Below are 57,383 nucleotides of genomic sequence, written 5' to 3' on the forward strand. Positions count from 1 at the left end.
CGAGGCCGCGGTGGACCGCGCGCTGGCCCGCCTCCGCCGCGGCTGGCGGAGGCTCGAGCGCGAGGACGACGTCGAGGCCCGGGTGCGTGAGCAGGTCGAGCTCGAGCTGGACCGCCCGCGTCGCCGGCGGATCGCCCGGCGGGCGGCCGGCGTGCTCGTCCTGGTCGTGCTGGCCGGTGTCGCGTGGTCGCTGCGCCCGCAGCCACCGGCGGTCGCCGAGGAGACCAACCCGCTGCCCGTGCCCTGGTACGACGGCACCGAGCTGCACCTGGCCGAGGTGGCGGTGACCCTGCCGGACCTCGGCGGCTTCGCGGCCGACGGGGACGGGGTGCTCGTGGAGCGGGACGGCGAGGTGCAGCGCGTGGACGCCGACGGCGACCTCTCGTCGTACGACGGTGTGCTCGACCCCGCCCCCGAGGGCGGCGCGAGGCCGCCCGACCTCAACCCGGCCGACCGGGTGCTGCAGTCGGTCGTGGCACCGGACGGGACGACGCTGCACCTGGTCGAGATCAACAGCAGCAACCCCGACGCCGGCACCTACGTACGACTGTCCGAGACCGGGAAGCGGGTGTTCCTCGTCTGCCGGGACGGCGGGTGCGTCACCCGGCTGGTGGAGTCGGGCGCGCGGCTGCGCTGAGCGCCGTCGGTCAGTACGGCTAGCGTGGCCCCATGCGTTCCTTCCGCCAGGTCGACGTCTTCTCGGCCGAGCCGATGCGGGGCAACCCGGTGGCCGTCGTCCACGACGCCGACGGCCTCACCGACGCGCAGATGCGCGCCTTCGCGCACTGGACCAACCTGAGCGAGACGACGTTCCTGCTCACGCCCACCGACCCGGGTGCCGACTACCGGGTGCGGATCTTCACCCCGGACGCCGAGCTGCCGTTCGCCGGGCACCCGACGCTGGGCACGGCGCACGCGTGGCTGGAGGCCGGGGGAGCCCCGGCCAGCGACGGGGTCGTGGTGCAGGAGTGCGGGGCCGGTCTGGTGACCGTACGCCGCGGCGACCGGCTCGCCTTCGAGGCGCCGCCACTGGTGCGCAGCGGCCCGGTGTCCGAGGAGGACCTGGACCGGATCGTGCAGGCGCTGCGGATCGGGCGCGACGAGGTGCTCGACAGCGCCTGGATCGACAACGGCCCGGGCTGGGTGGGCGTGCTGCTGGCCTCCGCGGACGCGGTGCTGGCCCTCGAGCCGGCGTGGCACGAGTTCGCCGGGATGGACATCGGGGTCGTCGGCCCCCGTGCCGGCGGCGAGACCGCCTGCGAGGTGCGGGCCTTCTGCCCTGGCCTCGGCGTGACCGAGGACCCGGTCACCGGCTCGCTCAACGCCGGGATCGGCCAGTGGCTCGCCGGCGGCGCGCTGCCCGTGTCGTACGTCGCCGCCCAGGGGGCCGCGATCGGGCGCGACGGCCGGGTGCACGTGTCCCGCGTCGGGGAGGCCGTCTGGGTCGGCGGGGACACCGTCTCCCGCATCGTGGGCGACGTCGACCTCGGCGACTAGCCTGTCGGCATGCAGCCCTACCTCGACCTGCTCCAGCGCCTGCTCGACGACGGCGTGGCGAAGGACGACCGCACGGGCACCGGCACGCTGTCGGTCTTCGGCCACCAGACGCGCTACGACCTGCGTGCCGGCTTCCCGCTGGTGACGACCAAGAAGGTGCACACGCGCAGCGTCTTCGGCGAGCTGCTGTGGTTCCTGCGCGGCGACACCAACGTGAAGTGGCTGCACGACCGCGGCATCTCCATCTGGGACGAGTGGGCCGACGCCGACGGCGACCTGGGCCCGATCTACGGCCACCAGTGGCGCTCGTGGCCCACCCCCGACGGCCGGCACGTCGACCAGGTCGCGCAGGTCATCGAGCAGATCCGCGCCAACCCCGACAGCCGCCGCCACATCATCAGCGCGTGGAATGTCGCCGACGTGCCCGACATGGCGCTGCCGCCGTGCCACACGCTGATCCAGTTCTACGTCGCCCCGTTCGACTCCGGTCCCGGCCGGTTGTCGTGCCAGCTCTACCAGCGCAGTGGCGACGTCTTCCTCGGGGTGCCGTTCAACATCGCGTCGTACGCCCTGCTCACCCACATGGTCGCGCAGGTGACCGGTCTGGAGGTCGGGGACTTCGTGCACACCATCGGGGACGCGCACCTCTACTCCAACCACGTCGAGCAGGCCCGGCTCCAGCTCACCCGCGAGCCCCGGCCGCTGCCGACGCTGAGGCTCGACCCGTCGGTCACGACCATCGACGGCTTCGACCTCGAGCACATCACCCTCGAGGGCTACGACCCGCACCCCGCGATCAAGGCGCCCGTTGCCGTGTGACTCGGTACGGGGCCCGGCCGGTCACCCGTGGACGGTTCGGCGCAGGAGGATCTCCCCGTCGGCGTCGACCTCGCCGGTCGGGGTGAAGCCGAGTCGGGCGTAGAACCCGGCAGGGCCGCCCTCGCCGGGGACATGGCTGGTGAGCAGCTCGGTGCCACCGTGGTCGCGCACCAGCTCCACCGTCAGTGAGTAGTCCACCGTGGAGACGAACTTCTCCTGCTGTGGCGTGGAACGAAGGGCAAGGACGGACTCGGCGTTGTCCTCCGTGATCTCCCGCAGGGTGATCGTCACGGTGCCCCCTCCTCCGGTGCAGTGGCCGACGGCGACGCCTCCGCGAGGTACTGGCCCGGCCGGCTCGGGTCTTCCTGCCATGGTCCGATGCTCCCACCCGCCTGCTGCTGTGACGCTCCGGCTGCTGTGCCGGCGCGCGGCTGGTCCGTGCGACGGGGGCGAAAGTCCCTTGTCCCCGGCGGCCTGGAGGTTCCACAGTGGAGCAGGCTCGACCCACGGGGGACTCGATGAGACTTCGACGACGCTTCGCGACACTGCGCCGCGGCGTACTGCTCCTGCCGGCCCTCCTCCCGGTGCTCATCCTGGTGCCCCTCCTGACCGCCCCGCCGGCGCTGGCCGACTCCGCGAGGCTGCGGGACGCGACGGGGGACATGTTCACCGTCGAGGAAGGCGCCACCACGGGGGTGGCGGCGCCCGACGCGCGCATCGGCGACATGGTGCGGGTCCGGTTCCGGCATACCCGGGACCGCGTCGTGGTGCGCGCCCGGTTCGTGGAGCTGAGGCCCGTCGGGCGGCGGTTCACGCTGTGGGTGGACATGCGGGCACCCGGCGGGCGGCGGACGACGCTGGGCGTGCAGGCCCGGCGCGATGACCGTCAAGGCCACGTCATCCTCATGGACGCCCACGGAGGCGACCTCACCTGCACGGTCCGCCATCGCATCGACTACTCCCGGGACGTCGTGACGGCGGTGGTGCCGCGATCCTGTCTCGGCGACCCGGCCAGCCTGCGGTTCAGCGTCCTCAGTGAGCAGTGGGGACGTCGGCTCCACTTCGCCAACCTCGACGACGGCCACACTGCGACGGCGCCGGGCCCACTCCACTGGACGGGGCCCGTTCGCGCCGGGTGAGTAGGGTCGGCGCCGTGCACGAGGACGGCAGGCGCGTGGTCATGGTCGCGGCGTACGGCGACAACCGGGTCATCGGCGCCGACGGCGAGATCCCGTGGCGGATCCCCGAGGACTTCGCGCACTTCAAGGAGGTCACCATCGGCCACACCCTGCTGATGGGGCGGGCGACGTGGGACTCGATCGGTCGGCCGCTGCCCGGGCGGACCACAGTCGTGCTCACCCGGGACCCCTCGTGGTCGCCGGGTTTCGAGGGCGTGCACGTCGCGCACACGCTCCCCGACGCTCTCGCCCTGTGCGGCACGCTGCCGGGGGACACGGTGGTCGCCGGGGGGACGCAGGTCTACTCCGCGGCGATGCCGCACGCCACCCACCAGGTGCTCACGGAGGTGCACCTCTCGCCTCCGGGCGACGCCACCTATCCGGAGTTCCCGCTGGCCGAGTGGCGCGAGGTACGTCGCGTCCCGCGGCCCGACCTCGGGCTCGACTGGGTGTGGTGGGAGCGGGTCGCGCCGGCCTACTTCGGCGGGAGCGACCGGGCGTAGCCCACGCCCCGCTCGACCCACGTGGCCAGGGCCGTGTCGTCGGTGAGCGCCGCGGTCGTCACGAGCACCCACCCCGTCATGGGGCGTCCGCGCATCTCCATGGCCCGGACGTCGTCCCCGTCGATCCACGCGTCCGCGTCGGCCGGGTCGGCGCGGACCATCAGGTCACCGCTGCTGCTCGCCGCGACCGCCATGTGGCCCCCGACCATGAACCCGAGGCCGCCGAACATCCTCCGCTCCGTCACCCCGGCCGTCGCCCCGAGCTCGTCGCGCACCCGCGCGGCGAGGGCTTCGTCGTAGGCCATGGAGCGAGTATGCGCGCCGCCGTTCGCCGACCGGGCACTTCCTGGCACCTGGATCGCGCCGACCGGGCACTTGCTGGCACCTGGATACGCCGACCGGGCACTTTCTGGCACCTGGATCGCGCCGAGCGGGCAGTTCCTGGCACCTGGATCGCGCCGACCGGGCAGTTTCGTGCGCGTGGGAGTCGCCGAGCGGGCACTTGGGTGCACTTCAGTACGCCGACTGGACGCTGTCTGGCTCCTGGATCGTGCCGACCTCCCCCTTCCTGGCACCTGGATCGCGCCGACCTCCCCCTTCCTGGCACCTGGATCGCGCCGACCGGGCACTTCCGTGCACGTCGGTACGCCGTCCAGCGCCGTGTCTCTCGCGGGCTCTCGGGGTCAGTGCGAACTGCTCGAGAAGTGGTGTCCACATGCCGGTCGGAACCCCTGTTTTCGGGGTCTGATTGTCGGTGGTCCCTGCTTGGCTTGACCCATGACATCGACCGCCGCACCCGCGCTGCCGGAGACCCCGGCCGCGCTGCTGCGCGCGATCCGGGCCTCGCGCGAGCGGGCCGCGGCCGAGGACGTGGAGATGATGCGCCTCGGCGTCCACTGGGCCGACCTTCACCTGGCGGATCCGGAGTTCGCCGAGGCGTGCTTCACCTCGCCGAAGACGTTCGCGGGTGAGGGGTCGCCGGCGATCGACGAGTTCTGCGTCCCGGAGTTCGCGACCATGCTCGGTCGCACCAACGACTCCGCGGGGCACTTCCTGTCCCAGTGCGTCGAGATCGCCTACCGCCTCCCCCAGCTCTGGGGTGCCGTGCAGGCGGGCCTGGTCGCGGGGNCCGAAGACGTTCGCGGGTGAGGGGTCGCCGGCGATCGACGAGTTCTGCGTCCCGGAGTTCGCGACCATGCTCGGTCGCACCAACGACTCCGCGGGGCACTTCCTGTCGCAGTGCGTCGAGCTGGCCTATCGCCTCCCCAAGCTGTGGGGTGCGGTGCAGGGCGGTCTGGTTGCGGGGTGGCGGGCGCGGCTGGTCGCGGACACCACTATCGACCTGTCGTTGGAAGCGGCGACGTATGTCGATGGGCAGGTGTTTTGGTGCGCCTCCCGGTTGACGCCCGCGCAGCTGGCTCGGGTGGTGGACGAGGCTCGGGTGCGGTTCATGCCCGATCAGGTGGCTGATGCCCTGGAGAAGAGTGCGGACAAGCGGCACGTCACCTTCGACACCGAGCAGGCGTCCTACGACGGCACGATGGGGCTGGAGGCGAGCCTGGAGATACCCGACGCGCTCGCTCTGGCGGCTGCGGTGAAGTCGGGTGCCGAGCACCTGGCGAAGCTGGGGTCAACCGACACCGTCGATGGACGTCGGGCGACCGCGCTCGGCGACCTGGCGCGGACCCAGCTCACCCTCGGCTTCGACGAGAACGACGCCGAGACGTCACCGGTTGCGACTGGCTCCTCCGCCCCGGCAACCCAGGTCGTGCTCCACGCGCACCTGTCCGCCGACGCCATCACCCACCACGACCTGACGACAGCCGGGACCGGCCAGGAGCTGGTCGGGCGGATCGAGCAGGCCAGCCAGCGGCTGCTGTCGGTCGAGCAGATCCGGGCCTGGTGCGGCCGCCCCGACGTGGCCGTGGTCGTCAAGCCGGTCATCGACCTGCGCGAACGCCTCGAGTGCCGCGGCTATGAGCCCACTGAGAAGATCCGTGAGCACGTGATCGTCCGCGACGGGACGTGTGTGTTCCCGTGGTGCGGACGCAACGCGAGGCGCTGCGACCTCGACCACGTCGTGGCCTACGACCACGACCATCCCGAGCAGGGCGGCCGGACCAGCACCGACAACCTCGCCGCCCTGTGCCGCCGGCACCACCGGTTGAAGACCCACGGCCGGTGGCGCTATGAGATGACGGACCCGGGTGTCTTCACCTGGACGAGTCCGTTGGGGTACACGTACCTGCGCGACCACACCGGCAGCCGACCCCTCGGCCGCGCCTGGCCCGACCGCGGCACCGCCAACCCGCCCGACCTGTAGCCACCATGCCCCGCACCCCGCCCCAGCACCACCCGGCGGGGTCACAGGCACGTCCGGACGGTGCCGACGACCGCCCGTCGGGGCTTCGCGCGGCAATGGTCCTGCCGATCGGTGGAACGCTCGGGCCGACGAGCGGGCGAGCTACTCGTCAGGCGAGCGCGCCGCGTCCATGGCCGGCCCGGCCCCTCCGTCCGGACACGGGACGACGTGAGCATCGGCGTCCCCTCGGGCCGGACGCAGCCACCTCGGGATCCCGGCACGCCTTCGCGCACGGCCCGGCTATCGTCGCCGCGTGCCCGATCACCAACGCATCCTCGTGGTCAGCACCACGGCGAGCGAGGCGGAGCTGCGGGGCATCCGTGGCGACCTGGGCCGCGACCCCGTGGTCCTCACTGCGCCGACCGCCGAGGCCAAGCGAGTGGTGCACGTCCTCGAGGTCGAGCCCCGGGTGGAGATGCTCCTGGCGCAGGTGAGCTACCCCGACGCCGGCCGCGGTCACCGCCTGGACGAGCTGGTGAGGCGCCACGCCCTGCGCGACCGGTTCCGCGACCTCGTGGTGGTGACGGACCCGGCGACCGCGACGTTGCTCCTCCGCGTCCTGGCCCCCGACCAGCTGCCGAACGGGGGTGCGGTGACGGTGGTGGGGCTCGCACGCGGGAGTCGCCCGGTCGCCGTACGACGTGCGCTCGCGGTCGGTCTCGTGCTGGGTGCGGCGGCAGGTGTGGCGGAGCCGCGCGCGGCGATCGCTGCGCTGCCGGGCTCGGTGGCACTGGCCGGGCTCGCCCTGCTGCTCGTGCTGCCCTGGCGACACCTGGGTCGCGAGCTCCTGCTCGCGTCGGCCGTCGCCGGTGCGGTGGTCCTCGCCGTCGTCGCGGGCACGGCCCGCTTTCCCGGCAGCTGGTGACCACCGGTCGGCACGCGACGCGCGCGTGCGCCGAGCGAGGTCAGGAGTAGCGGTGGCTCTTGGCCGCGTGCCCGGCCTCGCGGGTGCACGTGCGACCGCTCATGTTGCGGTGCCCGCACAGGGCCTCGTCGGTGGCCGGGGGCGCGTCGGTCGACCCGGTCGCCTCAGAAGGGCGAGGCGCGGCGGGGGCCACGGGCGCGGCCTTCCTGGTCGGCGCGGAACCCGCGGTCGACGACGCACGCTTGGCGTTGGCGGCGAACTTGGCCTCACGCATCGCGCGGAGGTTGTCCATCTTGCTCATCGGGAGATCACGTCACGACCATAGGCGTCGGCTCCGACAACGGTGGTGGGGACACCCCCAGGGCGTTCGTCGTGTCCGCCACACCGGGCGCGAGACCAGGCACGAGACCGGGCACGAGACCGGGCACGACACCGGGCACGAGACGAGCGACCTGACGAGGGGAGTGACGAGGGAGTGGCGAGGGACGGGAGGGGGTCACCTTCGCGGTAGCCTGACCCCATGACCTCCGCAGCACCGTTCGGGCGCCTGTTGACCGCGATGGCGACGGCGTTCACCGACGACGGGGAGGTCGACCTGGAGGCCACGGCCGCGATCGCCGTCCACCTCCTCGACCACGGTCACGACGGCGTCGTCGTCAGCGGCACCACCGGCGAGTCGCCGACCACCACGGTGGCCGAGGACGGCCGGATCCTGCAGGCGGTCAAAGACGCGGTCGGCGACCGCGGCACCGTGGTCGCCGGGGTCGGGACCAACGCGACCGCCCACTCCGTCGAGCTGGCCGAGCAGGCCGCGAAGATCGGCGTCGACGGCGTCCTGCTCGTGACGCCCTACTACAACAAGCCAAGCCAGGCCGGGGTGCTCCAGCACTTCCGCACGGTCGCCGGCGTCAGCGACCTCCCGGTGATGCTCTACGACGTGCCGCCGCGCACGGTCACCACGATCGCCCTCGAGACGTACGCCGCCCTGCGCGACCTGCCGCACGTCGTCGCCGTCAAGGACGCCACCGGCGACCTGCCCCGCACCGTCCGGCTGCGGGAGCTCGGGTACGCCGTCTACTCGGGCGACGACTCCAACACCCTCGGCTACCTCGCGCACGGCGGGTGCGGCCTGGTCAGCGTGGTCGGCCACGTCGCCGGCGACGAGCTGAAGCGGATGATCGACGACTTCCTCGCGGGCGACCTCGACGCCGCCCGCACGACGTACGCCCGGCTCATGCCGGCCTTCGACGCCGTCATGGGCGTCCCCAACTACGGAGCAACGACCGCCAAGGCTGCCCTGCAGCTGCTCGGCGTGCTGGACAACCGCAACGTGCGCGGACCGCTCGTTGCGCTCGACGACGACGAGGTCGCGGCACTGCGTGCCGGGCTGGTCGCGTCCGAACTGATCTGAGGAGACCCTTGAGCCACCCCCATCCCGAGCTGACCACCCCTGCGCCGCTGGCCGAAGGCGCACTGCGCGTCATCCCGCTCGGCGGCCTCGGCGAGGTCGGCCGCAACATGACCGTCTTCGAGTACGCCGACCGGCTGCTCATCGTCGACTGCGGCGTCCTGTTCCCCGAGGACCACCACCCCGGCGTCGACCTGATCCTTCCCGACTTCGACTCGATCCGGGACCGCCTCGACAAGGTCGAGGCCCTGGTCCTGACCCACGGTCACGAGGACCACATCGGCGCCACGCCGTACCTCCTGCGCGAGCGCGGCGACATCCCGCTCGTGGGCTCCGAGCTGACCCTGGCCCTGCTGGGCTCCAAGCTGCGCGAGCACCGTCTCAAGGAGACCGTGCACCACGTGGTGAAGGAGGGGGAGACCATCACGTTCGGGCCGTTCGTGCTCGAGTTCGTGGCGGTCAACCACTCCATCCCCGACGCGCTCGCGGTGGTCATCCGCACCGGTGCCGGCGTGGTGCTGCACACCGGCGACTTCAAGATGGACCAGCTGCCGCTGGACGGCCGGATCACCGACCTCAACGAGTTCGCCCGCCTCGGCGACGAGGGCGTCGACCTGTTCATGACCGACTCGACCAACGCCGAGGTCCCGGGGTTCACGACGTCCGAGAAGGACATCGCCCCCATCCTCGACCGGGTGTTCCACAAGTCGGCGCAGCGCATCATCGTGGCCTGCTTCGCCTCGCACGTGCACCGCGTCCAGCAGGTCATCGACGCGGCGGTCGCCAACAACCGCAAGATCGCCTACGTCGGTCGCTCGATGGTCCGCAACATGGCCATCGCCAAGGACCTCGGCTACCTCCACGTGCCCGCCGGCGTGCTGGTCGACGCCAAGGAGCTCGCGGACCTGCCCCCCGAGCGCCAGGTGCTGATCTCCACCGGCTCGCAGGGTGAGCCGCTCAGCGCGCTGAGCCGCATCGCCCAGCGCAGCCACGCCTTCGTCCACCTCGAGGAGGGCGACACTGTCGTCCTGGCCAGCTCGCTGATCCCCGGCAACGAGAACGCCGTCTACCGCGTCATCAACGGCCTGTCCCGCTGGGGCGCCAACGTCGTGCACAAGGGCAACGCGCTGGTCCACGTCAGCGGCCACGCGAGCGCCGGCGAGCTCCTCTACTGCTACAACATCGTCAAGCCCCGCAACGTGCTGCCCATCCACGGCGAGATCCGCCACATGCGCGCCAACGCCGACCTGGCCGTGGCCACCGGCGTGCCGCGCGAGCGGGTCGTGATGGCCGAGGACGGCGTGGTCGTCGACCTCGTCGACGGCGTCGCGAAGATCGCCGGCAAGGTCGACTGCGGCTACGTCTTCGTCGACGGCACCACGATCGGCGACGTCTCCGAGACGTCCATGAAGGACCGCCGCATCCTCGGCGAGGAGGGCTTCATCTCGGTCATCGTCGTCGTCGACTCGGTGACCGGCAAGGTCGCCGGCGGGCCGGAGATCCACGCCCGCGGCTTCGCCGAGGACGACTCGATCTTCGACGCCATCAAGCCGGGCATCATCGACGCGATCGACAAGGCGGTCGCCGACGGGATGGTGGACTCCTACCAGCTGCAGCAGACCGTACGTCGCGTCGTCGGCCGGTGGGTCAACAAGGCCCACCGTCGCCGTCCGATGATCATCCCGGTCGTCCTCGAGGCCTGAGCGGTGTCCACGGGGGCTCAACAGGTGCCGGAGGAGTCGGCGCCCGCGCCCGCGCTCCAGCGGCTCTCCGAGCTCGTCCGACGGGTCAACTCCTCCACCGACACCGCGGACGTCCTCGAGGAGATCGTCCACGGCGTCTGTGAGGTCCTCGGCTACGGCGTGGCGGCCATCGCCCGTCTCGAGGGCGACACGCTGGTGATGACCGCGGTGGCGGGGCCGGACGACGTACGCCGCCAGGTCCTCGGGCGCCGCACGCCGGCGTCGGAGATCCTCGACGAGTTCCGCCAGGCCGACCGCTGGGGCATCCTGCGCTTCGTCCCGCACGGACGGATGGACAACGCGCGGCTCACCAACGCCTGGATCCCCGACTACGAGCCGATCGACGACCCGATGGCCTGGCACCCGGAGGACGCGCTGTACGCGCCGCTCTACTCGGCGACCGGCAGGCTGCTGGGCAACATGGCCGTCGACCTGCCGCCCGACAGCCGCATCCCCTCGCGGCACGAGCGCGAGCTGCTGGAGATGTTCGTCGTGCAGGCGGGGCTGGCCCTGAGCAACGCCCAGCAGCGCGAGCAGCTGGCCGAGCAGGTGCGGCTGGGGTCGACGGTCAAGGAGGTGGCCCAGGCGGGCAGCCAGCCCGGGCTGGACGCGATCCTGGCCGAGGCGTGCGAGGCCGTCCACCGGGGGCTGGAGGCGACCCAGGTCTGGATGCGCTGCTACCCGGACGAGGACATGTCCAACGGGGTGGCGGCCGGCCACCCGCGGCCCAACCCGTCCGGCGCGGGCGCGGCGAGCCTGCGTGCGGACCTCTCCTCGGTGTGGCCCAACCCCGAACCGGTGGTGGTCCACCGCGGTGACGAGACCTGCGACCGACTGCCGGCCAGCCTGCCCAAGCTGCAGGAGATGATGGCCTCCGTGGGCGCCGACAGCGTCGTCGTGGTGCCGATGGGCGTGGCCCTGGAGCTGCTCGGCTACATCGTCATCGGCTTCCCCGGCACGCGGGGGCCGCTCCAGCCCGCCGAGGTCGACGCGGTCGCCGAGATCGCCCGCGAGCTCGGACGCAGCGTGCACAGCGCCCGGCTCCTGGAGACCGAGCAGCGGCTGGTGTCCGAGCTGCGCGAGCTCGACCGCTACAAGGGCGAGCTCATCACCACCATCAGCCACGAGCTCAAGACGCCCCTCACCACGATCATCGGCCACGCCGAGCTGCTCGGCGAGATCCACGAGCACCGCTCGGTGGAGGCCATCGCGCGCAACGCCGAGCGCCTCAACCGGCTCGTGCAGAACCTCCTCGACTACTCCCGTGTGCAGGACCGCCTCGCCTCGGTGCGGGTGGACATCGACCTCGTGGAGGTCTGTCGCGCTGCCATCGACCTGGCGGGCATGCTCGCCGACACGGGCCGGGTGACGGTCGAGATGACGGCCTGCTGCGAGCCGGTGACGGTCCAGGGGGACCCCGAGGAGCTCTCCCTCGTCGTCGACAACCTGGTCAACAACGCCGTCAAGTACACGCGCCCGGGCGGGACCGTGCGGGTCGAGGTCGAGTGCGACCCCACGTGGCTGCGGATCGCGGTCCACGACTCCGGGCTGGGCATCTCCGAGGCCGACCAGGTGCACCTCTTCTCGGCGTTCCACCGCTCGAGCAACCCCGAGGCCCTCTCCATCCCCGGCACCGGGCTGGGGCTGGCGATCTCGCGCCGCATCGTGGAGTCCCACGGAGGCCGGATCGAGGTCGAGTCCGTCCTGGGGCGGGGGAGCACCTTCACGCTGGCACTGCCACGCGTCCATCCTGCGGTGGCCTGACCCCGGTCCCGTCGGCCCCGTCCAGCTCGAGGGCCGCGTCGACCCGGTCGAGGCCGACCGTGCCGTGGGTGATCCACACGAGCGCACGGTCGGATCGGTCCGTCATCAGGACCCCGGCGACCTCCTCGGCCGTCGCCCTGTCGAGGTGGGCGGTCGGCTCGTCGAGCACCAGCACCGCCGGGTCGGCCAGCAGCGCACGAGCCACGCCGATCCTGGCCCGCTCGCCACCCGACACCGCGAGTCCGGCGCTGCCCACGAGGGTGTGCATGCCCTCGGGCAGGGACTCCACCCACGCCCCCAGCCGGGCCCGGGTGAGCGCCTCGGCCACCTCCTCGTCGCCGGCCCCGGGCCGGGCGAGGCGCACGTTCTCGCAGATGCTGGAGGCGAAGACGTGCGGGTCGTCCCCGACGAGCAGGACCTCGCGTCGTACGTCGTCGAGCGTGGCGTCGCGCACGTCCACCGCACCGAGCCGCACGCTGCCCGCGACCGGGTCGAGGTGTCGCGCCAGCAGGGAGGCCAGCGTCGACTTGCCGCTGCCGGAGGGACCGCGGACCGCGACCCGCTTGCCGGGGCGCACCGTCAGGTCGAGGTCGCGCAGGCACGGCTCGGCGCCCCACCCCGCGCTCACGCCCGTGAGGGACAGCGGGACCGGGACGTCCGGCACCGGGACGGGCCGGTCCGGGTCCGTGACGAGCGGGGGAAGGGTGGCCAGCCGGTCGAGCCGCGCCCGCGCCGCATCCGTGCGCACCGAGAGCGCGCCGGCGTCGGCCAGGGCCGCCAGGACCTCGCCGAGCGCCACCGGGAGGAGCAGCAGGAGGGCCAGGGTGGCCGGCGGCACCGCCCCGACGGGGACGGCCGCTGCGACGGCGACCACGGCCACGCCGGTGGCCACGCGGACGACGGCGTGGCCGGTCGAGACGGCCCGCACCGAGCGGCGTACGGCGCGCGCCAGGGCCGCGCCCTCGGCGTCGACGGCGCCCAGGGCATCGGTCGACGCCTGCCACTGGCGGAGCTCGTCGCGGGCCGCCACGACCTCCTCGGTCAGCGCGGAGACCCGCGCGCGGTGGCGCAGGTGCGTGGGCTCGGCCACCCGGGCGCCGCGCCGCCCCCACAGCCCGGCGAGCACCCCGACGCCCACCAGCGCGGCCACGACGAGTCCGGCTGGAGGTGCCCACCACCAGGCCAGCGCGGCGGCCAGCAGGCCGACGGACAACGCGGTGACCACCGGTTGGCGCACCCGCAGCCGGGCGTCGAGCAGCGAGTCGACGTCGTCGACCACCGAGGCCAGCAGGTCGCCGCGACGCGGTCCCGCGACCCGGAGGGCGCCGGGCACCAGCGGCACCAGCGCGGCGTACACGGCCGTCCGGTGCCGCGCGAGCTCGTGCAGCGCGACGTCGTGCGAGAGCAGCCGCTCGGCGTGCCGCAGCACCGGCCGGGCGATGCCGAAGGTCCGCACGCCGACGATGGCCACCATCAGCACGAGCACCGGGGGATGGGCGCTGGCCCGGGTGATCAGCCACGCGGCGGTGGCCGTCAACGCCACGCCGGCCGCGGTGGACAGCACGCCGAGCAGGGTCGCGAGCGGACCGGCCCAGGCGGGCGGGGGCGCCACCACGTCGGGCTCGGGCGGAGTCGGGCGGGCAGCGGGTGCGTGCACGGCGACCGCGGGCGCGGCCGGCAGGGCCGCGGCGGTGCGCGGGTGCAGGTCGACGACCACGTCGGCCGCGGCCAGCACCGCCGGCCGGTGGGCGACCACCACGACCAGGGACTGCTCGGCCAGGGCCTGTACGGCCTCCAGCAGGACCCGCTCGGTGGCGCCGTCGAGGTGGGCGCTCGGCTCGTCGAGGAGGACCACGGGACGCTCGGCCAGCAGCACCCGCGTCATCGCCAGCCGGGCGCGCTGCCCGGCGGAGAGGCCGGCGCCGTCCTCGCCGAGCACCCGGTCGAGCCCGTCCGGGTGGGCGGCCACGACGTCGGTCATCTCGAGCTCGGCCAGCGCACTCCACAGCTGAGCATCGGTCGCCGCCGGGGCGCCGAGGAGGAGGTTGTCCCGGAGGGTGCCCGTGCTCAGCCACGGGCGCTGGGGCAGCCAGGAGACCTGCCGGCGCCACCAGCCCGGGTCGACGTCGGCCAGGTCGACGCCGCCGACCAGCACCCGTCCGGCGTACGGCGCGAGCTCGCCGCGCAGGGTCTGGAGCAGCGTCGACTTGCCGCACCCGCTCGGGCCCGCGACGGCCACCAGGCCGCGCGCGGGCAGGGCGAGCTCCAGCGGCTCGGTCAGGGCCTGCGAGGAGCCGGGGTGGCCGGGAGCGAGGCCGGCGAGGTGCACGCGCACCGAGTCGGGGACCCGGGTGCCGGGGCTGCCGTCCTCCAGGGCGGCCAGCGCGTGCGTCGCCCCGGTGAGGGCGGCGGTGCCCTCGGCAGCCGCGTGGAACTCCGCGCCGACGCGGCGCAGCGGCCAGTAGGCCTCGGGCGCGAGCAGCAGCACGACGAGGGCAGTCTGGAAGCCGATGCCCGCGTCGGCCAGCCGCAGGCCGACGCACACCGCGACCAGCGCCACGGAGAGGGTGGCGACCAGCTCGAGCACGCTCGAGGAGGCGAAGGCCAGCCGCAGCGTGTCCACCGTCGCCCGGCGGTAGCGCTCGGTGACCGCGCCGATCCGGGCGACCTGGGCCTCGGCCCGGCGGTGCGCCACCAGCGTGGGCAGTCCGCGCACCACGTCCAGGAAGTGACCCGACAGCACGCCCAGCTCACGCCACTGCAGGGCGGCACGGTCGCGGGTCGTCATCCCCACCAGGGCCGCGAAGACCGGCACCAGCGGGAGGGTCAGCAGCACGATGAGGCCCGAGAGCCAGTCGAGCCACCAGATCGCGGCGACCGTGAGTGGGGGCAGCACGGCGGCGAGCACGAGGGCCGGCAGGTAACGGGTGACGTAGGGCTCGACGCTGGTGGCCCCCCGGGTCGCCAGCAGCACCAGGGCGTCCGGCTCGGGTGCGGCCCGGCCGGGCCGGGCGACGGCCGCGGCCAGCAGCCGGCGCCGCAGGGTGCTCGACACCCGCGCGGCGGCCCGCGCCGAGGCCAGGTCGCCCAGGTGCTCGACCAGGGCCCGCAGCGTGACCACCACGAGGAGGGCCAGCGCCGCTGCGTGCCAGCCGGTGCCCCCCGGATCGGTCACGAGTCGCACGACCAGGGCCCCGATCGCCCACGCCTGCGCCAGGGTCAGCACGCCCCCGGCGACCCCCGCGCCCACCACCACGGCCAGCGACCGACGGGCGGGCAGCAGGTGGGGGAGCACCTGCGGGTCCAGCGGTCGCATCGTCAGTGGCTCGCCGTCGCGGCCGGTGCGGTCGGGATGTGGTGGACCGCGATCCGCTTGCGGAAGACCCAGTAGGTCCAGCCCTGGTAGAGCAGCACGATCGGGGTGAAGATCACCGCCACCCAGGTCATGACCTCCAGCGTGTACGACGTCGCGGCGGCGTTGGTGGTCGTCAGCGAGTACGCCGCGTCCGTGGACGACGGCATCACGTCGGGGAAGAGTCCGACGAAGAGGCCGGCCACCGCGAGCCCGATGGTGACGAAGGTGCCGAGGAACGCCCAGCCCTCCCGGCCGGCACGAGCGGCGACGAGGCCGCCCACCTGGGCGAGCGCGGCCGCGACGAACAGGACCGCCGAGACGGCCGTGCCGGTCTTGACCTGCGTCCACACGAGGAAGACGACGGCCAGGACCGCCGCCCCGGCGCCGATGCGCACGGCGAGGTCACGGGCCCGGTGGCGGATGTCGCCGTCGGTCTTGAGGGCCACGAACATCGCGCCGTGGGTCGCGAAGAGGGTCAGCGTGACCAGCCCGCCGAGCAGGCCGAACGGGTTGAGCAGGGTGAAGAGGTTGCCGGTGAACTCCTTGTCGGCGTCGATCGGCACCCCGGCGACGATGTTGGCGAAGGCCACGCCCCACAGGAAGGCCGGCACCACCGACCCGATGATCAGGGCGAGGTCCCAGCGGGCCCGCCACCGGTCCTCGTCCCGCTTGGCGCGGTACTCGAACGCGAGCCCGCGCACGATCAGGCCGACGAGGATCAGCAGCAGAGGGAGGTAGAAGCCGCTGAAGAGGGTGGCGTACCACTCCGGGAACGCGGCGAAGGTGGCGCCGCCCGCGACCAGCACCCACACCTCGTTGCCGTCCCACACGGGGCCGACGGAGTTGTACATGACCCGGCGCTCGGTGTCGTTGCGGGCGAGCACGGGCAGCAGCATCCCGACGCCGAAGTCGAAGCCCTCGAGGCAGAAGTAGCCGATCCACAGGACGGCGATGAGGCCGAACCAGACGGTGGTGAGTTCCATGTCGATCCTTGTCTCAGTAGGCGAAGGCCATCGGGGCGTCGTCGTCGTGCCCGCCGACGGGCACGTCCGGGGGCTCGACGAAGGGGTCCGCGCCCCTGCGGACGTACTTCACGAGCAGGCCCAGCTCGACGACGGCCAGCACGGCGTACAGCAGGGTGAGCACGATGAGGGACGTGGCGGCCTCAAAGGTGCTGACGCTGGGGGACACGGCGTTCTCGGTGGTCATCAGCCCGAAGACCACCCAGGGCTGTCGACCCATCTCGGTGAAGATCCAGCCGAACGAGTTGGCGGCCACCGCCAGCACGGGCAGGCCCACGGCCAGCCAGGGGAACCAGCGGGCGCCCGGCACGCGACCGCGGCGGGTCAGCCACAGCACCAGTGCCGCACCCGCGGCCGCCGCCATGCCGAGCCCGATCATGAACCGGAAGGACCAGTAGGTGATCGGCACGACGGGCACGTAGTCACCGGCCGAGTAGTAGGCGGCGCCCGGGTCCTGCCCGTACGTCGCGAGGTACTCCTCGCGCAGCTCGTCGATGCCCCTGACCTCGCCGTCGAAGGACCCGGTGCCGAGGAAGCTCAGCAGGCCCGGGATCTTGATGGCGAACTTCTCCTCGGTCCCGTCCGGGGTGCCGATGGTGAAGACGGAGAACGACGCGGGCTGCTCGGTCTGGAAGAGCCCCTCGGCGGCAGCCATCTTCATCGGCTGCACCTCGGTCATGATCTTGCCCTGGACGTCGCCGGAGATCGCGACGCCGAGCCCGGCGAGCAGGGTGACGGTGGCGCCGATGCGTACGGCGCGCCGGTACAGGCCGCGGTCGGCCTCGTGTCCGCGGCGGACGTAGAGCCAGCCGGCGACGCCCACGACGAAGGCACCCGCGGTGAGGTAGGCGGAGGCGATCACGTGGGGGAAGGTCACCAGCTGGACCTTGTTGAACATCACCGCCCAGAAGTCGGTGAGCTCGGCCCGTCCGGTCTCGGGGTTGTAGGTGTGCCCGACCGGGTGCTGCATCCAGGAGTTGGCGGCCAGGATGAACCACGAGGAGAAGAGCGTGCCGATGTGGACGATCCACATGCACGACGCGTGCAGGGCGCGGGGGAGCTTGTCCCAGCCGAAGATCCACAACCCGAGGAACGTCGACTCGAGGAAGAACGCGAGCAGGCCCTCGATGGCGAGCGGTGCGCCGAAGACGTCGCCGACGAAGCGCGAGTAGTCGGACCAGTTCATCCCGAACTGGAACTCCTGCACGATGCCGGTGACGACGCCGATGGCGAAGTTGATGAGCATCAGCTTGCCGAAGAACTTGGTGAGGCGCAGGTAGTCCTCGTTGCGGGTGCGCACCCACGCGGTCTCGAAGCCGGCGACCATCGCGGTCAGCCCGATCGTGAGCGGGACGAACATGAAGTGGTAGACGGTGATGATGCCGAACTGCCAGCGTGCGATGTCGAGGACGTCCATGTACCTGCTCCCGGGCTGAGACCACTGTGTAGAACCGTCGTGTGTAGAACCGTCGATGAGTCGGCGAAGACCTACTACTCATCGTAGTAGATACTACGCCGTGTCGTACTTCCGGGCACAGGGCACCTAGACTCCGCAGGTATGGGTCCAAGGTCCCGGATGGGTGAGCTCGAGCAGGCGGTCATGAACACGCTGTGGGGGCTCGACGACGAGCAGTGGGCGACCGTGCGCGAGGTGCACGAGTCGCTCTCCGACCGTCGCCTGGCGTACACGACGGTGATGACGGTCATGGACCGGCTGGCCCGCAAGGAGTACGTCGAGCAGCAGCGCGAGGGACGTGCGTACCGCTACCGGCCGCGGGTGAGCCGCGCCGACCTGACCGCCGAGCTGATGCGCGAGACGCTGTCCGACATGGCGGCCGAGGAGCGTGGCTCGGCGCTCGTGTCCTTCGTCGCCGACGCCGACGAGGCGGACATCGCGGCCCTGCGCCGCGCCCTCGGCGAGCTGGCCTGACCGCTCCGCCGTGCTGACACCCCTGGTCCTGGGCGCCCTGGCGCTGGTGCTGGCCAGCCCGCTGCCCCGGGTCCTGTCCCGTTCCGAGCGGCTGCGGCACACGCCGGTGGCGGCGATGCTGCTGTGGCAGAGCACCGCCCTGGCCGCGGTGCTGGCCGCGCTCGGTGCCGGCCTGTCGCTGGTCACCCACCGGCTCTGGGAGGGCGAGGTCGGCGTGCTCGACGTCCTGTTGGCCGCGCTGGCCGGGGGAGTGACGGTCGTGGTGCTCGGCCGGCTGCTGCTGAGCGGCCACCGCACCGGGACCACGCTGCGCCGGCTGCGCCGCCGGCACCGCGAGCAGGTGGACCTCCTGGCCCGCGTGGACCACGACATCCTCCAGCAGGGCATCCTCGTGCTCGACCACGAGGTGCCGGTCGCCTACTGCGTGCCGGGGATGTCCGGCTCGCGGATCGTGGTGTCCCGCTCGACCCTGACGCGTCTCGCCCCGGCCGAGCTCGCGGCCGTGGTGGCGCACGAGCGCTCGCACCTCCGGGCGCGCCACGACCTGGTGCTGGAGGCCTTCACCGTGCTGCACCGCGCGTTCCCGAGGTGGGTCTCGAGCGGCGCCGCCCACCACGAGGTGCAGGTGCTCGTCGAGGTCCTCGCCGACCGGGCCGCCGTACGCCGTGGCGACCGGCGTGCGCTGGCCGCGGCGCTGCTCGCCCTGGCCGGGTCGCGGGCTCCGGGCGGCGCGCTCGCTGCCGTCGGGACCGGGCTGGCCGAGCGGGTCGCGGTGCTCGTGGACACCCGGTCGCACCGGGTCCAGTCGGCGCTGGTCTCGCTGTCCGCGCTCGCGCTGCTGGCCCTGCCCAGCGCCCTGGTCGTGCTGCCCTGGCTCGCCGGGCTGCGCTGAGGGACCGCGGCCCGACAACGGCAACGGGGCCCCGGTGGATCACTCCACCGGGGCCCCGTCGTGTCGTTCGTCAGGAACTGCTCAGGTCAGCGCTTGACGCGGAACTTCAGCTTGTCCCTGCTGCCCTCGACCGCCGAGGAACCCTTGTAGATCGCGACGAGCTTGTGCTTGCCGACCTTCAGGTCCTTGCGGATCTTGTAGACCATGCGCCCGTCGTCGACGAGACGCTTGCCGAGCCACTTGCCGTCGAGCTTGAGCACGACCTTGCCGGTCACGTCCGAGTCGTCGGACGCGGCGACCTTGACGATGGCCTTGAAGTTCTCCTTGAGGGAGGGCTTCAGCGGCTTGAGCTTGGCCTGGGTCGAGGACGTCGGCTTCGGAGCCGGCGCGGCCTTGACCGTGACCGTGACGTTGGCCGACCCGGGGGCGAAGCCGCCGCCACCGAGGTACTTCGCGGTCATCACGTGGGTCCCGACCGGAAGGTCGGCCGGCAGGGCCAGGGAGACCTGACCGCCGTTCAGCGTGCCGGTGGCGATCTTCGTGCCGTCGGCCTTGACCAGGTCCACCGTGCCGGCCGGGGCCGTGCCGGTCGAGCCGTCGCGAGCGACGGTGACGTTGACCTTGGAGGCGTTGCCGGCCGTCGAGGGCTCCGGGACGTGCACGGCAGTCACCTTGGTGGCGCTGTCGTCGCAGGCCTGGACCTTGACGTTGTCGACGTACCAACCGTCGACGCCGCCGCAGCCGTCGCGACCCAGGTCGAACCGGATCTTGACGCTGTCGCCCGCCTTGACGCCGGCCTTGGAGAGGTCGACGTGGCTGGTGCCCCACGAGCCGAAGACGGAACCGGGGTTGGTGCCGCTGAAGGCGGCCTCGCCGGCCATCGGGTTGGTGTTGCCGCCGGCGGCGGTCTCCAGGGTGGCGTTGTAGCCGTTGAAGACGTAGGCCGAGTCGGCGATCAGGGCGAACGGACCGCCGTTGACCGACACCTTGACGTTGCCACCGTCGTAGCCGGCCTCGGTCGCCATGTAGTGGTCGAACGAGAGGCGCGGAGCCTTGGACGAGGCCGGGACGGGGATCGCCGGGCTGACGATCGAGTCGCGACCCGAGATGTCGCCGGCGTCGCCGGCGCAGTTGCCGTCACCCGGGTCCGGACCGAAGGCGACGCCGCCGGGGTGGTTGCCCGGAGCGTCGGTCGAGGCTGCCCACGGGCGGCCGGTGGCCCCCGCGAAGACGACCTCCTGGTCAGCAGTCCAGGCCGCGATGCCGGCCTCGAAGTCGTCCGAGAACAGCGTCTTGGTCGACTGGCCCTCGCCACAGGTGAACGTGGGCTCCCCGGTGGTGGCCAGGATCGGCTCCCAGCCGCACTCCTCGGTCGGGTCCATGCGGAGCTCCACGGCCGCGATGGCCTTGGTGACCTGCTGGCAGTCGGCCGCAGTGATGCGGTCGGCCAGCTCGACGGTCCCGCCGATCTCCAGGTTGAGCGCGGCGATCGGCTTGTTGACCAGCGCCGAGCAGGCGGCCTCGAGGGAGTCCGCGTGGTCGACGAAGTCCGACGTCTCGGTCAGGTACTCGTTCTGGGCCTTGAAGTAGATGTTCGCAGCCTTGTCGAGACCGATGCCCGCAACGGTCTGTCCGTTGAAGGTGCCACCGTCGACCAGCAGGGCGTAGCCGTGGTTGGGCACCGCGGAGTTGCCGTGGACGCCGCCGTTGTCGTCGGCGGTGCAGTGGTACTCGGCGTCGGACACCTTGCCCGGGTCGCCGTAGCAGGTCGGGTTCCACATGTCGCGGATGGCGCCACCGAAGGCGGTCGACTGCTCGCCGATCAGCCAGCGGTGCGAGTCGGTCTTCGGGTTGGTCTCGACGTCCTTGACCGTCATGTTGACCGTGCCGGCCGACTTGATCTTGGTGCCGTCGGCGTCGGTGACCATGAGGCCGTAGAGGTTCGACTCGGCCGCGATGGAGCCCAGCGGGCGCCCCGGGGCGTTGCCGACGACGATGCCGGTGGCACCGGCGGCCTCGGCGTTGTCGATCTTGTCGACGAAGGCACAGGTGCCCCGGTCGACGTAGGCCCACTTGCCGGCCACGGCACCCGCGTTGGTGAAGGGGGTGCACCCGTCGTTGACGGTCGGGCCCGCGTCGTTGGCCGCGTCGAGCGCGACGACGACGTCGGCGGTGGTGCCGGCGGCGTCGAAGACCGGACCGAACGAGGCAGCGACCGCACCGGCGCACGGGCCGGCGACGGCGGCCGGCGAGTTGATCGTCGCGCCGATGGCACCACGGGTGTACTTGGAGCACTGGCCGTCGACGCGCGGAGCGTCGACCTCGCCGGCGTCCTCACGCCCGTTGAGCTGGTCGAGGGTCTCGCCCCAGACGTCGGAGTACGCCTCGTTGAGCGCACCGGACTGCCACTGGTAGATCAGGCCGGAGTTGTACTCGGTGTAGGCGTGGCCCCACTCGTGCGAGACGACGTCGTCGCTGTAGACGCCCGCGCAGTAGCTCGTGTAGGCGCCGTTCCAGGAGGCGTTGGGGCAGGAGTCCGGACGGTTGTGCAGCGTGATCATCGTGCTGCCCGCGTCGTCGTAGGAGTCCACGCCGAACGTGTTGAAGAACAGCGAGTAGGACTCGCCGGTCGAGTTCACGAGGTTCTGCTGGTCCTGGTCGAGCGTTCCCGGGAACGGGTCGCCCTCGAACCAGACCGGGGAGGGAGTGCCGCCCTCGCCCGTCGCCGGGTCGTAGTCGGTGGTGAACAGGGCGCGGTCCAGCGCCTCGTGCACGTCCGAGTAGCGGTTGACGGGCTTGAGGGTGCTGGCGTCGAGGAAGACGTGGTCGCGGATGTTGCCGCCCTTGCCGTCCTTGGTGACGTTGGTGACCTCGACCTGGTAGACGAGGACGGCCTTGCCCGCGTCGCCCTTGACGGCGCCCTGGCGGTAGACCATCAGCTCGTTGGACGCGGCGCGCAGGCCGCTGACGTCCACGTCGTCGCCGCTCTCGCTGGTCGGCGGGTGGGCCTTGACCGTGGCGACGGCCCGCTCGGCAGCGGCGCTCGCGCTGCGACCGGGCGTGACGCTCAGGTCCAGGTCGGGTGCGGCGAAGCCGCTGACCGAGGTGAGGTCGCCGTCGCGGTCGACGTTGGCCTTGAGGGTGCCGCCGAAGACGGGCACGCCCTGGTAGGACTGCTTGTAGACGACGGTCCACCCGAACTTGTTGGCGATGACGGCGCTCTCGTCGAGCTCGCCGGCACGGGCACCGAAGTTGGGCGCGTACTTCGCGAGGTACGCGTCGGTCTTGGCCGCCGCGGTGTCCGCGGAGTCGGCTGCGCGGCCCGGCATCAGGTCACCGTCGCCCTTGACGCGGATGAAGCCGACCTTGCCGGTCGCGCTCTCACCGCTGACGGCGACGTCGGTGTCCGCCTGCGCCGTCATGGCCCTCAGGCCGTTGTCGCCAGCACCAGCTGCTGGCAGTGCCTGCGCCCCCATCGTGGGGAGGGCGGCGAGGCCGGCCCCCACGACTGCGAGTGCAAGCCCTCTGTTGAGGAGCTTCACGAATTTTCCTCCGATTGTTCCGGTCGCCACCCGGAACGACCTGCCCCGAGTGATCTGGGCCACCATACGAACGCTGGCGTGACACCGGTAGACCCTTGAGCAGGTTTCTCGTAACACTCGTGTTTCGGTTTCGTCCCGGACGGGTCGGGGCGCGACACGCGACCCGATTGGCCCGTGTGATCCGTGGGGCTGGTGTGACTCTCCCGTAGGGTCGCGGCATGGCGACCCGTACGTCTTCCCCGCCGGGGTCGCGGAGCTCGAGCACGTCCGGTTCCACCAAGTCGCGAGGCAGCTCGCGCGGTGGGACCTCGTCCTCGAACACCCGATCCCGGAGTACCAGCAAGAGCCCGGCCTCCCGCACGAGCAAGGGCGGTTCCCGCACGCCCGCTCGCGGCGGCTCGCGTCGTCCCGCAGCTCGTCCGGCACCCCGTGCCGTGCGCAACGGACCCGGTCCGGTCGCCCGCGGCTTCGGGGGCGTCGGCCGTGCCGTCGCCTCCGTCTGGCTGGGCATCGCCCACGCCCTCGGTGCCGTCGCCCGCTCGATCGGGCAGTCGGCGCGCGACCTCGAGCCCGAGCACCGTCGTGACGGCGCCGGGCTGTTCCTCATCGGCCTGGCCATGGCCGTCGCCGCCGCCGTCTGGTGGCAGCTGCCCGGCGGGGTCATGGACTTCATGCGCTCCATGACCTCCGGCGCGGTCGGCAAGGTCGGCTGGCTGGTCCCGCTGTTCCTCGTGTACGCCGGGTGGCGCACCCTGCGCGACCCCGAGCGCAACGGCCCGGCCGGTCGCCAGGTCATCGGCTGGTCCGCCTTCGCCCTGGGGATCCTCGGCATCGTCCACATCGCCAACGGCAACCCGCAGCCCGAGCTCGGCGACGCCACCTCGCTCCAGCAGGCCGGGGGAGCGGTGGGCTTCGTGACCTCGAGCCTGCTGCTCGACCTCTTCCGCACGCCGTACGTCGTGGTGCCGATGCTGGCGCTGCTCGCGTTCTTCGGCGTCCTCATCATCACCGCCACGCCGGTCTACCAGATCCCGGTCCGCCTGGCCGCGGCCCGCGACCGCGTCCTGGGCCGCACCGCGCCCGAGGGTACCGTCGCCGGCGAGCTCGAGGCACCGACCACGCCGATGCGCACCCGCCGTCGCGGGATGCTCGACGAGATCGACCCCGAGGCCGGCGACCCGGCGTACGACTCCCCGGTCCTGGAGGACCGCGAGGTCAAGCGCCGGCGCCGCAAGAAGGACGTCGAGAGCGGCACCGACGCCGGCATCGACCTCTTCGCGGACGCGCCGACCGAGACCACCCCCGCCGTGCCCGACCTGTCCGGCCCCGCCGTCCCCGACGCGACCGGCGAGGTCGAGCCGCCCCCGCACACCCCGCTGCCCCAGCGCGTCGAGCAGCTCGCGCTGTCCGGCGACATCACCTACTCGCTGCCCGGCAACGAGGTCCTCAAGCCCGGCTCGGTGCACAAGGCCCGCTCGAAGGCCAGCGACGCCGTGGTCGAGCGGCTCATGCAGGTGATGGACGAGTTCGGCATCGACGCCACCGTCACCGGCTACACCCGTGGCCCGACGGTGACCCGCTACGAGGTCGAGCTCGGCCCGGCCGTCAAGGTCGAGAAGGTCACCGCGCTCTCCAAGAACATTGCCTACGCCGTCGCCTCGGCCGACGTGCGGATCCTCAGCCCGATCCCCGGCAAGTCCGCGATCGGCATCGAGATCCCCAACGTCGACAAGGAGATCGTCTCCCTCGGTGACGTGCTCCGGTCCAACACCGCCCGCTCCGACCACCACCCGATGGTCGCCGGGCTCGGCAAGGACGTGGAGGGCGGCTTCGTCGTCGCCAACATGGCCAAGATGCCGCACCTGCTCGTCGCCGGCGCCACCGGCTCGGGCAAGTCGTCGTTCATCAACTCGCTCATCACCTCGATCCTGATGCGCTCCACGCCCGACGAGGTCCGGATGATCATGGTCGACCCCAAGCGGGTCGAGCTCAACGCCTACGAGGGCGTGCCGCACCTGATCACCCCGATCATCACCAACCCCAAGAAGGCCGCCGAGGCGCTGGCGTGGGTCGTGCGCGAGATGGACATGCGCTACGACGACCTGGCCAACTTCGGCTTCCGTCACATCGACGACTTCAACAAGGCGGTCCGCGCCGGCAAGGTCGAGGTGCCCGCGGGCAGTGAGCGCACGCTGACGCCGTACCCCTACCTGCTCGTCATCGTCGACGAGCTGGCCGACCTGATGATGGTCTCGCCGCGCGACGTCGAGGACTCGGTCGTGCGCATCACCCAGCTCGCCCGCGCGGCCGGCATCCACCTGGTGCTCGCCACGCAGCGGCCCTCGGTCGACGTCGTCACCGGCCTCATCAAGGCCAACGTGCCGTCGCGGCTCGCGTTCGCGACCAGCTCGCTCGGCGACAGCCGGGTCATCCTCGACCAGCCGGGCGCCGAGAAGCTCGTGGGCCAGGGTGACGGCCTGTTCCTGCCGATGGGTGCCAGCAAGCCGGTGCGCGTCCAGGGCTCCTGGGTCACCGAGGCCGAGATCCACCAGGTCGTCAAGCACTGCAAGGACCAGCTCGAGCCGACGTACGTCGAGGACGTCACCGCACCGGCCGCCGCCAAGCGGGAGCTCGACGACGACATCGGCGACGACATGGAGCTCGTGGTGCAGGCCATCGAGCTCGTGGTCTCCACCCAGTTCGGCTCGACGTCGATGCTCCAGCGCAAGCTGCGCGTCGGCTTCGCCAAGGCCGGACGACTGATGGACATCCTCGAGAGCCGCGGCGTCGTGGGCCCGAGCGAGGGTTCGAAGGCTCGCGACGTGCTCGTGAAGCCGGACGAGATCGACGCCGTCATTGCCACGATCGAGGGGAGCGCGTGATGGGTGCTGCTGAGCTGTACGACGCCGAGGGGACCGACGAGGGAGCCACGGGGACGACCACCGGGGGCACCGAGTCCCTGTCGGTGGCGCCCGACGCGGTCGAGGTGCGCCGCAACGGGGCGCTCGCCGCCGCCGTGGGCGCGGTCGCCGCCGCGATCGCCATCGCCTACCTCGCCCGTGCCACCCAGACCGGTGCCGCACTCGACTGGGTGCTCGCCGTCGTGCTCGGGGTCTTCTCCGCGGGCTGGCTGCGTGCCTTCGTGGACGCCCGCACCCCGCTGCTGGTGGCCGACGCGCAGGGCGTGCGGATCCGCTTGGGCCGCACCTGGCGCGGCCTGCCCTGGAGCGCCGTGCACCACGTGGAGCACAGCCCCCGCCACGGTCTGCTGCGCGACGGCCGCCTCGTGGTCGTCGCGCACAACGAGGAGCTCGTCCTCGACGACCTCGACTCGCGCGGGCGGCGCCAGGCCGGGCTCGCCCGACGCCTGTACGGCGCGCCGCTGGCCGTCCCGCTCGGCCTCGCGACCCGCGTGCTCGGTGGCGGCGACGACCTGACCGCCGCGCTCGACCGGGTGGCCATGCGCTCCACCGAGGTCATCGTCCTCGACGCCTCCGCCCCGGACGAGGCCCCCGGGACCACTGAGACGCCTGACACGCTCGGGACGGACGAGGTCGAGCCCGACCACGCGACCGAGTCGACGGACGGGGCGGTCCACGAGTCGGTCGGGACCGACGACTCCGTGCCGCGCGTCCGCGACCCGCGTCCGCGCCTGGCCGCCGGCATCGCTCGCCTGTCCGCGCTCGTCCCGAGCCGCCCCGAGCGCTCGGAGCAGGCGGAGGACCCCACCCACGACGACGCTCTCGCGGACGAGGTGTCCGACGAGGACGCAGACGACACGACCGTCGTGGCCAGCGCCACCCCGTCGCCCCTGCGCGAGGCCACCAGCGCCCGTCGTTCCGAGGTCCGGCGCGACGTGGTCGACGACCTCGACGAGACGACCTCGGGTCGCGAGCTGCGCCGCCCCGGCAGCGTCAGCCTCGTGGAGGACACCCAGCTCTGGGGTGATCGCGTGCGTCCCATCGCCCGCCAGGGCGAGGTCGTGGAGCCGCTGGTCATCGACGAGTTCGCCACCCAGCCGGCCGCCGACCCCGTGGTCGGACCGGAGCTGGCAGCGGCTCGCACCCGGCTCGGGCTGACCGTCGACCAGCTGGCCGACCGCACGCGCATCCGCCCGCACGTGATCGAGTCGATCGAGGTCGACGACTTCGCACCGTGCGGCGGCGACTTCTACGCCCGCGGCCACCTGCGCACCCTGGCCCGGGTCCTCGGCATCGACGTGACCCCGCTCCTGACGTCGTACGACGAGCGCTACGCGCACGCCCCCATCAACCCTCGCCGCGTCTTCGAGGCCGAGCTGGCCACCGGGGCCAACGGCTCCATCCGCAGCACCCGCGGCGGCCCCAACTGGTCGGTCCTGGTGGCCGTGGTGATGGCGCTGGTCCTGTGCTGGTCGATCGCCCGGCTCGTGATGGACACCCCCACCGAGCTGCGCAACGCGACGCCGGTCCTCAACGGGTCCGGCGGCCCCGGTGGTGCCGGCGGTGCGCCGGCGGCCGACCCCGTCCCCGTGGTGGTCACGGCGGCGACCGGCGGCGCCCACGTGGTGGTCCGCGACGGTGCCGGCGAGATCGTCTTCAAGGGCAACATGGCGGTGGGCGACACCCGTGAGCTCGACGCGGCGCCCCCGGTGCGCGTGCAGTCCACCGACGGTGCCGTCACGGTGGCCCTCGACGGCCAGGACCCGCGGCCCGTCGGCGAGGCCGGCGTGGCCGGTCAGGGGACGTTCGTCGCCCGGTGACCCCTGTGACCGGTGCCATGGGCGCCACCAGCGGCGAGGGTTGGAGTCAGCACCCGGCGAGGCGGCATACTCACGGGTGCGATGACGACCACTCCTGCTGACACCCGCCCCGCTCCCGGCTCCCCCCTCCAGGTGGCGGTGGTGACCCTGGGCTGCGCCCGCAACGAGGTGGACTCCGAGGAGCTCGCGGGTCGCCTCGAGGCCGACGGGTTCGTGCTCGTGGCCGACCCGGAGGACGCCGACACCGTCGTGGTCAACACCTGCGGCTTCGTGGAGGCCGCCAAGAAGGACTCGGTCGACACGCTCCTCGAGGCCGCCGACCTCAAGGACTCCGGTCGCCCGCAGGCCGTCGTCGCCGTCGGCTGCCTCGCCGAGCGCTACGGCAAGGACCTCGCGGAGTCGCTCCCGGAGGCCGACGCGGTCCTCGGCTTCGACGACTACCCGGACATCGCCGCGCGTCTGCGCTCGATCGTGGCGGGGGAGACGCACCACGCGCACACCCCGTCCGACCGGCGCCGGCTGCTGCCGATCAGCCCCGTCGACCGGGACGCCTCCTCCATCTCGGTGCCCGGGCACGCCGACCACGCGACGGCGGACGTCTCCGACATCGGCGTCGGCGCGCCCGCGACCGGCCCGCGCGCCGTACGTCGTCGCCTCGACGCCGGCCCGATGGCCCCGCTCAAGCTGGCGAGCGGCTGCGACCGGCGCTGCTCCTTCTGCGCCATCCCCAGCTTCCGCGGCTCCTTCGTGAGCCGTCGGCCCAGCGACGTGCTGGCCGAGGGCCAGTGGCTGGCCACGCAGGGCGTCCGCGAGCTCTTCCTCGTCAGCGAGAACTCCACCTCCTACGGCAAGGACCTCGGCGACCTGCGACTGCTCGAGACGATGCTGCCCGAGCTCGCCGCGATCGAGGGCGTGGACCGGGTCCGGGTCTCCTACCTCCAGCCGGCCGAGACGCGACCCGGCCTGATCGAGGCGATCGCCGGCACCCCCGGCGTCGTCCCCTACTTCGACCTGTCCTTCCAGCACGCCAGCGCCTCGGTGCTGCGCCGGATGCGCCGCTTCGGGGATCCGGAGAGCTTCCTCGACCTGCTCGCCCGGATCCGCGACCTCGCGCCGCTGGCGGGGGTGCGCTCCAACGTGATCGTCGGCTTCCCCGGCGAGACGGAGGAGGACCTGCAGACGCTGTGCGACTTCCTCGAGGCCGCGCGGATGGACGTGACCGGCGTCTTCGGCTACTCCGACGAGGACGGCACCGAGGCCGAGACCTACGACGGCAAGCTCGACGAGGACGAGGTGCGCGCCCGCACCGAGCACGTCACCGCGCTCGTCGAGGAGCTCAACGCCCAGCGGGCCGAGGAGCGCGTCGGCGAGACCGTCTCGGTGCTCGTCGAGTCCGTCGAGGACGGCGTGGTCGAGGGCCGGGCCGAGCACCAGGGCCCGGAGGTCGACGGCACCACGACCGTCGAGCTCGCGGGCGACGCCCGCGTGGGCGACGTGGTGATCGCGCAGGTCGTGGCCACCGACGGGGTGGACCTCATCGGTCGGGCGACGGGAGCACGGGCATGAGCGACACCGACCGGCAGGTCTCCAACTGGAACGTGCCCAACGCGCTGACCACCCTGCGCATCGTCATGGTGCCGTTCTTCGGCTGGGCGCTGCTCCACGACGGCGGCGACTCGACCTTGTGGCGCTGGGTGGCCTTCGCGATCTTCGCGGTGGCGATGATCACCGACAAGATCGACGGCGACATCGCCCGCAAGCACGATCTGGTCACCGACTTCGGCAAGATCGCCGATCCGATCGCCGACAAGGCCATCACGGGCATGGCGTTCATCGGGCTGTCGATGGTCGGGGACATCTGGTGGTGGGTGACGATCGTCGTCCTGCTGCGTGAGTGGAGCGTGACCGCGCTGCGGCTCTCGGTGCTCAAGGACGTGGTGCTCGCGGCGTCGCAGAGCGGCAAGATCAAGACCACGCTCCAGGGCGTCGCCCTCGCCGGCCTGCTGCTGCCCCTGCCGCACGGCGACGCGCACGGCGGGGCCTTCGACGCGTGGGGCGTCCCCGGTGAGGTGCTCTTCTACGCCTTCCAGGTGGTGCTCGCCGGCGCGGTGGCGATGACGATGTGGTCCGGCTACGAGTTCTTCCGCGACGTCGCGCGGGCACGTCGTACGACGTCCGCTCCTGCAACGCCCGAACGGTAACCAGACGTTCACGTGTCACAGCCCTTGAGGTGACTCGACGGGGTGGGGGCCGGGTTATGGTGACCCGGCTCACCCACATCCCGGAAAGGCCTCACCTGTGTCAGCATCCCTGTTCACCCGTCGCTGGGTATCGGTGGCGACAGCTTCGGGTGTCCTCGCGGCACCCCTGGCCGTGGTCGGACTCACCACCGCGCCCGCCCACGCTGCGCCGTCGGTCGAGATCAACCTCGTCGCCGTCAACGACTTCCACGGTCGCATCAACACCAACACCACGAAGTGGGCGACGACGGTCGAGGCCGTCTCCGCCGACACGACGACCCCGGCCAACACCCTGATGGTCGGCGCGGGTGACCTCATCGGTGCCTCGGAGTTCGCCTCGGCGATCCAGGACGACCAGCCCACCATCGACGTGATGAACACGCTGGGCCTCGACGCCTCCGCGGTGGGCAACCACGAGTTCGACAAGGGCTGGGCCGACCTGCGCGACCGCGTCATCGGCCCCGCGGCCACGCCCAACGCGACGTGGGACTACCTGGCCTCCAACGTGACCGTCAAGGCCACCGGAGCCACCGCGCTCAAGCCGTACCAGACCTACGTGGTCGACAACGGCACCCCGGGCGACGCCTCCGACGACGTCACCGTCGGCGTGGTGGGCGGCGTGACCGACGAGACCCCGAGCCTCGTCAGCCCCGCCGGTGTAGCCGAGCTGCAGTTCTCCGACGAGGTCGCGGCCGCGGCCAAGTACGCCGACATCCTCAAGGACGGCAACACCGCCAACGGCGAGGCCGACGTCGTCGTCGCCACCTTCCACTCCGGTGCCGCGGTGGGCGCCAAGTCCTCGTTCGAGGCCGAGGTCGCCAAGGGCGGCGTCTTCGCCCGCATGGCCTCGATGACCGGCAGCGTGGACGCCATCATCAACGGCCACACCCACCAGACCTACGCCTGGCAGGGCCCCAAGCCCGGCGGTGGCACGCGCGCCTACATCCAGACCGGCGAGTACGCCGCCAACGTCGGCCAGATCAAGCTGACCGTCGACGCGGGCGCCGCGCCCGGCACCAACCCGGTCACCGGGTTCACCGTCCAGAACGTCGCGCGTGCCGGGGCCGAGGACCTGACCAACCCGCGCGTGGCCGACGTGAAGCAGATCGTCGACGCCGCCCTCGCCAACGCCAAGGTCGTCGGCGACCGACCCGTCGGCGCCGTCACGGCCGACATCTCGCGTGCGTACGACGGCGTGGACGCCAGTGGCAAGCCGGTCGAGGACCGCGGCTCGGAGTCGCCCCTCGGCGACCTTGTGGCCAACGCGCTGCGCGACGGCGTCGCCGCCGACATCGCCAAGCCCGACCTCGGGATCGTCAACCCGGGTGGCCTGCGGGCCGACCTGGTCTTCAAGGGCGACACGGCCACCAACCCGGCCAACACCGACGGCGTGATCACCTTCGCCGAGGCCAACAACGTGCTGCCCTTCGTCAACAACATCTCGACCGTCGCCCTCACCGGTGCGCAGGTCAAGAAGATCCTCGAGCAGCAGTGGCAGCCGGTCGGCTCCCAGCGGCCGTTCCTGCACCTGGGCCTGTCGGACAACGTGCAGACCACCCTCGACCCGGCCCAGCCGGTCGGCCAGCGGGTGACCTCGGTGCGCATCAACGGCGCTCCGCTGGACCTGGCCAAGACGTACTCGGTCTCGACGTTCTCGTTCCTCGCGCAGGGGGGCGACAACTTCACCGCCTTCACCGAGGGCAAGGCCAAGGACACCGGCCTCATCGACCGCGACCTGTGGGTCAAGTACCTCTCGGACAAGAAGCCGGTCTCCCCGGACTTCGCCCGCGAGCAGATCTACGTCTCCGGCCTCAAGGACAGCTACCACGCCGGTGACAAGGCGACCATCGTCTTCAACCGCCTCGACATGCTGCCGAGCGGCGTCAAGAACACTCGCCTCGAGCTGGTCAAGGTCCGCAACGACGGCACCACCAAGGTCTTCGGCACCACCACGGTGACCGGCGGCCAGGCGCGTGCGGTCTTCACGGTCCGCGGCGGCAAGGAGTTCCGCATCGTCGCGCAGGACTCCAAGACCACGCTGGCTCGCGGCGTCGTCCTGGGCAAGCCCACGATGGCCCACAAGGTCTTCCCCACGAAGTCCTCGAAGATCCACGCCAAGAAGACCAAGGTCCGCATCAAGGTCAAGGTCAAGTCCGGCGTCGACCTGGCGGCCAAGGGCCGCGTCACGGTCAAGGTCGCTGGCCGCAAGTACAACGCCAAGGTGAAGGACGGCGTGGCCAAGGTCAAGCTCCGCACCTTCGCCAAGCCCGGCAAGTACAAGGTCGTGGCGAAGTTCCTCGCCAACGACACCTTCCAGGGTGCGACCGACCGGTTCACCATCCGCGTCAAGCGCTGAACCAGCCAGTGGGGGTCCGGTACGCCGGGCCCCCACTGCTGTCGCACCACCTGCTCCTCCTCACCCACCACCCCTCTCTCTCGGAGACCTCCATGCCCGTACGTCCCCCCTTCCGGCGCAGCTCCGTGCTCGTCGGCCTCGCGGTCGCGGCCACCGGCCTCGTCGCGACACCCCTCACCGCCACGGCCAACCCGGCCGGCACCGGCCTCGTGATCAGCGAGGTGTACGGCGGCGGCGGCAACTCCGGTGCCACCTACACCAACGACTTCATCGAGCTCTACAACCCGACTGACGCGGCCATCTCGCTGACCGGCCACACCGTGGAGTACTTCTCCTCGGGCGGCGGCTCCGGCGGCGCGACGACCCTCACCGGCTCGGTCCCGGCGAAGGGCCACTACCTGGTCCAGCAGGCGGCCGGCACCGGCGGGACGACGCCGCTGCCCGCGCCCGACGCCATCGGCACGCTCGCGATGAGCGGCACCAACGGCTCGGTCGCCCTCAAGAACGGCACCACGACGCTCGACCTCGTGGGCTACGGCACGGCCACCCTCCGCGAGGGCACGGCCACCCCGGCCCTGACCAACAGCACGTCCGCGAGCCGCGACGCGGCCGGCAAGGACACCGACAACAACGCGGCGGACCTGACCACCGGCGCGCCCGCCCCGCAGGCCTCCGGCACCACCACCCCGCCCGTCGACCCGCCTGACCCGACGGTCACCGACGCGACCATCGCCGAGGTCCAGGGCACCGGCGCGGCCAGCCCGCTCGCCGGCAGCGCCGTGCGCACCCGGGGCGTCGTCACCGCGGCGTACCAGACCGGCGGCTTCAACGGCTTCTACATCCAGACCGGCGGCCCGGACACCACGCCCGGTGCCTCGGACGGCCTGTTCGTCTACGAGCCCGGCTTCCCCGCGACCATCGCCGTGGGTGACTCGGTCGAGGTGGAGGGCACCGTCACCGAGTTCGGCACCGCGCCCAACACGCTCACCGAGCTCGACGCGACGACGGTCACCGAGCTCAGCGAGTCCCTGCCGGCCGTCGTGCCCAACACGGTGCTCCCGGGATCGACCTGTGCCCTGCCCGGGACCGCCTGTCCGGCCACCGCCGAGCTCGACGCCCAGCGCGAGGAGCTCGAGGGCGAGGCGTTCCTGCCCGCTGCGCCGATGACCGTCACGGACGCCTACGACTTCGGCGTCAGCTCCAGCAGCTTCTTCGGTGAGATCGGCATCGCGGCCGGCTCGACGATCCCGCTCGTCACCCCGACCGAGGTCGTCGACGCCCAGGACACGGCCGGGATCGCCGCCCGCACGGCGTACAACGACGCGCACCGTGTGGTGCTCGACGACGGCTCCTCGACCAACTATTGGAACACGGCCAACAACGCGGCCGGCCAGGACTCCCCGGTGCCGTGGCTGACCAAGGACCACACGGTCCGGGTCGGGGCGTCGGTCACGTTCGACGAGCCGGTGGTCCTCGACTACCGCTTCGGGTGGAAGCTCCAGCCGCAGCAGCAGGTCGTCGGTGTCCCGACGGGACTGGTGAGCTTCGAGCAGGACCGCCCGGCGGTCCCCGCCGAGGTCGGCGGCGACCTCGAGCTGGCGACGTTCAACGTCCTCAACTACTTCACCACCTTCGGTGGCGACGTCGCCGGGTGCTCCCCGTACGTCGACCGCGACGAGAACCCGATCGCCACGCGCACGTGCACCGGCAGCAACGGTCCTCGCGGTGCGTGGGACCAGGCCAACTTCGAGCGCCAGCAGGCCAAGATCGTCGACGCCATCAACACCATGGACGCCGACATCGTGTCCCTGGAGGAGCTGGAGAACTCCAGGACGGTCGACGGCACCTCGCGTGACGAGGCCATCGGTGCGCTGGTGACCGCGCTCAACGCGGCCGCCGGGAGCACCCGCTGGGCCTTCGTCCCCTCGCCCGCGGTCGTCCCGGCCAGCGAGGACGTCATCCGGACCGGGTTCATCTACGACCCGTCCACCGTCGAGACGGTGGGTGCCGGTGAGATCCTCGACGCTCCCGCCTTCGACAACGCCCGCGACCCGCTCGCCCAGGTGTTCCGGGCCACGGGGCGCGCCGACTCCTCCTTCGCCGTGATCGTCAACCACTTCAAGTCCAAGGGCTCGGGCTTCGACGACGGCACGGGCCAGGGCAACGCCAACCCGGACCGCGTGGCCCAGGCCCAGGCGCTGACCGCTTTCGCGGGCACGTTCGCGGCCGCTCGCGGCACCGACAAGGTCTTCCTCACCGGCGACTTCAACGCCTACTCGATGGAGGACCCGGTCCAGGCGATCGAGGCCGCCGGCTACGAGTCGCTCGAGTCCACGGACGACCCCGAGGAGGAGAGCTACAGCTACGCCGGTACGTCCGGCTCGCTCGACCACGTCTTCGCCAACGCTGCGGCCAAGGCGATGGTGAGCGGGGTCGACATCTGGGAGATCAACGCCAACGAGCCGCTCTACTACCAGTACAGCCGCTACAACTACATCGGCACCGACCTCTACACCGCCGGCCCGTTCGCGGCGTCGGACCACAACCCCGAGGTCGTCGGCATCACGCTGCCGACCGTCGACCCCGGTACTCCCGGTGCCGCGACCGTCGAGGCGACGGTGACCCCGCAGCGGGTGGTCGTCGACCGGACCCGCGCCATGGCGCACGTCAAGGTCATGACGGGTGGCAAGAAGGACTCCACGGACGGCACCGTCGAGGTGCGTGAGGGCTCCACCGTCCTCGCCTCCGCGCCGGTGAAGAACGGCGTCGTCAACATCAAGCTGCCGGTCTTCACCACCGTCGGTGAGCACACGCTCACGGTGCGGTACGTCGATGCCTCCGGCGCCGTCGCCGAGAAGACGGTCACCGTGGACGTCCTCCAGGCCGCCTCGGACGCCCGGGCCACCGTGGCGGGCAAGGGTGCCGCCGTGAAGGTGCGCGTCGATGCCGAGGGCGCCAAGGCGCGCGGCAAGGTCACGGTCGCCGTCAAGGGCGAGCCCGCCGTGAAGAAGACCGTCCGGCTCACGAAGGGCAAGGCCACCGTGCGCCTGGCGGACCTGCGCCCCGGTCGCTACACCGTGGTCGTGCGCTACCTCGGCAACGACGAGACCCAGCGCTCGCGAGAGAAGCTGCGCCTCCGCGTGCGTCGCTGAGTCGTCCAGCCACGACGGCCCCCGTCCTGCGCACGAGCGCGGGGCGGGGGCCGTCGGCGTCGGTGGCGCCGCACAGCTGAGGCAGTTCGGGCGCGGCTCCCGCCCGACGAGCGTGGCTTCGCCGCGGCTAGCCGCGAACTGCCTTCGCTGTGCTGGCGCCGGCGCTGGCGAGGCCCAGGACCGTCGGTGGCGCCGCCTGCGCCGGGGCGTTGCTCAGCGCAGGGAGAGCGCGGCCTGGACCAGGGTGAGGTGGCTGAAGGCCTGCGGGAAGTTGCCGGCCATCCGGCCCGCGTCGGTGTCGTACTCCTCGGAGAGGAGGCCGACGTCGTTGGCCAGCCCGCAGAGCCGGTCCATCAGCTCGTGCGCGTCGTCGGGACGACCGGCCAGCGCGTAGGCCGAGACCAGCCAGAACGAGCAGGCGAGGAAGGGGTGCTCGCCGCCCTCGAGCCCGTCCACCCCGGTCACGGTGCGGTAGCGGTGCAGGAGGCCGTCGTGCATGAGGTCCTCCTCGATGGCGGCGATCGTGCCGAGGACACGCTTGTCGTCGCCGGGCAGGAAGCCGACCAGCGGGATGTTGAGCAGGCTGGCGTCGAGCTCCAGGGTGTCGTAGTGCTGCGTGAAGGTGCCGCGGGCGGCGTCGTACCCGCGCTCGAGGACCTCGGCGTGGACCTGGTCGCGCACCTCTCGCCAGCGGTCCACGTCGCCGGCGAAGCCGTGCTCCTCGACGGCCCGGACGGCTCGGTCGAAAGCGACCCAGACCATCACCCGGGAGTGGGTGAAGTGGCGGCGCGGGCCGCGGATCTCCCAGATCCCGTTGTCCGGCTCGTCCCAGTGCGTGGCCAGCTCGTCGACGAGCGTGCGCTGGAGGGCCCAGCTCTGAGACGTCTCCTCCAGACCACCGTGGCGCGCGTCCTCCAGGGCGATCATCACCTCGCCCAGCACGTCGGTCTGGCGCTGGCTCACCGCGCCGTTGCCGATGCGGACCGGACGGGACCCGGCGTACCCGGCCAGGTGGTCGAGCTCGCGCTCCGGGAGCCGACGGCCCCCGTCCACGCCGTACATGATCTGCAGGTCCTGCGGATCGCCGGCGACCGCCCGCAGCAGCCAGTCACGCCAGCTCAGCGCCTCGTCGGTGTAGCCGGCCCCGAGCAGGGACTCCAGGGTCAGGGCGGCGTCGCGCAGCCAGCAGTAGCGGTAGTCCCAGTTGCGCTCACCGCCGAACTCCTCGGGCAGCGACGTCGTCGGCGCGGCCACGATCCCGCCGGTCTCCGCGTGGGTCATCAGCCGCAGGGTGAGCAGGCTGCGGCGGACCAGGTCCGCGTGCGGCAGGTCCTCGACACAGGTGAGCGCCCACCGCTCGTGCTCCACGCGCGTCGCCTCGATGCGATCGTCGAAGGACAGCGGCTGGGGCAGCTCGTGCCAGGACCGCATCCACGAGGTGGAGAACGTCATGGACTCGCCCGCCGCGAGGTCGAACTCGTCGGCGTGGTGGCCGTCGACGGCGCGGGGCAGGCGCGGACCCGACAGCATGAGCTTGTCGGGGCCGGCCGTCGCGACGATGACCTCGTGCCCGTACGCCTGCTGCCGGGTCACCCACGGGCGGACGAGGCCGTAGTCGAAGCGCACCACCCACTCGTGGCACACCCGGACCGACCCCTCGCTGCACCGCACGGTGCGCACCAGGTCGGCGCGGCCGTCGCCGGTGGGCATGCAGTCGCGCAGCACGAGCACCCCGGTGGGGGTCGTGAAGGTGGTCTCCAGGATCGCGCTGTGCCCGACGTAGCGGCGGGTGACCTCGACGCCGGCGGCGTCCGACGGCGCGATCCGCCAGCGACCGTTCTCGGTGTCGCCGAGCAGGGCGGCGAAGCAGGCGGGGGAGTCGAAGCGCGGCAGGCACAGCCAGTCGACCGATCCGTCCCGGCCGATCAGCGCCGCGGTGCCACGGTCGCCGACGAGTGCGTAGTCCTCGATGGGGAGTGCCATGTCCGCCAACGTAGCTAGAGTCCCCAGCATGACGACGGATCCCCGGCCGATCGTGGCGCTCCTCATAGCCCGCTCCGCGACCGTGTCGACGGCGGAGTCCCTCACGGGGGGACGTCTCGCCGCCCTGCTGACCTCGGTCCCGGGTGCTTCCGCCTGCGTCACCGGCGGGGTCGTCGCCTACGCGACGGCGGTCAAGGTCGCGGTGCTCGGTGTGCCCCTCGAGCTGGTGGCCGCGCACGGCGTGGTGTCGCGCGAGTGCGCGACGGCGATGGCGACCGGCGCGCGGGACCTGCTCGGCACGACGTACGCGATGGCGACGACCGGCGTCGCCGGACCGGACCCGCAGGAGGGCCACCCGGCCGGCCACGTGTGGGTGGCCGTCGCCGGTCCCGAGGGCACCGAGACCCGGCTGCTGGACCTCGACGGTGACCGCGCGGAGGTCCAGGACGGCACCTGCCGGGAGGCGTTGTCGGTGCTCGAGGGCATCCTCACCCGGGAAGAACCAACGCTCGGGTAGCGTTGGCCACCACGGAGCCCTCCACTGGCGGGCCCTCCACGGACGGGAAGGACAACGCCATGGTGCTCTTTCGACGCATCCTCGGTGACGTGCTCCGCAACGAGCGGATGCACCGGGGCCTGACCCTGCGCGAGGTGTCCGCCGACGCCCGGGTCAGCCTGGGCTACATCTCCGAGATCGAGCGCGGCCAGAAGGAGGCCTCCTCGGAGCTCCTCGCCTCGCTGTGCTCGGCCCTCGACCTGCCGCTGTCCGACGTGCTGCGCGAGGTGTCCGACGCCGTCGCCGTGGAGGAGCTGGCCCAGGGCCTGCGCCGTGTCGACGCGGTCACGGCCACCCCGATCACCTCGGCCCGACCGGCCCCCGGCGACGTGGTCGCCTCGGCGGCCTGAGCCTCCCGGTCGCTTCCCGTCAGCCCTCGGGCTGGCACTGCGGGCACCAGTACGACGCCCGCTCCCGCTCGGCGGGCCCGCGCATCGCGACGCGCACCGCCGTCCCGCAGCGCCGGCACGGCGCGTTGTCACGGCGGTAGACCCACATCCGCTCCCGGGGCCGCAGGTCCCCGGTCGTGGACTGGATGGCCCGCTCCTTGTTGAGGTCGAGCATCTGGCGGGCGCGACGCACCAGCCGCACGAGGTCGCCGACCTCGCCGATCGGCCGCAGCGGGTGGACCCCGCTGGTGAAGCAGAGCTCGGCCATGTACATGTTGCCGATGCCCGCCAGGTTGGTCTGGTCGAGCAGCGCGTCGCCGACCGGCCGCGCGGGGTCGCTGCGCAGGCGGCGCAACGCCTCGGCCTCGTCCCAGTCGCCGCCCAGGAGGTCGGGCCCGAGGTGGCCGACGAGCTCGTGCTCGTGGGATCGGGGCACCAGCTCCACGATCCCGAGGGAGAAGCCGACCGCGGCGCGGGCGTCGGTGCGCAGCACGACGCGGGCCTGGGTGGCGGGTCGTCGCCACTTCTCGTGCAGGGGGTAGACGTGCCAGCTGCCCTCCATCTTGAGGTGGGTGTGCAGCGTCCACGCCTCGTCGTGCTCGATGTGGGTGAGCAGGTGCTTGCCGCGCGAGAACGTGCCGGTCACCGTGGCCCCGGAGAGGTCCACGGTGGCCAGCTGCGGCACCCGGAAGTCGCTGGCGGCCAGCACGTGGCCCGTCAGCGCCCGGTCGAGCTTGCGGGCCGCCCGGTAGACGGTGTCGCCCTCAGGCACGCATCCTCAGTCCCTTCGGGGTGGCCACGAAACCGGCCTCGTCGAGTGCGGCGCGCAGTGGGGTGGTGCCGCCGCCCAGCAGGGCGGCGCCGTCGGCGCGCTCGACGGTGAGCTTGCCCAGCGCGCCGCGCCGGGTGGCGTCGGCCAGCGCCGAGGCGGCCGGCACCAGCCGGTCGGGGTCGTCGCTCCAGGTCAACAGCGTGCGCCCCCCGCGCTCGACGTACATCGTGAGGTCACCGTCGACCATGACCACCAGCGCGCCGGCCTTGCGGCCGGGACGGTGCCCGGCCGTCTCGCCCGCCTCCGCGGCGGGCCAGGCGAGCGCAGCGCCGTAAGGGTTGGCCGGGTCGGTGGCGGCCAGGGTGACGGCGCCAGGCTTGGCGTCGGCCCGCTCGCTGAAGGTCCGCAGCCGGTCGATGGCGCCGGCGGAGCCGAACTGTGCGGCGCCGAGGCCCTCGATGAAGTAGCCCCGCCGACAGCGACCGGTGTCCTCGAACGCGGACAGGACCTTGTAGACCCCCGCGAACCCGCCCGGCACCCGCTCGCTCATGACGGCCCCGCGGGTGACGACGCCGTGCCGCTCGAGGAGGTGCTCGGCGGTCGCGTGGGCACGGCGGGTGGGGTCGGAGTCGCGCTCGGGCAGCAGCGCCCAGCGCCCAGCGGTCTCCGGGGGCCCGCTGCGGGCGGGCATCCGTCCTGCCCCCGGTCGTCCCGGCCGCCCGCCGGCGCGCAGGCGCGGTGGCGTGCGGCGCGTGCGGTGGCTGGCGTTGCCCGATCGCACCAGGGCCCGCAGCGGGGTGACGGTGTCGTTGGTGAGCCGGCCCTGCCACACCAGCGACCACAGTGCCGCGGAGAGCTCGGAGTCGCTGGTGGAGCCGACCCGGTCGGACAGCTGGCGGAAGAACCAGGCGCCGCCGGGGTCCAGCGCCTCCAGGACGGCCCGCTCGACCGCGCTCGGCTCGTCCTCGGCCACGTCGGGCAGCGTGAGGTCGGCCTGGTCGGCGAGGTGCAGGCTGACCCAGCCGTCGCTGCCGGGCAGCGGGGAGTGACCCGCCCACACGACCTCGCCGGAGGCGGTGAGCTCGTCGAGGTAGGACGGCTCGTAGTCGCGCACGCGGGCCGCGAGCACCAGCGGCTCGAGCGCACTGGCCGGGACGGGACAGCCGGCGAGCTGGTCGATCGCGGCCACCACGCCGTCGACGCCGCGCAGCTTGCCGCCCACTCGCTGCCAGGCGGGCAGGAAGCGCGCCACGGTGTCCTGGGTGACCGGCTCGACCTCCTTGCGCAGCCGGGCCAGCGACCTGCGGCGGAGCTTGCGCAGCACCTCGGCGTCGCACCACTCGCTGCCGCTGCCGGAGGGACGGAACTCGCCCTCGAGCAGGCGTCCACGCGAGACCAGTCGCTGCAGCGCGTGCCGGGCGACCGCCTCGCCGAGACCCAGGCGCGCGGCGACGTCGGCGGTGGTGAAGGGCCCGTGGGTGCGGGCGTAGCGGGCGATGAGGTCGCCGATCGGGTCCTCGTGCGGCTCCGTGAACACGTCGGGGGTGCCGGGCGGCACGGGCACGCCGAGGCCGTCGCGCAGCCGTCCGACGTCCTCGACGGTCGTCCAGCGCTCGTCGCCGGCCATCCGGGCCGGGACCACGCGGCGTACGTCGGCGAGGGCCGCCAGCCACGAGTCGACGTCCGCACCCTCGACCGAGCGGGCGGCGATCTCGGCGGCGCTGAGCGGGCCGAGCAGGCGAAGCAGGTCGGCGACCGCCTCCGCGTCGCGCGCGCGCCGGTCGGGGGCCAGCCACTGGAGCTCGGCCTCCACCTCGGCCAGCACCTCGGGGTCGAGCAGCTCGCGCAGCTCGGCCCGACCGAGCAGCTCGGCGAGCAGTCCCTGGTCGAGGGACAGCGCGGCGGCCCGGCGCTCGGCGATGGGGGAGTCGCCCTCGTAGACGAACTGGGCGACGTAGCCGAAGAGCAGGCTGCGGGCGTAGGGGCTCGGCGACTGGGTCGCGACGTCGACGACCGTCACCTCGCGGCGCTGCACCCGCTGCAGGAGCGTCACCAGCGCGGGCAGGTCGTAGACGTCCTGGAGGCACTCGCGGATGGCCTCGAGGACGATGGGGAACGAGGGGTACTGCGAGGCGACCTCGAGCAGCTGGGCGCTGCGCTGGCGCTGTTGCCACAGCGGGCTGCGGCGCCCGGGGTCGCGCCGAGGGAGCAGGAGGGCCCGCGCCGCGCACTCGCGGAACCGGCTGGCGAACAGGGCCGACCCGCCGACCTCCTGGGTGACCAGCTGCTCGATCTCGTCGGGCTCGAAGACGACCACGTCGCCCCCGGGCGGCTCGTTCTCGGTGTCGGGGATGCGGATCACGATGCCGTCGTCGGAGGCCACCGCCTGTCCGTCGATGTCGTAGCGCTCGCGCAGCCGCGCGTTGATGGCCAGGGCCCAGGGCGCGTGCACCGGCGTGCCGTACGGCGAGTGGACGACGAGGCGCCAGTCGCCGAGCTCGTCGCGGAAGCGCTCCACGAGGAGCTGGGTGTCGGACGGCAGGGCGTTGGTCGCCTCCTGCTGCTCGGTGACGTAGGTGACGAGGTTGCCGGCGGCGTACTCGTCGAGGCCCCGGCTGCGGGCCCGGTCGAGGGCCTTGGCCGGGGTGAGGCCGCCGAGCTCGCGGGTGAAGCTGCCGATCGCCTCGCCGAGCTCGGCGGGTCGCCCGAGGGAGTCGCCCTTCCAGAACGGGAGCCGACCGGGGATGCCGGGGGCGGGGGTGACGAGCACCCGGTCATGGGTGATGTCCTCGATCCGCCAGCTGGTCGCGCCGAGGGCGAAGATGTCGCCGACGCGCGACTCGTAGACCATCTCCTCGTCGAGCTCGCCGACCCGGCTCGCCTTGTCGCCCACGAGGAAGACGCCGAAGAGCCCGCGATCGGGGATGGTGCCGCCGCTGGTGACGGCCAGCCGCTGGGCGCCGGGCCGGCCGGAGACCACGCCGGTCACCCTGTCCCACACGATGCGCGGGCGCAGCTCGGCGAACTCCTCGCTCGGGTAGCGACCACTGAGCAGGTCGAGGGTGGCGTCGAAGGCGCTGCGCGGCAGGGCCGAGTAGGGAGCGGCACGGCGCACCAGGTCGTAGAGGTCGTCGACCTCCCAGTCCTCCATCGCCGTGCAGGCCACGACGTGCTGGGCCAGCACGTCGAGCGGGTTGGTCGGCACGGACAGCGACTCGATCGCGCCGCTGCGCATCCGCTCGACCGCCACCGCGGTCTGGGCCAGGTCGCCGCGGTGCTTGGGGAAGAGCACCCCCCGGCTGACCTCGCCGACCTGGTGGCCGGCCCGCCCGACGCGCTGGAGGGCACTGGCGACGCTGGGGGGCGACTCGATCTGGATGACCAGGTCGACGGCGCCCATGTCGATGCCGAGCTCCAGGCTGCTGGTCGCGACCACGCAGGGCAGCCGGCCGCGCTTGAGGTCGTCCTCGATCAGGGCACGCTGCTCCTTGGAGACCGAGCCGTGGTGCGCCTTGGCGATGATTGTGCCGGCACCGCTGCTCTGCCCGGACTGGGCCATCACCTCGGCGGGCGGCTGGCCCTGCCGGTCGTCGCCCTCCTCGTCCCCGCCGCCTGCGCGGTCGGTGGCGATCTCGTTGAGCCGGGCGGTCAGCCGCTCGGCGAGACGACGCGAGTTGGCGAAGACGATGGTGGAGCGGTGCTGCTCGACGAGGTCGACGACGTGCTCCTCGACGTGCGGCCAGATGCTGGTGGCGCGCTGCGGGTCGCCGGACTCCTCGTCGTACTCCTCGGGAGCGGTCATGTCCTCGACGGGGACGACCACCCGCAGGTCCCACTCCTTCTCGCTCGGGGGCGCCACGATCTCGACCGGCTCACTGCCACCGAGGAAGCGCGCGACCTCCTCGAGGGGGCGCACGGTCGCGCTCAGGCCGATGCGCTGCGCGCGGCGGTCGAGGAGCGCGTCGAGCCGCTCCAGGGACACCGCCAGGTGGGCGCCGCGCTTGCCGCCGGCCACCGCGTGCACCTCGTCGAGGATCACGGTGTCGATGCCCCGCAGGGACTCGCGGGCCTGGCTGGTCAGCATCAGGAACAACGACTCGGGCGTCGTGATCATGATGTCCGGCGGGGTGCTCGTCAGCTTGCGGCGGTCGGCCGCCGACGTGTCACCGGACCTCAGCCCGACGGTGAGGTCGGGGAGGGCGGTGCCGAGCCGCTCGGCCGTGTGCCGGATGCCGGTGAGCGGGGCGCGCAGGTTGCGCTCGACGTCGACGGCCAGCGCCTTGAGCGGGGAGATGTACAGCACCCGGGTGCGACGCGTCTTGTCGTCGGGGCGCTCGGCGGTGAGGAGGGTGTCGATCGCGTGCAGGAAGGCGCTCAGCGTCTTGCCGCTGCCGGTGGGTGCGACGACCAGCGCGTGCTTGCCGGCGGCGATCGCGTCCCACGCGCCCTCCTGTGCCGCGGTGGGCCGGGCGAAGGCCGCCTCGAACCACGCACGGGTCGGGGCGCTGAAGTGGTCGAGCGCGGACATGTGGCCAGTCTGTCCTACGGCACCGACAACGGGCCCTACGGTGAGCAGGTGAGCACTTGGATCGAGGCCGGACTGTGGGGTCTCCTGGCGGGTGGCGCACTGGTGATCGGCGCCGCCGTGGCGTGGCTCGTGCGGGTCCCGAGGGTCGTGTCCTCGACGGTGATGGCCTTCGGTGCGGGCGTGCTCATCTCGGCGCTGGCCTTCGACCTCGTCGACGAGGCGGCCACGACCGGTGGCGTGCCGGCCACCGTCGCCGGGTTCCTCGTCGGCGCGCTCGCGTACGTCGGCGGCAACATCGTCCTGGCCCGTCGCGGCGCCCGGCACCGCAAGCGCTCGGGGGACCTGCAGCCCCGCGAGGACGACCAGCAGGGCAGCGGCACGGCGATCGCGCTCGGCGCGCTGCTGGACGGCGTGCCGGAGTCGGTGGTGCTCGGGCTGTCGCTGCTCGGTGGCCACGGCGTCGGCGTACCCGTGCTCGCCGCGGTCTTCGTCTCCAACCTGCCCGAGGGGCTCTCGAGCACGGTCGGCATGAAGCGCGCCGGACGCAGCGCGACCTTCGTCTTCGGCGTCTGGACCTCCATCGCGCTCGCCGCCGGCGTGGCCGGGGCGCTCGGCGTGCTCCTGCTCGGCGACGCGTCCGACCCGACGGTCGCCGCCATCACCGCGGTGGCGGCCGGCGCGATCCTGGCCATGGTGACCGACACGATGATCCCCGAGGCGTTCGAGGAGACCCGGTTGTGGACCGGGCTCATCGCGACCGTGGGCTTCATCGTCGCCTTCGGCATCAGCCGCAGCGCCTGAGCCGGGCCCCGGCAACGCGTGCCCCTGCGGGTGGGGACGGGCTGGGGAGGGATGCCTAGAGTCGGGCGCATGGCTACGAAGAGCACCTCCACCCAGACCTTCCACGTCCCCGGCCTCAGCGCCAAGGAGAGCACCACCGTCGTCTCCGCACTGCAGGACCGACTGTTCGCCTACACCGACCTCCACCTCGTGCTCAAGCACGTGCACTGGAACGTCGTGGGCCCCAACTTCATCGGCGTCCACGAGATGCTCGACCCCCAGGTCGACCTCGTGCGCGGCTACGCCGACGCGGTCGCCGAGCGCATCGCGACCATGGGCGGTACGCCGATCGGCACGCCGGGTGCGCTCGTCGCCGCTCGCTCGTGGGACGACTACGACATCGGCAAGGACACCGCCCAGGCCCACCTCGGCGCCCTCGACCTCGTCTACTCGGGCGTCATCGAGGACAACCGCAAGGCGATCGACGTCGTCGGTGAGGTCGACCCGGTGACCGAGGACCTGCTCATCGGCCAGACCGGTGAGCTCGAGCAGTTCCACTGGTTCATCCGGGCCCACCTCGAGAACACCGGTGGCCACCTGGCCACCGAGGGCGCCACCACGGAGCGGGAGGCGGCCGACGCGGCACGCGAGCCGCGCGCCGCGGCCAAGAAGGCGCCCCGCAAGAAGTAGCCCGCAACTCCCTCGCGGGCGTCCCCGGTCGTCCCTAGGCTGCGGCCCATGACGCACACGGGGGACGACGACCTGCGGCAGGCCCTGGCCACGCTGGTCAAGCAGCTGACGCGCGAGGAGCCGCAGACGCGGGGGACGCCGCTGCTCGAGGTGCTCGACGAGCACCTGGGCACCCGGGCCGACGAGCTGCCGGTGGTGGTCGAGAAGATCGACCTCCACCGGTGGGTCGACGTCGACATCGCGCTGGCGGAGGTCGCCGGCCGCGACGCCGACGCGCGGCTCGTCGGCGTCGGTGGGGGCGACCAGCGCCACCACAGCTCGCTCGGCGACCTGATCGCCAACGCGGAGTGGGGTCGGTTCCGGCAGGGCCAGGTCGACCGGCTCAACGTCGCGACCGGGCCGGACGACGAGCGGGCGACGGTGGCCTTCGGGCTGCACCTGTTCCGCTACGCGGACCGGCCGGTCGTCGTGCTCCAGCGTGGTCACAACCCGCAGTACGGCGGTGAGGCCCGCCTCGAGGTGATCGTGCAGGACCCGGAGGTCGGGTCGGCGCTGCTGACCGAGGTCCGCGACCTCGCCGTCTCGCGCTCGGTGCTGCGCGGCCAGGTCGTCAGCTTCGCCGGCAACCCCTACGAGCCCTCCCTGGGCGGGATCACCTTCGTCCGGCGCCCCGACCTGCCGGCCGACCGGGTCATCCTCCCGGAGGGGACGCTGACCCAGGTGCGCGGGCACGTCGTCGAGCTCGCCGTGCACCGCGACGAGCTCCGCCGCCGCGGGCAGCACCTCAAGCGCGGCATCCTGCTCTACGGCCCGCCCGGCACCGGCAAGACCCACACGGTCCGCCACCTGATCGGCGCCGGAGCGGACACCACCGTCGTCCTGCTCGCGGGCACCCAGATGGCCTACGTCGCGCAGGCCGCCCAGATCGCCCGCGCCCACCAGCCGGCCATCGTCGTGCTCGAGGACGTCGACCTGATCGCCGAGGACCGCGACCACGGTCACTTCGGCGGCTCGTCGCCCCTGCTCTTCACCCTGCTGGAGCGATGGACGGTCTCGACCAGGACGCCGACGTGGTCTTCCTGCTGACCACCAACCGCGCCGAGGCCCTCGAGCGGGCCCTGTCCCAGCGACCCGGCCGGGTCGACCTGGCCGTCGAGATCCCGCTGCCCGACGAGGCCGCCCGCCGCCGGCTGATCGCCCTGTACGCCGCGGAGGTCGGCTTCGGCGACGAGGCGATCGCGGCCGCGGCGGAGGCGGCCTCGGGCACCACCGCGTCGTACGCCAAGGAGCTCGTACGCCGGGCGGTCCTGCGCGCCGCGATCGCCGGGCGGGACCCGGCGGACGAGGACCTCGCCGGCGCCACGCACGAGCTGCAGGCGGACGGGGCCGTGCTCACCCGGTCGCTCCTGGGCAGCGCGGCGGACTAGGCCGGGCGTCGGGCGAGGAGGAACCCCTGGGGATCCTTCTCGTCCACCGGCGCGCGCTCGAGGCGGGCGAGCTCGACGAGCCCGGCGTCCGCGAGGACCGAGGCCCACTGCGCGAGCGAGCGGTGGAAGCGGGTCATCCGCACGTCGTGGCCCAGGGCCCGGTAGCCCTGGCCAACCTCCCGGGACCCGGCCCCGACCTGGAAGGCCACCAGCACCGGACCACCCGCGCGCACCACGCGTGCGGCCTCGGCGGCGACACGGGGGAGCAGGACGTCCGCGGAGTGGATCGTCGAGTACCAGTACACGGCCGCGTCGAACGACCCGGCGGCGTACGGCAGGTCGGTGATCGAGCCGACGACGCTGGGCAGGTCGGGATGCGTGCGACGCGCCGTCGCCAGCATCCCGGGCGACAGGTCGAGGCCGGTCACCCGGCAGCCGCGGTCGGCGAGGTAGCGGCCGATCCGCCCGGTCCCGCACCCGGCGTCGAGGACCCGAGGGTCCGGTCCGAGCAGTGAGACCAGGTGGTCGAGCATCGCCAGGTCGAGGGCGGACTCGGGCTCGGTGCCCGGGAAGTGGCGGGCGTAGTCGTCGGCCACCGCGTCGTACGCCGCAACCACCCGCGCGTCGTCGTGCCGCGCCGCTTCGGACCTGCCTCCCATGGCGGGGAGTGTTCCACGGTCGCGACCGACATCGGGTCGAGCGGTGTCGGTGCCGCTCTATAGGGTCGGCGCCGTGACGGAATCCATGATCCTGGCTCGGGGACTGCGCAAGTCGTTCGGCGACTTCGAGGCGGTCAAGGGCATCGACGTCGACGTGCGCCGCGGCGAGGCGTTCGGCTTCCTGGGCCCCAACGGCGCCGGCAAGTCGAGCACCATGCGGATGATCGCCAGCGTCAGCCCCATCAGCGGCGGCTCCCTGCAGATCCTCGGCATGGACCCGGCGACCGACGGCCCGGCGATCAGGGGTCGCCTCGGGGTCTGTCCGCAGGAGGACACCCTCGACAACGAGCTCAACGTCCGCGACAACCTCTACATCTACGGCCGTTACTTCGGGATCCCCAAGGGCGAGGTCAACAGCCGCGTCGACGAGCTCCTCGAGTTCGTGTCGCTCACGGAGAAGGCGAAGGCCAAGGTCGAGGACCTCTCCGGCGGCATGAAGCGCCGGCTCACCATCGCGCGCAGCCTGGTCAACCGGCCCGACCTGCTGCTGCTCGACGAGCCGACCACCGGCCTGGACCCCCAGGCACGGCACGTCCTGTGGGACCAGCTCTTCCGGCTCAAGCAGGCCGGCGTCACGCTCGTGATCACGACCCACTACATGGACGAGGCCGAGCAGCTCTGCGACCGCCTCGTGGTCATGGACAAGGGCCTCATCGCGGCCGAGGGCTCGCCGCGCCAGCTCATCGAGGAGCACTCCACCCGAGAGGTCACCGAGCTGCGCTTCGGCATCACCGACGAGACCAACCCGCACGAGCTGATCGCGGAGAAGGTCGAGGACCTCGGCCGTCTCGAGGTGCTGCCCGACCGCATCCTCGTCTACAGCCCCGACGGCGAGGAGGTCATCGCCAAGGTGCACGAGCGCGGCCTCGACCCGATCGGCGTGCTGGTGCGTCGCTCCACCCTCGAGGACGTCTTCCTCAAGCTCACCGGCCGGACGTTGGTCGACTGATGGCCTCCACGGTTCCGGACACCGGACTCAGCCTGGTCACCGGGACGCTGCGGCAGACCGACTACTGGTGGACGGTCTTCAAGCGGACCTGGAAGGGCGGGGTGATCAACTCCTTCGTCTCGCCGCTGTTCTACGTGGTGGCCATGGGCGTGCTCCTCGGCGGCTTCATCGCGGGCGATCCGGCCAAGCTCGAGGGGGCGACGTCCTACCTCGCGTTCATCGTGCCCGGGCTGGTCGCCACGCACGCGATGACCATCGCCGTGGGGGAGACCACCTACCCGGTGATGGGCGCGGTGAAGTGGCACAAGACCTACTACTCGATGATCGCGACGCCACTGGAGCCGCGGCACCTGGTCGCGGCCCACATGATGTTCGTGCTCTTCCGCCTGGCCACCGCGTGCGGCGTCTTCATGCTGGTGCTCGCCCCGTTCGGGGTCTTCGAGTCGTGGTGGGGGCCGTTCCTCGCGTTCGGCTCGCAGCTGCTGGTCGGCATGGCCTTCGCCGGGCTGGTCTACGGCTACAGCACGCGCATCCGCAGCGAGTCGGCGTTCGGGGTGCTGTTCCGCCTCGGCGTGCTCCCGCTGACCCTGTTCTCCGGTGCGTTCTTCCCGATCTCCAACCTCGGCCCGGTGCTGGAGTGGGTCGCCCGGCTCACCCCGCTGTGGCACGGCGTCAACCTGTCGCGGATGTTCTGCCTCGACACCGTCGACTGGCCGCTGGCCGCGCTCAACGCGGTCGTGCTCGTCGCCGCGGTGGTGGTGGGATGGTTCTGGTCCGTGTCGGGCCTCGAGCAGAGGCTGGCCGACTGATGGCCACCACGACGCACCCCGTCCACCCGCCGCTCGGGCCGGCCCGGGCCGCCTGGCTGCTGGTCACCCGCAGCTACACCGTCTACCGCCAGCAGTGGAAGCTCTTCCTCACCGGGTTCCTCGAGCCCGTCTTCTTCCTCTTCTCGATCGGCATCGGCGTCGGCCAGCTGGTCGCCGACTTCGAGGTCGGCGGCCAGTCCATCCCGTACGCCGAGTTCGTGGCACCCGGGATGCTCGCCGTGAGCGCCTTCAACGGCGCCCTGATGGACAGCACCTACAACGTGTTCTTCAAGCTCAAGTACGACAAGCTCTACGACCAGATGCTCGCCACCCCGCTGACGACGTCCGACATCGCGCGGGGCGAGATCCTCTGGGGTCAGCTGCGCGGGTCGAGCTACTCGGTGGCCTTCCTGCTGCTGATGTGGGCGCTGGGGATGCTGCACTCGTGGACGGCGATCCTGGCGCTGCCCGCGGCCCTGCTGATCGGGTTCGCGTTCTCAGCCGTCTGCATGGCGGCCACGACGTGGATGACCTCCTGGCAGGACTTCGACAAGATCACCCTGCTCCAGCTCCCGCTGTTCCTCTTCTCGGCGACCTTCTTCCCGATCACGGCGTACGACGGGTGGTTGCGCTGGGTGGTGGAGGTGACCCCGCTCTACCGCGGGGTGGTGCTGTGCCGCGAGCTGACGCTGGGCCAGGTCGGCTGGGAGAGCGCCGTCTCGGTGGTCTACCTGGTCGTCATGGGGCTCATCGGGCTGGCGGTCGTGCGCCGGCGGCTGGACACGCTGCTGCTCACCTGAGGTGGGTGCCGAAGACCGCCGCGTACGCCTGGTCCAGGGCGGGCGTGTCCAGCCGGGTGACGACCCGCACGGGGCCGTCGCCGGTGCGCCGGAGCCGGCCGCGGTCGTCCTCGACGTCGACCTCCCACGTGCCGGTCCGGACGGTCATCACGTCCGGGGCCGTGAACGCCCCGGCCGTGGCGAGGTCCCAGAAGGCGGGTGAGGTGAACTCGGGGTCGAGCCCGAGCCTGCTCACGACCGGCGCGGCCAGCCCGTCGGGGCGACCGGGCGGGACGGGGTCGTCGGGGACGATGGTCAGCGGCACGTCGCCCGCCACCACGGCCGCAAAGGCGTCGACGTCCGCGGCCGCGTTCCACTCGCCCACGCCGAGCTCGTCGTCGTGTGACGGCGAGTCGACGATCCCGGCCATCGAGATGACCCCGGCCAGGCGCGCGTAGGACTCCGGGTGCCGGCGCTGGACCTCGGCGAGGTCGGTGAGCGGACCCAGCGCCACGACCTGCAGTCCCTCGACGCGGTCGGCCAACCGGGCGACGTACGTCGCCGCGTCTGCCCCGGTGACGGGGGGCAGCGCACCGGCTCCCGACCGGTCCAGCCCGCTGTGGCTCATTGCACCCGTCGCCCAGGTGCGCGGGAACGGCACGCCGTGCGGGCCTCTCGGAGCCGCTCCGCACGCGACCGGCACGCGCGCCGCACCGATGGCCTCGAAGAAGTCCGCGAGGAGGTCGACGCCCCCACCGCAGGTCACCATGCCCGTGGTGGGGACGGAGATGGCGAGCACGTCGACCGAGGGGTGACGGACGAGGTAGGCGATGGCGGCGAGGTCGTCGGGGGCGAGGTCCGAGTCGATCACGACGGGCGTCGGGTCCGCCGTCCTGGCCGGTGCGGGCGAGAGCGAGCCGCCCACGATGAGCTCACCGTCGTCGTCCGACGCCGCCTGGGCGCAGGCGACGAGGGCGACCAGCAGCGGGACCACGAGCCCGAGGCGCCGGGCGGGGGACCTCACGGCAGCACCCAGTACTGCGCGACGACTCCGACCACGGCGAGGACCGAGCCCGCTGCGACGAGCCACCGACGGGCCCGGCCGCGCGGGACCGTGACGGCGCCCCACAGCGCCGACAGTCCGAGGAGCCAGACCGCGTGCCACCAGGACAGGCCGGCGGACACGACGACGCGCGACCACTGCTCGCTGAACTCGCCGGGCGCCTCCAGGAGCCACTGGGACGGGAAGCGGAGGGGGTCGGCGTAGGGCGTGCCGGCGAACACGCGCACCGGCTGGACCTGGAGGATCGAGAGCGGCACGACCGCGGCGGCCCCGAACAGCCAGTAGAAGGCGACCAGGAACCACAGCACGAAGAGCAGCGGGAGCGCAGAGACGAGGGGGAGCCGGCGGCCGAGGGCGGCCCCGGTCGACACCGCCAGCAGCGCCAGGACGACGGGCTGGACGAGCTCGCCGGCGGTGAAGAGCGCCTCCGTCGTGCGCCCCGGCTCCGTCCCGAGCCACAGGCCACCGAGGTCGCGCTGGCGCCAGGCAAGCAGCGCGGCGTACCCGGCGGCGACGGCCAGGAGCGGCAGCGCCCCCACCCACCGGCCGACGCAGCGCTGCACCTCGGTCACCGGCGCGTCCGCGGCGACGTCGAGGCGCTCGCGGTTGAAGGAGACGGCGGCGACGACCGACACCGCGAACAGGAGCGGCACGGCGCAGGTCGCCATCTCCTCGTACGACGCGCCGGGCCACTCGTCCGGGGTGGGGACGACGGACCACATCATCCACACCGACAGGCCGGTGCAGGCCCACAGGACGGGGTTGCGCAGCATCCGGCGGGACTCCGCGAGCGCCAGGGACCGGACCACGGCCCGGGTCCGCGCCCGGGGCCGGGTCCTCGGCAGCGCCCGGGCGACGGCGCTCATCGCCGCCGCCCCGCGAGCAGCGCCACGAGGGCGACGGCCACCACGGCCTGCGGCGCGGTGCGCCACCACCCCGCGGCGTCGGACAGGAGCCCCGATCCCGGCACGGTCATGTCGAGGGCGAACCAGACCACCGGCACGGACGCACCCACCAGGACGCCCGGCTCCGCCGGGGTCCACACCGCCACGGCGACCCCCGCCGCGGCGAGGGCCAGCAGCGGTCCTGGGGAGGTCGCACCGGGGGAGGCGTGCGACACGCTGGCCAGCACGCCCCAGACCACCAACGCGGGGAGCAGGACGAGCGTGAGACGCAGGAGCCGCCGGCGCATGACCGAGACCGGCGCGGCGGCGAGCAGGAGGGCAGCGGGGTCGTGCAGGGCGCCCACCACGGCGCAGGCGAGCGCCGCGGACGCGACGGCCAGCACCAGGTCGACCGGGCGCTGGGAGGTCCTCGCCACCAGCAGCACGAGGAGCACGAGCGCGGAGACACCGACGAGGGGCACCCAGCGGATGGCCCGGGCCGTCGGGAGCGCCGCCTGCCTCAGCGGTGCCACGGTCATCGGGTCCCCCTCGACACGAACAGGTAGCCGTCCTCGAGGGTGGGCGGCGCGGGCTCGACGCCGTCCGGTGGGACGCCGACGTGCCGGTAGCGGCCCTCGGCGGTCATCCAGCTGCGGGCGGCCCGGGGGTCCGGCTCGTCGGCCTCCCAGACCCGACCCTCCGCGGTCGTCCGCAGGCCCTGGGGCGTGCCGTCGTAGTGGATCTGCCCGTCGCGCATCACCAGGACCCGCTGGCACAGCGCGGCGACCTCGCTGGTGTTGTGCGTGGACAGCACCACGGTGCCGCGTCGCGCCGTCTCGGAGAGCAGCGACCGCAGCTCGATGCGCTGCTCGGGGTCGAGGCCGGTGGCGGGCTCGTCCAGCACCAGCAGCTCGGGGGTGCCCAGCAGCGCGGCGGCGAGGGCGACGCGCTGGCGCATGCCACCCGACAGCGTGCGGACCTTGCGGTGCCTCACGTCGCCGAGGCCGACCGACTCCAGCACGCGCGTCGCGTCCCGGCGTCGGGCGGCCGGGTCGGTCTGCTCCTTGAGCACGGCCACGTAGTCGACCATCTCCAGCACCGTGAACCCGCCGTACAGGCTGGGAGCCTGGGGGAGGTAGCCGAGCCGGCGGCGGATCTCCAGCCGCTCGGCCGGGCGGCGCGGGTCGCGACCGAGCAGGCGCAGCTCGCCGGTGTCGGGTGCCAGCACCGTGGCCAGCATCCGCAGCAGGGTGGTCTTGCCGGCACCGTTCGGACCGAGCAGCCCGATGACGCCGCCGCCCAGGTCGAGCTCGACGTCGCGCACGGCGCGGACGCCCCGGAACGACTTGCGGAGGCCGGTCGTGCGGATGACGGTCCCGGCTCGGTCGTGGACGATGGTCATGCGGTCCTCCGGTAGGTGATGTGGTCGCGGCGGGCGAACGCGAGGGCGAACGCGGCGGTCGCGACGGCCAGGGCCAGCAGCTGGGCGCCCGGCGAGGTGACGACATCCGCCACCAGGTCCGACGAGCCGCGGGGGGAGAGCGACGGCAGGGTGACGGCCAGCGCCCAGGTGCCGCCCAGCACCGCGGCGGCCACCGCGGGGTCCGGGAGGACCGTGCCCACGACCAGCACCAGCGCCGAGAGCGCGAGACCGGGCAGCAGCCAGCCGAAGGCGACGTACGTCGGCAGGCCGAGCGCCAGGGCGACGAGCACGCCTGCCGGGACCGCCGCCAGGCTGACGAGGAGCGCCCTGGTGGCGACCAGCTGGAACCCGGCGAGCGGCGTCGCGAGGGCGAGCTCACCGGCGGGGTCGGTGGACCGGCGGTAGGCGAGGACGACGGCGGCCATCGGGGCCAGGGGCGCGACGGCGAGCAGTGCCGTCGTGGCCTCCCGTCCGGCGAGCAGCACCGGGAGCACGGGAAGCAGGAGCACCAGCGCCAGCGCCGAGACCCACGCCGCCAGCAGCGGACGGCTGGACAGCGACGCACGCGAGACCAGGGACGGGTGCGTGCCGGCCCAGTGGGCGAGGGGGGAGGCGGGGGGACGGTCGATCTGCTCGACCAGGGCGGCCCACCGCCGCTGGGTGTCGGCACCGTGCGACCCGTCCCCGGCCTGCGCGAGGGAGGATCGGCACTCGGGGCAGACGAGCACGTGGGCCTCGACCGACGCGGTCAGGACCGCGCCCGCCGTGCCGGACCGGTAGGTGACCAGGTCGTCCTCGCAGACGTGCCACGTGTTCACAGCAGGGACCTCCTCAGCTCGGTGCGAGCCCGACTCATGCGGCTCTTCACGGTGCCGCTGGGGATCCCCAGCAGCTGGCCGGCCTCGCGCGTGGTGAGCCCGTCCAGGACGGTGGCCTGCACGACGGCGCGCAGCTCGGGTGAGAGTCGCTCGAGCGCCATGCCGACGTTGCTGTACTGCACGCGGGCGAGGACCTCCTCCTCGGCCGACACCGGCTGCGAGCCGCGGAGGGCGGCGAGGCGCTCCACGACGTTCTTGCGGGGTCGCAACCGGTGCAGCAGGGACCGGATGGCGATGCCCCACAGCCAGGCGCCGACTTCGCCCTCACCACGCCAGACGGGCTTTCGCCACACGGCGAGGAAGGTGTCGGAGACCGCCTCGTCGACGATCGACGGGTCGGCGCACCGGTGGGAGAGGCGCGCCGCGATCCACGGCTCGTGCCGGACGAAGAGCTCATGCAGCGCGCCGCGGTCGTGCTCGCGCACGCCGGCGACGAGCTCGGCGTCGTTCGCCTGCGACCAGTCGCTGCTCATCTCGATCCCCTGCACACCCACCTGTGCCCCCGACCCGGCCCGGTGGTTCACCATGATCCGCGGATCGTGCCTGCGCGCCGCGACCGGTCTGGACCGCACGAACCGCTGCGGTCGTTCGCGAGCACAACGGGTGAGGCCCCGACGGGGCCAGTCCGGAGACGAACGACATGCGCACTTCCCTGATCGGAGCACTGGCCGGCACGGCCGTGCTCGTCGCAGCACCCACCATCACGGTCGCCGACCGCGTCCTCGTCGACCACGGTCGTGGACCGACGGTCGTGCACGACGCCGCGTACGCCGGCATCCGGACCCAGGTGCACTCCTGGGCCGCCGACGGGCGGACCGAGGTACGGCTGATGGTGCGCGGCCTGCCCCCGGCGCGCACGTTCGGCGCCCACGTGCACGTCGCGCCCTGCGGCGCGGACCCGATGGCGTCCGGCGGCCACTACCAGCACGGGACCGACACCACCCAGCCGCTGGCGTCGCGCGAGATCTGGCTGGACTTCACCACCGACGAGCAGGGCAGGGGCGTGGGGTCCACCGAGGTCCCGTGGCTCGTCGCCGCCGGCACGGCGGGCTCCGTGGTCATCCACGCAGGCCCCACCGACCCGGTCACGGGAGCCGCCGGGGCCCGGCTCGCGTGCACCGACGTGCCCTTCGGGCAGTGACGCCCCACGACCGCTGAACCGGTTCGCGCCGGGCGGGGCGCCGCTGCGAGGATGGAGCCATGCCCGATCCCGACCCGATCGCCCCGGACACCAAGGACTGGACCTGGGTGCTCGAACGCCCGTGCACCGAGTGCGGCTTCGACCCGCAGGCCCACTCGCTGGCCTCGCTGCCCGGCCTCCTGCACGACTCGGCGATGGCCTGGTCGTCGGTGCTGGGCCGGGCCGACGCTGCGGTGCGGCCCGGCCCCGGGGTGTGGTCGCCGCTGGAGTACGCCTGCCACGTCCGCGACGTGCACCGGGTCTTCGCCGAGCGGGTCGCGCTGATGCTGGCGCGGGACGAGCCCCGCTTCGCCAACTGGGACCAGGACGAGACCGCGCTCGCGTCGCGCTACGCCGAGCAGGACCCGGCCTCCGTCGACGCCGAGCTGGTCGAGGCGGCCGGGCACGTGGCGGGTCTCTACGCGAGCGTGACGGACGAGCAGGCGGGCCGGCGCGGGACCCGGTCCGACGGCAGCGAGTTCACCGTCGAGACGCTGGGGACCTACCACCTCCACGACGTGCTGCACCACGCGCACGACGTGGGCACGGCGTGAGCGACGAACGCGCGGCGACCGTCCGCGCCTACGACCTCGACGCCGCGGCGTACGCCGCCAACGGTCCTGCCCTGCCGGCGTCCGTCCGCGCCGACGTCGAGCAGCTCGCGGCCGCCCTGGGCGCGGGAGCCCGCGTGCTGGAGATCGGCTCCGGAGGAGGGCGCGACGCGGCGTTCATGGAGGAGCTGGGGCTGCGCGTGCGCCGCACCGACGTCACGCCCGCCTTCGTGGGGATGCTCCGTGAGCAGGGCCACGAGGCGGACCTCCTCGACCCGCTGACCGACGACCTGTCGTCCAGCGAGGGTCCGTACGACGCGGTGTGGGCCAACGCCTCGCTGCTCCACGTCGCGCGCCCCGACCTCCCCACCGTCCTGTCCCGTCTCGCGGCCGTCACCCGGCCGGGCGGACTCCTGCGCGTCGCGCTCAAGGAGGGCGACGGCGACGGCTGGTCCACCCACGGCTCGATCCGCAGCCCACGGCACTTCACCTACTGGCGCGCCGACGCCGTCACCGCCGTGGTGGCAGGTGCCGGCTGGACCGACGTCTCGGTGTCGGTGGTCCCGGGCACCGCGCGTGCCGAGGACTGGCTCGAGGTCCGGGCGGTCCGCGGATGAGGCACACCGAGTTCTGGGCACGCCTGGACCACACCCTCGGCACGGCGTCGTCGCGATCGTGGGCCGAGCTCTACGTCATCGGCGAGCTGGGCGGTCGCACGGTCGTCGAGGCGCTGGGTGCCGGCGTACCTCCGAAGCAGGTGTGGGCCGCAGTGTGGCGCGTCCTCGAGCTGCCGGACTCCGAACGATGAGCACGCCCGCGGACGGGAGCCTCGCCGAGCACGCCCACGTGCAGGCGCGGACCGTCCGTGTGCTGGTGGTGTCGCAGGCGGTCGGGGCGGTGGGCGTCACCATCGGTGTGGCGACCGCGTCCCTGCTCGCGCGCGACATCTCCGGCTCCGAGGCCCAGGCCGGCCTGGCGCAGACCTTCCAGGTCCTCGGCACCGCCCTCGCGGCGTACCTCCTCGCCCGCCTGATGGGCCGGCGCGGACGGCGCGTCGGGCTGGTCACCGGCTACCTCGCCGGGGCCAGCGGGGCAGCCCTGTGCGTGGCGGCGGGGGTGCTCGACTCGATGGCCGTCCTGCTCACCGGCGCGGTGCTGCTCGGCGCGACCACGGCGGTCAACAACGGGTCCCGGTACGCCGCCACCGACCTGGCGCCCGAGGAGACGCGCGGTCGTGCACTGTCGGTCGTGGTGTGGGCGACGACGATCGGCGCCGTGGCCGGGCCCAACCTCACCGGGGTGGGCGCCGGACTGGCGCGACGGCTCGGGATCCCCGAGCTCACCGGCGGCTTCGCGATCGGCGCCGTGGTGCTGGTGCTCTCCGCGGCCTGGGTCGCGGTGCTGCTGCGACCGGACCCGCTGCTGCTCGCCCAGGCCGCCGCCGGTGCGACGGGCGAGGCCCGCAGCGGCCGGTCCTGGTCGCGCTTCACCGACGCCCTCGGCGCCCAGCCGGCCCTCGGCGCTGCCATCACGGGCATGGCGTGCGCCCACGCCGCGATGGTCACGGTGATGATCATGACGCCCCTGCACATGGAGCACGGTGGCGCGCAGCTGCAGGTCATCGGGTTCGTGATCTCGGTGCACGTCCTGGGGAT

Annotated in this window: 49 protein-coding genes and 1 pseudogene (2 of these 50 only partly in view); 33 read left to right on the forward strand and 17 right to left on the reverse strand. The window is 72.8% G+C overall.

The annotated features are described in order from the left end of the window. The 3 genes in view from ASG94_RS16025 to ASG94_RS16035 are tightly spaced (at most 32 nt apart) and all read left to right on the forward strand, a layout consistent with a single transcriptional unit that may run on beyond the window. Nucleotides 1-637: the 3' portion of a hypothetical protein gene (locus ASG94_RS16025; RefSeq protein ID WP_156411632.1), read on the forward strand. 98 nt of this gene lie to the left of the window's left edge; the window shows 637 of its 735 coding nt (coding positions 99-735); the start codon falls outside the window, past its left edge; the stop codon is at nt 635-637. A gap of 32 nt (nt 638-669) precedes the next feature. Continuing rightward, nucleotides 670-1,497, forward strand: a complete 828-nt coding sequence (locus tag ASG94_RS16030; RefSeq protein WP_056927482.1) for a PhzF family phenazine biosynthesis protein — start codon at nt 670-672, stop codon at nt 1,495-1,497. 9 nt (nt 1,498-1,506) lie between these two features. Next, nucleotides 1,507-2,316 carry a thymidylate synthase gene (locus ASG94_RS16035; protein ID WP_056927483.1) on the forward strand — a complete coding sequence of 270 codons (810 nt, stop codon included), beginning with the start codon at nt 1,507-1,509 and terminating at the stop codon, nt 2,314-2,316. 21 nt (nt 2,317-2,337) lie between these two features. Here the strand turns inward: ASG94_RS16035 and ASG94_RS16040 are convergent, their stop codons facing one another. Next, nucleotides 2,338-2,607, reverse strand: coding sequence for a hypothetical protein (locus ASG94_RS16040; RefSeq protein ID WP_056927484.1), 270 nt, complete (start codon nt 2,605-2,607; stop codon nt 2,338-2,340). Nucleotides 2,608-2,834: 227 nt separating this feature from the next. Between ASG94_RS16040 and ASG94_RS16045 the strand changes: the two genes are divergently transcribed. Together ASG94_RS16045 and ASG94_RS16050 are read left to right on the forward strand one after the other, a co-directional pair. Beyond that, complete coding sequence (locus ASG94_RS16045; protein WP_156411633.1) at nt 2,835-3,455, forward strand: hypothetical protein; 621 nt, start codon at nt 2,835-2,837, stop codon at nt 3,453-3,455. Nucleotides 3,456-3,469: 14 nt separating this feature from the next. After that, on the forward strand, nt 3,470-3,997 hold the full coding sequence (locus ASG94_RS16050) for a dihydrofolate reductase (RefSeq protein ID WP_156411634.1): 528 nt from the start codon (nt 3,470-3,472) through the stop codon (nt 3,995-3,997). On the opposite strand, the gene ASG94_RS16055 is transcribed toward ASG94_RS16050, so the two are convergent. Continuing rightward, nucleotides 3,970-4,302, reverse strand: coding sequence for a TfoX/Sxy family protein (locus ASG94_RS16055; protein WP_056927486.1), 333 nt, complete (start codon nt 4,300-4,302; stop codon nt 3,970-3,972). The genes ASG94_RS16050 and ASG94_RS16055 overlap by 28 nt on opposite strands. 472 nt (nt 4,303-4,774) lie before the next feature. Here ASG94_RS16055 and ASG94_RS16060 point away from each other — a divergent pair. The 3 genes and pseudogenes from ASG94_RS16060 to ASG94_RS16070 form a co-directional block, all read left to right on the forward strand. Further along, nucleotides 4,775-5,125: pseudogene (locus tag ASG94_RS16060) on the forward strand (hypothetical protein); the annotation flags it as partial. 412 nt (nt 5,126-5,537) lie between these two features. Further along, entirely contained in the window at nt 5,538-6,320 is a 783-nt protein-coding gene (locus tag ASG94_RS22665; RefSeq protein WP_442938521.1) for an HNH endonuclease, read from the forward strand. 292 nt (nt 6,321-6,612) lie between these two features. Continuing rightward, entirely contained in the window at nt 6,613-7,224 is a 612-nt protein-coding gene (locus ASG94_RS16070) for a hypothetical protein (protein WP_056927489.1), read from the forward strand. Nucleotides 7,225-7,264: 40 nt separating this feature from the next. On the opposite strand, the gene ASG94_RS16075 is transcribed toward ASG94_RS16070, so the two are convergent. Beyond that, nucleotides 7,265-7,525 carry a hypothetical protein gene (locus tag ASG94_RS16075; RefSeq protein ID WP_056927490.1) on the reverse strand — a complete coding sequence of 87 codons (261 nt, stop codon included), beginning with the start codon at nt 7,523-7,525 and terminating at the stop codon, nt 7,265-7,267. A gap of 219 nt (nt 7,526-7,744) precedes the next feature. Here ASG94_RS16075 and dapA point away from each other — a divergent pair, with 219 nt between their 5' ends. From dapA to ASG94_RS16090, 3 genes are read left to right on the forward strand one after another with little or no spacing between them, the layout of a single operon-like run. Then, nucleotides 7,745-8,635: a 4-hydroxy-tetrahydrodipicolinate synthase gene (dapA, locus tag ASG94_RS16080; protein ID WP_056927491.1), complete on the forward strand. Its 891-nt coding sequence runs from the start codon at nt 7,745-7,747 to the stop codon at nt 8,633-8,635. An 8-nt stretch (nt 8,636-8,643) separates the two neighbouring features. Then, a complete protein-coding gene (locus tag ASG94_RS16085) occupies nt 8,644-10,335 on the forward strand; it encodes a ribonuclease J (protein WP_056927492.1) in 1,692 nt (563 codons plus the stop codon). Between the two features lie 24 nt (nt 10,336-10,359). Beyond that, nucleotides 10,360-12,138, forward strand: coding sequence for a sensor histidine kinase (locus ASG94_RS16090; RefSeq protein ID WP_056927493.1), 1,779 nt, complete (start codon nt 10,360-10,362; stop codon nt 12,136-12,138). On the opposite strand, the gene cydD is transcribed toward ASG94_RS16090, so the two are convergent. From cydD to ASG94_RS16105, 3 genes are read right to left on the reverse strand one after another with little or no spacing between them, the layout of a single operon-like run. Further along, nucleotides 12,098-15,454 (reverse strand): thiol reductant ABC exporter subunit CydD, encoded by a 3,357-nt coding sequence (gene cydD, locus ASG94_RS16095; RefSeq protein ID WP_056927494.1) that lies wholly within the window; start codon nt 15,452-15,454, stop codon nt 12,098-12,100. The two genes, ASG94_RS16090 and cydD, sit on opposite strands and share 41 nt — an antisense overlap. Before the next feature lie 2 nt (nt 15,455-15,456). Further along, a complete protein-coding gene (gene cydB / locus ASG94_RS16100; protein ID WP_056927495.1) occupies nt 15,457-16,476 on the reverse strand; it encodes a cytochrome d ubiquinol oxidase subunit II in 1,020 nt (339 codons plus the stop codon). Between the two features lie 13 nt (nt 16,477-16,489). Next, nucleotides 16,490-17,932, reverse strand: a complete 1,443-nt coding sequence (locus ASG94_RS16105) for a cytochrome ubiquinol oxidase subunit I (RefSeq protein WP_056927496.1) — start codon at nt 17,930-17,932, stop codon at nt 16,490-16,492. Nucleotides 17,933-18,091: 159 nt separating this feature from the next. Here ASG94_RS16105 and ASG94_RS16110 point away from each other — a divergent pair, with 159 nt between their 5' ends. Together ASG94_RS16110 and ASG94_RS16115 are read left to right on the forward strand one after the other, a co-directional pair. Further along, nucleotides 18,092-18,445, forward strand: a complete 354-nt coding sequence (locus tag ASG94_RS16110) for a BlaI/MecI/CopY family transcriptional regulator (RefSeq protein ID WP_327152783.1) — start codon at nt 18,092-18,094, stop codon at nt 18,443-18,445. Between the two features lie 10 nt (nt 18,446-18,455). Beyond that, the gene (locus tag ASG94_RS16115) at nt 18,456-19,337 is read left to right on the forward strand and encodes a M56 family metallopeptidase (protein WP_056927498.1); all 882 of its coding nucleotides are present in this window, start codon (nt 18,456-18,458) and stop codon (nt 19,335-19,337) included. 86 nt (nt 19,338-19,423) lie between these two features. Here ASG94_RS16115 and ASG94_RS16120 read toward each other — a convergent pair whose 3' ends face one another. Then, entirely contained in the window at nt 19,424-22,759 is a 3,336-nt protein-coding gene (locus ASG94_RS16120; RefSeq protein WP_056927499.1) for a M4 family metallopeptidase, read from the reverse strand. A 338-nt stretch (nt 22,760-23,097) separates the two neighbouring features. Here ASG94_RS16120 and ASG94_RS16125 point away from each other — a divergent pair, with 338 nt between their 5' ends. From ASG94_RS16125 to ASG94_RS16150, 6 genes are all read left to right on the forward strand, one after another. Continuing rightward, complete coding sequence (locus ASG94_RS16125; protein WP_082624261.1) at nt 23,098-25,761, forward strand: FtsK/SpoIIIE family DNA translocase; 2,664 nt, start codon at nt 23,098-23,100, stop codon at nt 25,759-25,761. Further along, a complete protein-coding gene (locus ASG94_RS22215; RefSeq protein WP_056927501.1) occupies nt 25,761-27,620 on the forward strand; it encodes a helix-turn-helix domain-containing protein in 1,860 nt (619 codons plus the stop codon). Before ASG94_RS16125 ends, ASG94_RS22215 begins: the two co-directional genes overlap by 1 nt. Nucleotides 27,621-27,701: 81 nt before the next feature. Then, the gene (gene rimO, locus ASG94_RS16135; protein WP_056927502.1) at nt 27,702-29,186 is read left to right on the forward strand and encodes a 30S ribosomal protein S12 methylthiotransferase RimO; all 1,485 of its coding nucleotides are present in this window, start codon (nt 27,702-27,704) and stop codon (nt 29,184-29,186) included. Beyond that, nucleotides 29,183-29,821 (forward strand): CDP-diacylglycerol--glycerol-3-phosphate 3-phosphatidyltransferase, encoded by a 639-nt coding sequence (gene pgsA / locus ASG94_RS16140; protein WP_056927503.1) that lies wholly within the window; start codon nt 29,183-29,185, stop codon nt 29,819-29,821. The genes rimO and pgsA overlap by 4 nt, the downstream gene beginning before the upstream one ends. A gap of 133 nt (nt 29,822-29,954) precedes the next feature. Beyond that, nucleotides 29,955-32,216 (forward strand): bifunctional metallophosphatase/5'-nucleotidase, encoded by a 2,262-nt coding sequence (locus ASG94_RS16145; RefSeq protein WP_162260825.1) that lies wholly within the window; start codon nt 29,955-29,957, stop codon nt 32,214-32,216. Nucleotides 32,217-32,308: 92 nt separating this feature from the next. Further along, nucleotides 32,309-35,368 (forward strand): ExeM/NucH family extracellular endonuclease, encoded by a 3,060-nt coding sequence (locus ASG94_RS16150; RefSeq protein WP_082624302.1) that lies wholly within the window; start codon nt 32,309-32,311, stop codon nt 35,366-35,368. Between the two features lie 213 nt (nt 35,369-35,581). Here ASG94_RS16150 and ASG94_RS16155 read toward each other — a convergent pair whose 3' ends face one another. Further along, nucleotides 35,582-37,351 carry a glycoside hydrolase family 15 protein gene (locus ASG94_RS16155; protein WP_056927506.1) on the reverse strand — a complete coding sequence of 590 codons (1,770 nt, stop codon included), beginning with the start codon at nt 37,349-37,351 and terminating at the stop codon, nt 35,582-35,584. Between the two features lie 28 nt (nt 37,352-37,379). Between ASG94_RS16155 and ASG94_RS16160 the strand changes: the two genes are divergently transcribed. Both ASG94_RS16160 and ASG94_RS16165 read left to right on the forward strand, forming a co-directional pair. Next, a complete protein-coding gene (locus tag ASG94_RS16160; protein ID WP_056927507.1) occupies nt 37,380-37,868 on the forward strand; it encodes a CinA family protein in 489 nt (162 codons plus the stop codon). 59 nt (nt 37,869-37,927) lie between these two features. Continuing rightward, a complete protein-coding gene (locus tag ASG94_RS16165) occupies nt 37,928-38,257 on the forward strand; it encodes a helix-turn-helix domain-containing protein (RefSeq protein WP_056927508.1) in 330 nt (109 codons plus the stop codon). Between the two features lie 19 nt (nt 38,258-38,276). Here ASG94_RS16165 and ASG94_RS16170 read toward each other — a convergent pair whose 3' ends face one another. Both ASG94_RS16170 and ASG94_RS16175 read right to left on the reverse strand, forming a co-directional pair. Beyond that, on the reverse strand, nt 38,277-39,068 hold the full coding sequence (locus tag ASG94_RS16170) for a DNA-formamidopyrimidine glycosylase family protein (RefSeq protein WP_056927509.1): 792 nt from the start codon (nt 39,066-39,068) through the stop codon (nt 38,277-38,279). Beyond that, nucleotides 39,061-43,596 (reverse strand): ATP-dependent helicase, encoded by a 4,536-nt coding sequence (locus tag ASG94_RS16175; protein ID WP_056927510.1) that lies wholly within the window; start codon nt 43,594-43,596, stop codon nt 39,061-39,063. Before ASG94_RS16175 ends, ASG94_RS16170 begins: the two co-directional genes overlap by 8 nt. 48 nt (nt 43,597-43,644) lie before the next feature. Here ASG94_RS16175 and ASG94_RS16180 point away from each other — a divergent pair, with 48 nt between their 5' ends. From ASG94_RS16180 to ASG94_RS22220, 4 genes are all read left to right on the forward strand, one after another. Continuing rightward, nucleotides 43,645-44,397 (forward strand): ZIP family metal transporter, encoded by a 753-nt coding sequence (locus tag ASG94_RS16180; protein ID WP_056927731.1) that lies wholly within the window; start codon nt 43,645-43,647, stop codon nt 44,395-44,397. A 69-nt stretch (nt 44,398-44,466) separates the two neighbouring features. Further along, complete coding sequence (locus ASG94_RS16185) at nt 44,467-45,066, forward strand: Dps family protein (protein WP_056927511.1); 600 nt, start codon at nt 44,467-44,469, stop codon at nt 45,064-45,066. Between the two features lie 48 nt (nt 45,067-45,114). Continuing rightward, nucleotides 45,115-46,152, forward strand: a complete 1,038-nt coding sequence (locus ASG94_RS16190) for an AAA family ATPase (protein ID WP_200958151.1) — start codon at nt 45,115-45,117, stop codon at nt 46,150-46,152. After that, a complete protein-coding gene (locus ASG94_RS22220; protein WP_200958152.1) occupies nt 46,110-46,493 on the forward strand; it encodes a hypothetical protein in 384 nt (127 codons plus the stop codon). The genes ASG94_RS16190 and ASG94_RS22220 overlap by 43 nt, the downstream gene beginning before the upstream one ends. Here the strand turns inward: ASG94_RS22220 and ASG94_RS16195 are convergent. Further along, the gene (locus ASG94_RS16195) at nt 46,490-47,152 is read right to left on the reverse strand and encodes a class I SAM-dependent methyltransferase (RefSeq protein ID WP_056927512.1); all 663 of its coding nucleotides are present in this window, start codon (nt 47,150-47,152) and stop codon (nt 46,490-46,492) included. The genes ASG94_RS22220 and ASG94_RS16195 overlap by 4 nt on opposite strands. Nucleotides 47,153-47,225: 73 nt before the next feature. Between ASG94_RS16195 and ASG94_RS16200 the strand changes: the two genes are divergently transcribed. From ASG94_RS16200 to ASG94_RS16210, 3 genes are read left to right on the forward strand one after another with little or no spacing between them, the layout of a single operon-like run. Beyond that, the gene (locus tag ASG94_RS16200) at nt 47,226-48,161 is read left to right on the forward strand and encodes an ABC transporter ATP-binding protein (protein ID WP_442938515.1); all 936 of its coding nucleotides are present in this window, start codon (nt 47,226-47,228) and stop codon (nt 48,159-48,161) included. Beyond that, nucleotides 48,161-48,970, forward strand: a complete 810-nt coding sequence (locus ASG94_RS16205) for an ABC transporter permease (protein ID WP_056927514.1) — start codon at nt 48,161-48,163, stop codon at nt 48,968-48,970. The genes ASG94_RS16200 and ASG94_RS16205 overlap by 1 nt, the downstream gene beginning before the upstream one ends. Then, nucleotides 48,970-49,770, forward strand: a complete 801-nt coding sequence (locus ASG94_RS16210; protein ID WP_056927515.1) for an ABC transporter permease — start codon at nt 48,970-48,972, stop codon at nt 49,768-49,770. The genes ASG94_RS16205 and ASG94_RS16210 overlap by 1 nt, the downstream gene beginning before the upstream one ends. Here the strand turns inward: ASG94_RS16210 and ASG94_RS22020 are convergent. Genes ASG94_RS22020 through ASG94_RS16240 form a run of 6 tightly spaced genes read right to left on the reverse strand, consistent with a single transcriptional unit; the run spans nt 49,763 to nt 54,470 of the window. Further along, complete coding sequence (locus tag ASG94_RS22020; protein ID WP_056927516.1) at nt 49,763-50,773, reverse strand: nucleoside hydrolase; 1,011 nt, start codon at nt 50,771-50,773, stop codon at nt 49,763-49,765. The genes ASG94_RS16210 and ASG94_RS22020 overlap by 8 nt on opposite strands. After that, the gene (locus ASG94_RS22025) at nt 50,770-51,678 is read right to left on the reverse strand and encodes a hypothetical protein (protein WP_162260826.1); all 909 of its coding nucleotides are present in this window, start codon (nt 51,676-51,678) and stop codon (nt 50,770-50,772) included. The genes ASG94_RS22020 and ASG94_RS22025 overlap by 4 nt, the downstream gene beginning before the upstream one ends. Continuing rightward, entirely contained in the window at nt 51,675-52,235 is a 561-nt protein-coding gene (locus ASG94_RS16225) for a hypothetical protein (RefSeq protein WP_056927518.1), read from the reverse strand. Before ASG94_RS16225 ends, ASG94_RS22025 begins: the two co-directional genes overlap by 4 nt. Further along, complete coding sequence (locus tag ASG94_RS16230; RefSeq protein WP_056927519.1) at nt 52,232-53,098, reverse strand: ABC transporter ATP-binding protein; 867 nt, start codon at nt 53,096-53,098, stop codon at nt 52,232-52,234. The genes ASG94_RS16225 and ASG94_RS16230 overlap by 4 nt, the downstream gene beginning before the upstream one ends. Beyond that, nucleotides 53,095-53,937 (reverse strand): hypothetical protein, encoded by an 843-nt coding sequence (locus tag ASG94_RS16235; RefSeq protein ID WP_056927520.1) that lies wholly within the window; start codon nt 53,935-53,937, stop codon nt 53,095-53,097. Before ASG94_RS16235 ends, ASG94_RS16230 begins: the two co-directional genes overlap by 4 nt. Beyond that, the gene (locus tag ASG94_RS16240) at nt 53,934-54,470 is read right to left on the reverse strand and encodes an RNA polymerase sigma factor (RefSeq protein ID WP_056927732.1); all 537 of its coding nucleotides are present in this window, start codon (nt 54,468-54,470) and stop codon (nt 53,934-53,936) included. The genes ASG94_RS16235 and ASG94_RS16240 overlap by 4 nt, the downstream gene beginning before the upstream one ends. A gap of 167 nt (nt 54,471-54,637) precedes the next feature. Between ASG94_RS16240 and ASG94_RS16245 the strand changes: the two genes are divergently transcribed. The 5 genes in view from ASG94_RS16245 to ASG94_RS16265 are tightly spaced (at most 59 nt apart) and all read left to right on the forward strand, a layout consistent with a single transcriptional unit that may run on beyond the window. Then, nucleotides 54,638-55,138 carry a superoxide dismutase family protein gene (locus ASG94_RS16245; protein ID WP_056927521.1) on the forward strand — a complete coding sequence of 167 codons (501 nt, stop codon included), beginning with the start codon at nt 54,638-54,640 and terminating at the stop codon, nt 55,136-55,138. Between the two features lie 59 nt (nt 55,139-55,197). After that, entirely contained in the window at nt 55,198-55,731 is a 534-nt protein-coding gene (locus ASG94_RS22030) for a DinB family protein (RefSeq protein ID WP_056927522.1), read from the forward strand. Continuing rightward, a complete protein-coding gene (locus tag ASG94_RS22035) occupies nt 55,728-56,345 on the forward strand; it encodes a class I SAM-dependent methyltransferase (RefSeq protein WP_056927523.1) in 618 nt (205 codons plus the stop codon). Before ASG94_RS22030 ends, ASG94_RS22035 begins: the two co-directional genes overlap by 4 nt. Beyond that, entirely contained in the window at nt 56,342-56,536 is a 195-nt protein-coding gene (locus ASG94_RS16260; RefSeq protein WP_056927524.1) for a DUF3046 domain-containing protein, read from the forward strand. Before ASG94_RS22035 ends, ASG94_RS16260 begins: the two co-directional genes overlap by 4 nt. Next, nucleotides 56,533-57,383, forward strand: the 5' portion of a protein-coding gene (locus ASG94_RS16265; protein WP_056927525.1) for an MFS transporter. The gene runs 436 nt beyond the window's last position; 851 of the gene's 1,287 nt are visible here — the first part of the coding sequence; the start codon lies at nt 56,533-56,535; its stop codon lies beyond the right edge, outside the window. Before ASG94_RS16260 ends, ASG94_RS16265 begins: the two co-directional genes overlap by 4 nt.

This window comes from Nocardioides sp. Soil805 (genome assembly GCF_001429625.1).
Classification (GTDB): Bacteria; Actinomycetota; Actinomycetes; order Propionibacteriales; family Nocardioidaceae; genus Nocardioides.

Coding starts and splice junctions, on each gene's coding strand:
- ASG94_RS16165 (WP_056927508.1), top strand. CDS start 37,928: ATGGTGCTCTTTCGACGCATCCTCGGTGACGTGCTCCGCAACGAGCGG.
- ASG94_RS16245 (WP_056927521.1), top strand. CDS start 54,638: ATGCGCACTTCCCTGATCGGAGCACTGGCCGGCACGGCCGTGCTCGTC.
- ASG94_RS16230 (WP_056927519.1), bottom strand. CDS start 53,098: ATGACCATCGTCCACGACCGAGCCGGGACCGTCATCCGCACGACCGGC.
- ASG94_RS16110 (WP_327152783.1), top strand. CDS start 18,092: ATGGGTGAGCTCGAGCAGGCGGTCATGAACACGCTGTGGGGGCTCGAC.
- ASG94_RS16195 (WP_056927512.1), bottom strand. CDS start 47,152: ATGGGAGGCAGGTCCGAAGCGGCGCGGCACGACGACGCGCGGGTGGTT.
- ASG94_RS16155 (WP_056927506.1), bottom strand. CDS start 37,351: ATGGCACTCCCCATCGAGGACTACGCACTCGTCGGCGACCGTGGCACC.
- cydB (WP_056927495.1), bottom strand. CDS start 16,476: ATGGAACTCACCACCGTCTGGTTCGGCCTCATCGCCGTCCTGTGGATC.
- dapA (WP_056927491.1), top strand. CDS start 7,745: ATGACCTCCGCAGCACCGTTCGGGCGCCTGTTGACCGCGATGGCGACG.
- ASG94_RS16175 (WP_056927510.1), bottom strand. CDS start 43,596: ATGTCCGCGCTCGACCACTTCAGCGCCCCGACCCGTGCGTGGTTCGAG.
- ASG94_RS16240 (WP_056927732.1), bottom strand. CDS start 54,470: ATGAGCAGCGACTGGTCGCAGGCGAACGACGCCGAGCTCGTCGCCGGC.
- ASG94_RS16260 (WP_056927524.1), top strand. CDS start 56,342: ATGAGGCACACCGAGTTCTGGGCACGCCTGGACCACACCCTCGGCACG.
- ASG94_RS16035 (WP_056927483.1), top strand. CDS start 1,507: ATGCAGCCCTACCTCGACCTGCTCCAGCGCCTGCTCGACGACGGCGTG.
- rimO (WP_056927502.1), top strand. CDS start 27,702: ATGACGACCACTCCTGCTGACACCCGCCCCGCTCCCGGCTCCCCCCTC.
- ASG94_RS16105 (WP_056927496.1), bottom strand. CDS start 17,932: ATGGACGTCCTCGACATCGCACGCTGGCAGTTCGGCATCATCACCGTC.
- ASG94_RS16045 (WP_156411633.1), top strand. CDS start 2,835: ATGAGACTTCGACGACGCTTCGCGACACTGCGCCGCGGCGTACTGCTC.
- ASG94_RS22215 (WP_056927501.1), top strand. CDS start 25,761: ATGGGTGCTGCTGAGCTGTACGACGCCGAGGGGACCGACGAGGGAGCC.
- ASG94_RS22665 (WP_442938521.1), top strand. CDS start 5,538: ATGGGGCTGGAGGCGAGCCTGGAGATACCCGACGCGCTCGCTCTGGCG.
- ASG94_RS16190 (WP_200958151.1), top strand. CDS start 45,115: ATGACGCACACGGGGGACGACGACCTGCGGCAGGCCCTGGCCACGCTG.
- ASG94_RS16185 (WP_056927511.1), top strand. CDS start 44,467: ATGGCTACGAAGAGCACCTCCACCCAGACCTTCCACGTCCCCGGCCTC.
- ASG94_RS22025 (WP_162260826.1), bottom strand. CDS start 51,678: ATGAGCGCCGTCGCCCGGGCGCTGCCGAGGACCCGGCCCCGGGCGCGG.
- cydD (WP_056927494.1), bottom strand. CDS start 15,454: ATGCGACCGCTGGACCCGCAGGTGCTCCCCCACCTGCTGCCCGCCCGT.
- pgsA (WP_056927503.1), top strand. CDS start 29,183: ATGAGCGACACCGACCGGCAGGTCTCCAACTGGAACGTGCCCAACGCG.
- ASG94_RS16125 (WP_082624261.1), top strand. CDS start 23,098: ATGGCGACCCGTACGTCTTCCCCGCCGGGGTCGCGGAGCTCGAGCACG.
- ASG94_RS16160 (WP_056927507.1), top strand. CDS start 37,380: ATGACGACGGATCCCCGGCCGATCGTGGCGCTCCTCATAGCCCGCTCC.
- ASG94_RS16030 (WP_056927482.1), top strand. CDS start 670: ATGCGTTCCTTCCGCCAGGTCGACGTCTTCTCGGCCGAGCCGATGCGG.
- ASG94_RS16225 (WP_056927518.1), bottom strand. CDS start 52,235: ATGACCGTGGCACCGCTGAGGCAGGCGGCGCTCCCGACGGCCCGGGCC.
- ASG94_RS16055 (WP_056927486.1), bottom strand. CDS start 4,302: ATGGCCTACGACGAAGCCCTCGCCGCGCGGGTGCGCGACGAGCTCGGG.
- ASG94_RS22030 (WP_056927522.1), top strand. CDS start 55,198: ATGCCCGATCCCGACCCGATCGCCCCGGACACCAAGGACTGGACCTGG.
- ASG94_RS16210 (WP_056927515.1), top strand. CDS start 48,970: ATGGCCACCACGACGCACCCCGTCCACCCGCCGCTCGGGCCGGCCCGG.
- ASG94_RS16150 (WP_082624302.1), top strand. CDS start 32,309: ATGCCCGTACGTCCCCCCTTCCGGCGCAGCTCCGTGCTCGTCGGCCTC.
- ASG94_RS16120 (WP_056927499.1), bottom strand. CDS start 22,759: ATGACGGCGCAGGCGGACACCGACGTCGCCGTCAGCGGTGAGAGCGCG.
- ASG94_RS22220 (WP_200958152.1), top strand. CDS start 46,110: ATGGACGGTCTCGACCAGGACGCCGACGTGGTCTTCCTGCTGACCACC.
- ASG94_RS16205 (WP_056927514.1), top strand. CDS start 48,161: ATGGCCTCCACGGTTCCGGACACCGGACTCAGCCTGGTCACCGGGACG.
- ASG94_RS16075 (WP_056927490.1), bottom strand. CDS start 7,525: ATGAGCAAGATGGACAACCTCCGCGCGATGCGTGAGGCCAAGTTCGCC.